This is a genomic window from Vreelandella malpeensis (assembly GCF_020622355.1).
GTDB classification, from domain to species: Bacteria; Pseudomonadota; Gammaproteobacteria; order Pseudomonadales; family Halomonadaceae; genus Vreelandella; species Vreelandella malpeensis.
Genome location: NZ_WHVL01000001.1, coordinates 56,974 through 112,964, shown reverse-complemented (window position 1 = coordinate 112,964; position 55,991 = coordinate 56,974). Strand labels below are relative to the sequence as shown.

Sequence of the window (55,991 nt, the reverse complement as noted above, 5' to 3'; positions counted from 1 at the left end):
GGCATCGTGGGGGTCAACATCGGAAAGAACCTGACCACCCCGGTGGAGAAGGCACTCGATGACTACCTCGTGTGCCTCGACGCGGTACACGGTGTGGCCGACTACGTGGCCGTCAACGTCTCCTCGCCCAATACGCCGGGGCTTCGAACGCTGCAGTTTGGCGAGCAGCTCGACGCGCTGCTCGGGCCGATTCGCGAACGTGCCAACCTGCTCGACGCCGAGTCCGGCCGCCGCGTACCGCTTTTGATCAAGATCGCTCCGGACATGACCCGGGAGGAGATCACGCTGGTGGCACAGAACATCACCAAGAACGGCTTCGATGGGGTGATCGCCACCAACACGACGGTGGCGCGGGACGCGGTGACGGGGCACGCGCACGCCGACGAGGTCGGCGGGCTTTCAGGACGCCCGGTGTTCGAACCCTCCAACGAGGTGATTCGGGCGCTGCGCGAAGCGCTTCCCACCCTGCCGATCATCGGCGTGGGCGGCATCGATAGCCCCGCTAAGGCAAAGGCCAAGCTCGAGGCCGGGGCGGATGTGATCCAGCTCTACTCGGGACTTATCTACGAAGGCCCGGCGCTGGTAGGGCGCTGCGCGAAAGCGCTGGCGCAAGGATAGGGGCATGCAATAAAAACATGAAACAATGGTGTGAAATAAGAGCGTGAAATAAGAGTGTGGAATAAGGACGTAGAACAGAGGTGAGGAGCAAGGGTGTGAAACAGAGCCACGAAAAAGCCCGCGCTGGTTCAGGCGGGCTCAGTCGGTTTCAAGCTTTGAAGGGCGAGGGTCAGGTCATGACCATCGGGTTCTTGTGGATACCAGAGACGCCCGTCATGCCGTCCCACTGGTCGCCGCGACCTTCACGCCAACCGCTCATCCAGTATTCGCGTAAATTGATGTCTTGACTGGGGCAATCGTCCCGGGAGCGACCCGTGACACCCGCTTTGTAGCCGTGAACGTAGGCACGCTGGAAGCGATCACGCTTTTGTCGTTTCATTGGCTGACCTCTCTTATGTAAAGCCTTTGGTATGAAACGGCTGGCCGGGAAAAGTATAGGGACCGGCTGCCATTTCGGAGCTTACTTCAAGAGCGGGTACTGCCTTGAACCACCGCCTGGCACTCACGTGCGAAACGGCCCAGGGCAAACCCGACAAGCCATGGGTCGATCGGTCGTTGCAGGTCGAGCCTGCCGGCCAAAAGACCAACCCTGACATGAGACGCATGCGCCAACAGTAGCTACTCTCTTATTGATAGCCCATCATGGGGTCGGTTGTCGACCCCCTAATTGTCATCGAACGTAAACACATTTGCCATCTATAGGAATCTCGCGCTGCCACGCGCGGCTACATCTATGACCGAGTCAAGCCAATCCGCTTCGCTGGCGTTTCAAGCGACCTGCCCGAAGGGCATCGAAAGTCTTCTGATGGAGGAGCTTGCGAGCCTGGGCGCCACCGATTGCAAGGCCACGGTGGCCGGCGTCTACTTCAAGGGCGACCTGGCCTGCGCTTACCGGGCGTGTCTGTGGTCGCGCCTGGCAAACCGCGTCATTTTGATCATCGCGCGCGAGACGCTGGTGTCGAGTGCCAAGGAGCTGTACGCCGCCGCGATGAAGGTCGACTGGCCCGCCCACGTTAGCGCGAATAAGACGCTGGCGGTGGATTTCCACGGACGCAGCGACGAGATTCGCCACACCCGCTTCGGCGCGCAGACGGTCAAGGACGCGGTGGTCGACGCGCTGGCCCTCGCCGGGGTCGAGCGCCCCAACGTCGATACCAAGGCGCCGGATCTGCGCCTCTACGCTCACCTGCACCGAGCGAATTTGACGCTGGGCGTCGATCTTTCCGGTGACAGCCTGCACCGGCGCGGCTATCGCCGCGAGGTGGGCCACGCCCCGCTCAAGGAGAACCTGGCCGCCGCACTCTTGATCCGCGCCGGCTGGCCAGAGCGGGCCAAGGCCGGCGAAACGCTGATCGACCCGCTGTGCGGCTCCGGCACGCTGCTGATCGAAGCCGCGCTGATCGCCGCCGACCAGGCGCCGAACCTGCACCGCGAGCGCTTCGGCTTCGAAGGCTGGGCGGGGCACGCGCGCACCACGTGGCTCGAGCTCGTGCGCGAGGCCCAGGCGCGCGCCTCCATCGGGCGCAAGCGCTGCAAAAACGTGCTTTACGGGTTCGATCAGAGCCCGGCGGCGCTCTCGGCGGCCAAGGCCAACGCCATGCGCGCCGGCGTGCCGGCGCTGATCACCTTCACCGGTCAGAGCCTCAGCCAGCTGAGCCGCCCGGAAGGGTTGGCCGAGCGCGGCCTCTTGATCACCAACCCGCCCTACGGCGAGCGCCTGGGTGAGCTGCCCGAGCTCGTCGGCCTCTACGCCACTCTGGGCGAGAAGGCCAAGACGCTGTTTCCAGGATGGACGCTGGCGCTGTTCACCGGCAACCCGGACCTCGGCCACCGTCTGGGGCTTCGTGCCCACAAGCAGTACGCGCTGAAAAACGGCGCCCTGGACGCCAAGCTGCTGCTGATGGAGATCGCTGCGCAAGGGCCGGCGGGCGAGGAGCGCGTGAAGCAAGAGGAGCGCGGCCAGGAGCAGGAGAGCGGCGCGCGAGTGGTCTCCGAGAACGCCCGGATGTTCGCCAACCGGCTGGTCAAGAACCAGAAACGGCTGAAAAAGTGGCTCAAGCAGAGCGGGGAGGGCTGCTATCGGCTGTATGATGCCGACATGCCGGAGTTTGCCCTTGCCATCGACCGCTACGGCGACAAGGTGCACGTGCAGGAGTACGCCGCGCCTAAATCGGTCAACGCCGCCCAGGCCCAGAAACGCCTGTTCGATGCGCTGGAAGTACTGCCAGAGACGCTCGGCGTGCGCGCTGGCGATATCTACGTCAAGCGCCGCGAGCGCCAGGCCGGCCATGCCCAGTACCAGAAGCGCGATGCCAGCAACGAACGCTTCGAGGTGCGTGAGAGCAGCGCACGGCTATGGGTGAACCTGCGCGACTACCTGGATACGGGGCTGTTTCTCGATCACCGCCCGGTGCGGCGCATGCTGGGTGAAATGGCCAGCGGCAAGCGCTTTCTGAATCTATTCTGCTACACCGCGACCGCCACGGTGCAGGCGGCCCTGGGCGGGGCGAGCGACAGCGTCAGCGTCGACATGTCCAACACTTACCTCGAGTGGGCCAAGGACAACTTCGCCCTGAACGCGCTGGACATGCGCCGCCACAGGCTCGTACGCGAGGACTGCTTTCGCTGGCTGGAAGGCGCCGACACCGAGTTCGACCTGATCTTCATGGATCCGCCCACCTTCTCCAACTCCAAGAAGATGCGCGACACCCTGGATGTGCAGCGCGACCACCCCAGGCTGATAGAACTCGCCATGGCGCGGCTCGCCCCCGGCGGCACCTTGGTGTTCTCCAACAACCAGCGTCGCTTCACGCTGGACGAATCGCTGCGCGCGCGCTTCGCGGTCGAGGAGATCACCGACAAGACCTTTGACCCGGACTTCCAGCGGCGCACCAACTTGCACCACGTGTTCGTGCTGCGTCACCGCGACTAGCCGGGCGCACGCCTCTAGCGGGGCGCCGGTCGAGCATCACCTCGATCCGGCGACCCGTTTGCTCGATTAGTTCATCACTTCGGCAAGCGGCACCCATACGTGCTCGAAACCGATCGACAGCGCGACCGCGGCCAGCAGCAGGGCCATGATCTGGTTGAATGCCTTGATCAGTCGCGGTCGATGAATGCGCTGGCCGATCAGGCTGCCCATCAGCACATAGCTGCCCGGGGCGCCGGCGGCGAGTAGCGCGAGCCCCGCAGACCAGACCACCAGGCTTGCGCCCTCGATACCCGCCGCTGGAAATTGCAGTGTGACAATGGGCAGCACTGCCACCGGTGTCTTGGGGTTCAGAAGCTGCATCGCCACGCCGTCACGAAAGCCGAGCACGCGCACGGGCGCGTTCGCGGTGTCGAGTCGTGCGCTGGCGCGGGCGATCTTCCAGGCGAGATAAAGAATATAGCCACAGCCCACCGCACTCAGTATGACCAGTGCTTGCCCGCCGATCCACGCCGCACCGGCAAAGCCCAGCACCAGCAGGTAGATCAGCATGGCGCAGCCCACACCCAGGCAGAACCCTATGGCGCGGCGGCCTTGGCCGTTGATGCCCACGTTCAGGCCGAGCAGGTTCACGGGGCCGGGCGTGTACATGATGCCCACCCCGAACAGGATGATTCCCAGCATGATGAAGTCTCGTGGCAGTCGGTGGGTTAGCGTACTGGGCGCGAAAGGTTCAGCGGGCAATGTCGCGCCGGTACTGGCTCGGCGTCACGGCGTAGATGCGCTTGAAGCGGCGGTTGAAATGGCTCGTGTCGGCGAAGCCGAAGCGTAGCGCCACCTCACTGGCGGTCGCCCCCTGGCTCAGTGCTCGGCGGGCGGCGTTGATGCGGCAGTTGATCACGTATTGATGGGGAGTGATGCCATAGTGGCGGCGAAACAGGCGCACGAAGTGGTACTTGGAGAGATGCGCGGCCTGGCTGATCTCGTCCAGGGAGATATCCTGCTCCAGGTGAGCGTGAATGTAGGCTTTCGCCCGCTGCAAGAGGGTATCCGGGCGCCGGATCCCCGGCTCGTCCTGGTAGCGGCCGCCGAGCTGGGCAGTACGTGCCACCACCCGATAGAGCGCGTTCTCCTGGTCGATGCAGCTGCCGGTCTCCAGGCTCACCAGCCGCGCAAGCTCCAGAATGGCGCCGCGAAGCTCGGTGTCTTGAATCAGGGTGCCCGGGGGACGAAAACCCGAGGTGTTTTCCCGACCTAGGGCCTCGGCCAGCAGCGGATCCACCTGAGCGGTGGGCACGTACAGCATCGAATAACCCAGGGTGTGCTCGCCACCGGGCTGACCGTCGTGTACCTCTTCTGGATTGAAGCGAATCACGTGCCCCGGCGGGCTCTTGTGATACTGCCCCCCGCTGAAGAAATCCTGCCGCCCGGCCAGCGTCACGCCAAAGGCGTACTCCTCATGAGCGTGACGGTCGTAGCAGAAGTCGTCGATCGCCGCGTTCAGCACGGTCAGCCCGGGAACGTGCTGACTTTGAATGAATTGAAATCGGGTGGCGTTACGCATACCGCACTCCTGGTTCGTCACATCGAAAGTCTACGCCAGCGCCCCGGGGCAGGCTTGTACATAATTGCTCGATGCGTGTCGCTTGTGCGCGAAGGCCAGGCTAGGCATTATCGACGCCGCGCAATGAACGCCAACACGAAGAGGCTTTGCATGGGTAAGCTTTTGTCACTGATTCTGGTACTGGCGCTGGGCTATGCCGGCGTCTACGTCTATTACGGCCATGCCGTGGAGCAGGAAGCACAGCGGGCGCTCGACGAGCGCGGGCTCTCCGCCGTGAACGTCGAAAGCGTCGATTACGGGCTCTGGGCGCCGGTGAGCTCCTCGACCGAGATCACGCTGAACGTGACCTACCGTGGCGCCCAGGCGGCGCTGGATCTGGGGGTAGAAGGGCATCCACTCTTCTCCGACGAGGTAGCGATCCGCCTCGACGGGCTGCAGGCGCTGCGCCTTGGGCTCGATTTCTGACAGGACGTTCTGATGCACTACCGCCCCATGACGATCAACGACTACGCCGCCGCTGTATCGCTCTGGCAACGAACGCCGGGCGTGCGCTTGCGCGATGCGGACTCGTTCGAGGGCATCATGCGCTACCTTGCGCGCAACCCGGGCTTGAGTATCGTTGCCGAAAAAGGCAGTGACATCATCGGGACGATCATGGCGGGTCACGACGGCCACCGGGGCTTCCTCCAGCACCTGGCGGTGGCCGAGCCCTATCGAAAACAGGGCATCGGCACCGCGCTGGTCAACCGTTGCCTGGACGCCCTGCGCGCGGAAAGCATCGACAAGGCGCACCTGATGCTGTTGGTGGACAACGACGCCGGCAAACGCTTCTGGACGAACCTGGGCTGGGAGTTTCGCACCGATATCGCGCTGCACTCGTTCGTATTGAGCGCGAACCCCTCCGCCTGAATTCTCATTTCAACGGCTTGCAAGGGACACGATGGCAACCAACGACCCGCCTTGGGCACAGCAACTGACGCTTCTGCTCGACCGGGCTTGGCAGTGCCTGGCCGACGGCGCTCACACGCGCGACGCCGCGGCGCGCTACCCGACCCTGGCCACGATAAGCGATGCCGGCCGCCCCCAGGCACGCACCGTGGTGCTGCGTGAGGCCAACCGAGCCCGCGGCCAGCTCGCCGTCTACTCCGACGTTCACGCTGGCAAGGTGAGGGAGCTGCGTGCCCACCCCCGGGCATCGCTGCACGTCTGGGACGCTGCGCAGCGCCTGCAGCTTCGCATCGCCGCCACCGCCACCGTGACGACCGGTGACGACGTCCAGGCACGCTGGCAGCCGTTGCCCGACCACGGCCGCGCCGCCTACGGGCACCAGCCGACCTCCGGCACATCCATCCCCGACGCCCTGGCTTATACGACGACCGCCTCTCGGGAGGCCTTCGCGGTGTTGGCGTTTCGTATCGAGAGCCTCGAGGCGCTGCACCTGGGCGAGCATCACCGTCGCGCGCTGTTCGAGCGCGGCGATGATTGGGCCGGGCAGTGGGTGGTGCCGTGACGACCTCCTTGCCACCGCGCGGTTCATCTCAGGCAGCGCTGCCCCCGGCTGGCTCTGACGCTCCGCGTTTCAGCGCCCCCGCCGGCGAGATCATCGGCTGGCATGATCGCGGCGCCCTTCGCGCCACTGGCCTGTGCTACGCCACCGCCCGGCGCTTCTGCCCGCCGGTGGATACACCGCCTTCACGGGTTCCCGTTCACGCCACCACCTGGTCGCCGGCGGCGCCGCAGAATATCGAGCCCGAGCTCAACGCCGCCCTGGGCGTGGCGGTGGAGGAGTTTCACGTCTGCGAAGAGGCGCTGCATCTGTCGATCACCCTGCCGGAGCATCCGGCGGATACGCCGCGCCCGGTGATGGTGTGGATTCACGGCGGCTCCTACGTGTTCGGCACGGCGGATCTGCCCGTGTTCGATACCCGCCCGCTGGCGCTCGAAGGCGATGTCATCGTGGTGGGCGTGAACTACCGGCTGGGGCTGCTGGGCTTTCTCGGTGGGGAGGGGCGCCCGGCGAATCTCGGGCTGCTCGACTTGATCTCGGCGCTGCGCTGGATTCATACCAACATCGCCGCCTTCGGCGGCGATCCCGGCAACGTGACGCTGTTCGGCCACTCCGCCGGGGGCGACGCGGCGGCGCACCTGATGATCGCCGAGGGCGCCGAAGGGCTTTTCCAGCGCGCCATCATCCAGAGCGCGCCGCTCGGCATTCGCCGGGGCCGGGCGAAGATGAATGCCCGAATGGCGGCCGTGGCCGCCGAGGTGACAGAAGACACCCCGCTCGACGAGGTGCTGCGAATACAGACCCGGGTGATCGAGGCCGCCCAAGGGTTCGGTCTGAAATCCGCCATGCCGTTTGCACCCCAGTACGGCCACTACCCGTTACCCCGGGAGCAACACGCTCCCGCCGCCTGGCGCCGTGCGGCGGCGGCTATCGACGTGCTGATCGGCACCACTTTCGAGGAAACCGCACTGTTTCTGGTGCTGTCGCCAGCGCTTTCGCGCCTGCGCCGAGCGCCTTGGCTGGGCCAGCCATTGACCGGTGCGCTGGTGGCCGCCACCACGCGCAAGATCTACCGGCGTGACGCCGCTGACTTCGCTCGCCGCCACGCCAAATCGGATGGTCGTGCCTTCGTCTATCGGTTCGATTGGAACCAGGGCCGCGGGCCTTATGGTGCCGCCCATACGCTGGAGCTTCCGCTGCTGCTCGGTGAGCCGCAAAGCTGGCGGGACGCGGATATCGTCAAGGGCGTAGAGGAAAGCGAGCTTCACGAATGCGGCCAGCGGCTGCGTAAACTCTGGGCGGATTTCGCGCGCAGCGGACACCTGGCGCAGAAGGGGCGAATTGAAAAGGTCATCCAGTGGTGGCGGGCGAATGAGTGATCGGCAGACAATTCCTCCCGATGAAAAAACGCCGCGTTTCCATCCTTAGGCGGTGAAGGAAAAGCGGCGACTCGAAACTGTCCGGCTCTAGAAGTACTAGGAGAAGTACTAGGAGAAGTACTAGGGCGGCGGACGGGCTCACACCTCGGGCTTGCCGGAATCCGCCCGAGAGGCATCGTAATCCTGGGTGTCATCGGCATCGGAGCCAGGCTCACCAGCGGTTTCTGCCTCGAAACGGCGCGCCGCCTGAATCGCCTCGGGCTCCTGGTCGTGGCGCGAGACTTCCTTTGGCGCGTCCATGTCCGTCACGTCCAGCACCCGCCAGCCCGATACGATGATGGCGTCACCCCGGTCTTCACTGATCGGCTCCACCTTTGCTACACGAGTCATGCTCTTGCCTGCTTGAACGGTGCGTGGGTCTTTCACTATGGCAGAGCATTGGGTGTTTCGCCTGCTCATCATTGCCTCTTCCAAGGCCAAGAAGTTTGGAAGAACGGGACAGGTAGCATTGCCAGCATCCCCTGAAAACGGCCAGCAACAATCACATCGCTGTCACAGCCTCATGCAACATATCAACGAAGCGTGCCAAGGCCGGCGTCCAGCCTGTGGGGGCGTGGGTAACGAAATAAGTGTCGATATGGGCGATGGAGGCGGGCAGGGCCAACGTGTGAATACCGAAGCGATGTTGATGCGCCTCGACCGTGGCGCGGGGCAGGACCGTGTAACCCATACCGGCGGCGACGCAGCCGAGCATCGCATCAAGAGAGCCGAATTCGAAGATCCTGGCCGCATTCACTCCATGAGAAGCCAGCAGTAGCTCGATGCGTTGGCGGTAGCTACAGCCTTGGCGAAACGCCATGAAGGCGGATGTCATCAGCGTTTGCGAAGTGGGCATTGTCGTCATGGGCGTCGCCCCCACCAGTACCAGCTGCTCGCTGAATGCGTTGAGCGCCTGATAACGGCCATGCTCGACCCCACCGGCAACGAAGACGCCGTCGACCTGCCCATCCATCATCAGCTCCATCAGCTCGGCGGTGGGCCCGGTCTTGAGCTGGATATCGACCTCGGGATGCGCTGCGTGATACGCCGCCAGCAGGGGTGGCAGGCGCAGGGCGGTGGTGGTTTCCATCGCGCCTATCCGCAGCCGCCCGGCGGCGTTGTCGCGGCCCTGAAACTGCGCGAGCGCTTCATCGTGAACGCTCAGCATGCGCTGTGCGTAATCGACCAGCGCCACTCCGGCGCTGGTGGGGCGAACCCTCCCAATACGATGAAAAAGCGCCACTCCGAGCTCGTCTTCCAGCTTCTTGATGTGGGTGGTTACGTTGGACTGTACCGTGTGGCACCGCTGTGCCGCTGCCACGAAGCTGCCGGTCTCGATCACGGCCATGAACAGGTTCAATGACTTCAACTGCATTGTCGATTCCCCCAAGGCGTTCCGCCGGTATCGGTCATATCTCTAAATGAGATATTAACTATCAGAAAGAATCGTTTCTATAGAACCAGCGTTGACGTTTAGTCTTTTGGTCAGTGGGCATCTTAAGGCCACGTACGTACAGGAAAAGGATACGACTTCATGGCACGCCAACACATGGAAGGAGAGCTTCCCATCTTGCTGACCGGCATCATGGCGACGCTGGCGGGCATCGGGATTGCGCGCTTTGCTTATACGCCACTGCTGCCTGCGATTATCGAGCATGAATGGTTCACCGTAAATCAAGGTGCTTATCTCGGCGCTGCCAATCTGCTTGGTTACTTCCTGGGCGCACTGGCGGCGCACTGGCTGAGCGAACGCTTTGCGCCACGCCGTGTGGTCGGCGCAAGCTTCCTGTGTATCGCCTTGAGCTTTTTGCTGTGTGCGTGGCCGGGCACCTTTGCGTGGTTTTTCGTCTGGCGGCTGGTGTCCGGTATCGCTGGTGCCGTCTTGATGGTGGTTGGGCCGTCGTTGGCACTGGCGGCCACGCCCACCGAGCGCCGCGCCCACGTGGGGGCCATGGTGTTCACCGGCATTGGTCTGGGCGCGCTGCTTTCGTCGTTCATCGTGCCCTGGTTGCTAGCGTTCAGCTTGACGGTCACTTGGGTAGCGCTGGGGCTGCTCTGCGCGGCGGCGGGCATGCTGTGTATTGCCGGAGTGAGGCGCCTATCCAGTGCGCCCGCTGCGAGGTCCGCAAGTCGCGAAGATCACTCGGCGCCCGGTATTGGCCTGGCGGTGTGGCTGATCATGGGCGCCTACGCGCTGGATGCCGTGGGGTTCGTGCCTCATACCCTGTTCTGGGTGGATTACCTGGCGCGTGAAAATGCTCTGGGTAGCGAGGCAGCCGCGCTGCAGTGGGGCATCTTCGGCTTCGGCGCGTTGTGTGGGCCGTTCATGATCAAGGAGCTGGCGCATCGCGTTGGCTGGCATTCCGGGTTGATCGTGGCCTTCGTCGCCAAGGCCGGCGCCGTTGCGCTGCCGGTCTTCTCGCTGGCACTCGTGAGCCAGTCGGCTTCCTCTTTTCTGGTGGGGGCAATGATTCCCGGCATCGTCGCGCTCACATCAGGCCGTCTGGCAACACTCGTCGGGCCCGCCGCCCACAAGAAGTACTGGGGGCAGGCTACGGCTGCATTCGCCGCTGCTCAGGCTCTGGCGGGCTACGCCATGTCGGCGCTTTACGCGCCGCTGGGCACTTATGGGCCGCTGTTCACCATCAGCAGTGCCATGCTCATCGCAGGCGTGGTGCTGGTGCTTCTCAGCCGCGGTGCCGAGCGGCGTTCATCCTTTCATGCGGCCCAGTCAAGGAGATCATGATGGAGCTTTACCTGAACACCACCTCACCCTATGCGCGCGTTGCATGCATCCTGCTCATGGAAAAGGGCTTGATAAGCAAGGTGACGCTCAAGTGGTGCGACCCCTGGGCAGACGATGCCGAGCTCTTGAAGGTCAACCCCGCTGGGCGTGTACCGGCGTTGGTGACGAACGAGGGCATCACGCTCAGCGAATCGACGTTGCTGGCCGTTTACCTTGATGGTGCCTTCCCGAAAACCCCGATGCTGCCTGACAACCAGCGGGCGCAGGTGCTGCACTTGGCGGGGCTGGGGCAGAATTTGATGGAGGCCGCGTTCAATATCGTGATCGCCAGAAAACACGACGGCCACAAAGCCAATGAGAGCATGCTGGGCCAGCGGCGCTGGCGAGCCCTTCATCGGTTATTGCCGCAGCTCGAAAGCGAACTTGGCGACACGTCGCCTGCCGTATCCCTCCATCTTGGCGAGATCACGACCGCCGTGGCGCTGGCGTATCTCGACTTCAGGCTTCCAGAAGCGGTTTGGCAACGTGCCTGTCCTAAGCTCGGGGCTTGGCATGCAGGCATCGAGGCACGCGCAAGCTTTCAGCAGACGGCCTTCGTCTAGCGATTAGGCGGCGCGCAACCTCCTCGGTCGCCAAGGCCGCCCGCACTGAGTATCATCATTCGCTCATTTACTACAGAAGCCCTGAATCATGTCTTGCCCGCCATGCCCCCGCTGTCAGTCGGAATTCGTCTATCAGGACCAGCGCCTGTTCATCTGTCCCGAGTGCGCCCACGAGTGGGACCCCGATGAGCTCGCCGCCGAAGAAGCCGTGAACGTGCTGGATGCCCACGGCACACCGCTGGCCGAAGGCGACAAGGTCACGCTGATCAAGGACCTCAAGGTCAAAGGCAGTTCTCTGGTGCTCAAGATCGGCACCCGGGCCGTCATCAAGCGGCTCAAGGAGGGGAAGGATCACCAGCTGGACTGCAAGGTAGACGGCGCCGGCGACATGATGGTGACGGCCCAGTTCGTGAAGAAAGCCTGACGCGGCCTGTCCGTGCCCGTTCTCGTACGATGCCGGGTCAGTCGCTATCGGGTTCCTTCTCTTCCGCCTCGATCTGCCCGCGCCCCTGAAGCCAGTGCATCACGCCCCAGCAGAGCGCCGCCCAGCTGGCGCCGGCGGTCCAACCGGCCAGCATGTCGGTGGGCCAGTGAACGCCGAGATAAACGCGGCTGATACCCACGAGCAGGGTCAGCAGTATCGCCAGGATCAGCAAATAGGCTTTCAGACGCAGTGCGGGCTGGATGCGGATGAGCAGTGCGGCGAGCGTGAGATAAGTGACGGCGGACATCATGGAGTGGCCGCTGGGAAAGCTCGCGGTGTAGACCATGGCTTCGTGGGGCACGAGATCCGGCCGGGGGCGATCGAAGCCCAGCTTCATCACGGTGCTGAGCAGGATGCCGCCGGGCACCGCCACCAGGGCAAACAGGGCCGCGCGAAAATGCCTGGCGAGCAACAGATACCCCAGCGCTCCCAGCGTGATGAGTACCAGCACGCCGACTCCGCCCAGCGCCGTGAAGTCCCGGCCCATCTCCTCGACCCAGCCCGGGCCGATGGGGTCGTTGAGATCGGCGGGGTTGCGAAGGGCGAGCAGCAGGCGCTCGTCGAAACTCTGGGTATCGCCTTCGATGACCTCTCCGGCGAGCGCGACGAAGCCCCAGATGCCGCCGGAAATGATCGCCAGGCACAGCAGCAGGGCGAGCTCGTGGCGGCCCAGGCGCGTCAGCTGGGCAAAGGCCTTGCTTCCCATGCGGCCCACTTTCTTGTAGTGCTTCATTGGCAAGTCCCTCGCGTTGATTGAAACGATTCTAGTAGGGCATGCCTCAGCCTCAAGGAAATCCACCCTTCGTATTTCAACGAGCCATGTGACTCAAGCCCTCATTACTTCCCTGATTACCGCCTCGTTCAGAATTCCGCGCTTGGCTTCCACCACGGTCAGCCACTCCCGCGCGCGGGTGATGCCGGTGTAGACCAGCTCCCGCGTCAGAATCGGGTTGATAGTGGCGGGTAGCAGCAGAGCGGTGTGCACGAACTCGGAGCCCTGGGATTTGTGCACGGTCATGGCGAATACGGTTTCCACTGCGTGCAGGCGTGAAGGCAGCACCCAGCGGATAGGCTTTTGCGGGTCGCTGGTGGGAAAGGCGACGCGCAGAAGCGTCTGGTTTGGGACTCGCGGGTCGGGTACGGCGAGCGTGATGCCGATATCGCCGTTCATCAGCTTCAGCGCGTAGTCGTTCTGGGTGACCAGCACCGGGCGGCCCTCATACCAGCCTTTTTCCAGCGTGACGTCGTTGGCCACAAGCCACCCTTCACGGCGAAGCGTATGGGCGATGCGCGGGTTGAGGCCCTCCACGCCCAAGGGGCCCTTGCGCAGTGCGCAGAGTAGCTGAAAGCGGCTGTAGGCGGCGAGCACCTCGCCCGCCCAGGCATCGAACGCCTGGGGGTGGGTCTCGAACGCTTCGCCCTGGGGGCGCCGGGTTTGCAGCACGCTCAAGTAGTGGCGGTAGCCGGCGGGTGGGGCGATGGGGGCGCCTTTGTGGTCGGTGCGGCCTTCGCCGCCGTCGACGAAGCCGTCAGGGCTGCCGTCGATCACCAGGGCATCCAGCGCGGCATCCTCCTGGCCGCCGAGTACGCGGTGCTGCACGTCCGGGTAGCCGTGACGCAGTACCTGGTTCACCGCCTGCTGTTTATCCCGTTCGCTCAAGGCGTGGCCGGGCTGGTTGATCGCCCGGGCGAGCTGGCCGATACCGCTTTGCTCGTCGAAGCGGTGGCTCACCCGCAGCATGGTGATCGCCTGATCCAGCGGCTCGCCGTGCTCGTCGATGAATTCGTCCGGTATCGGCTGGCCGGTGGCGGTTTCGAGCCAGGCGGCGGTGGTCTTGGTGTAGTGGGCGGCCTCGGCGCGGCGGCATAAATCGCCGAGCACCGCGCCGGCCTCGACCGAGGCGAGCTGGTCCTTATCGCCCAGTAGCACCAGCTGCGCGTGGGCGGGCAAGGCGCCGAGCACGGCGGTCATCATCTCGATATCCACCATCGAGGCTTCGTCGATCACCAGCACGTCGAGTGCGAGCAAGTGGTGCGGGCCGTGGCGGAAGTGGCGGGTATCCGGGCGGGCGCCGAGCAAGCGGTGCAGCGTGGTCACTTCTACGGGAATGGCGCCGTCGAGCGTACTGCCTCCGGGCAATAGCGCCTCGAGCGCGGCGCTGGGCAGGCCGTTGACCTGCCCGGCAATGGATTCGTTGAGCCGGGCGGCGGCCTTGCCGGTAGGGGCGGCCAGACGAATGCGCAGCGGCGCCTCGGGGGCGCCTGCCAGCCTTAGCGTTTGCAGAAGCGCCAGCAGGCGCACCACCGTGGTGGTCTTGCCGGTGCCGGGGCCGCCGGTGATCACGGCGAAGCGGCTGCGGGCGGCGAGGGCGCAGGCGGTCTTCTGCCAGTCGAGTGCGGCTGCGGCGGGAAAGAGCACGTCGAGCGCCGGGGCGAGAAGCGCCTGCGCCGTGGGCGCCTCGCCGTCTTCGAGCCGCGCGGCGATCTCTTGCTGCAGGGTGCGCTCGAACTGCCAGTAGCGGCGCAGGTAGAGGCGGGTGGCGTTGGCCACCAGCGGCGTGGTGCCTGGGCCGTTGCTTACCAGCAGCGGGTGATCGAGAGCGGCCTGCCACTCGGCAAGCGTGAGGGTTTCGAGCAGGGCGCTTGGCAGCAAAGGCGGCTCGATCAGGTCGTCGCCTTCCGGCGGCAGCGACAGCGCGAAATCCGGCGCGGCCAGGGTGGCCGCAAGCTCCAGGCACACGTGCCCTCGGCCGAGCTGGTGGCTGGCAAGGGCGGCTGCCAGCAGCAGAAGCGCCGGGGCATCTGGCGCCTCGGTCAGTAGAAAGCGCGCCAGCGCGCGGTCCAGGTCGCGCAGCCAGCCGCGCGCCACCCAGCGCTCAAGCAGATCGAGCAGGGCCTGGGACTCAAAAAGCGCCGGGTGGGGCGCAGCGGGCTCGTCAACCGGCATCGCCTCAAAAAGATCGAGGGTTTGACTATCCTCGCGCTTGCGGCTCATGCGGTGGCCTCCAGGCGTTGGCCGGTGAACAGCGCGTCCAGCGCCTCGATCAGCGCGACCGGGGCGGGCTCGACGTGAACGCCGCGGCCTTCGCTCCGACTGCCGCGCAGGAACACGGTGAGCGAGCCGCCCAGGTGGCGGTGCGGATCGTAGTCCGCCAGCCGCGCTTTCAGAAGGCGGTGCAGGGCGAGCAGGTAAAGTGCTGCCTGCAGGTCGTAGCGCTTTTCGAGCAGCGCCTGGCGCAATGCTTCTGGCTCGTAGGCCGCGTCCGTCGGGCCCAGATAGTTGGATTTCCAGTCGAGCACGTAAAAGCGCTGATCGAATTCGAAGGCCAGGTCGATGAACCCCTTGAGCATGCCGTTGAGCGTGTCGCGGTCCAGCGCCGGGCGGGCGTGACCGGATAGAAGATGACGGCTGACCAGCGCGTCGATCTGACGGGTGTCGACTGCTTTCGCGGCGAGCCAGAATTCGAGCTCTACCTGGTAGTCGGCCAGCGCATTCAGCGCCACGCTGCGCCCCGCGCCGAGCGGCAGGGGCGTGACCAGCAGCGCCTTCAGCCAGCCGGAGAGCGGCGATTGCCACACCTGCCAGCCGCGAAGCTGCACCCGGCGCCACAGCATGTCCTCGAAAGCCTCGTCATCGTCCAGCGCGGCCTGGAAGCCGGTGCGGCCCGCCCACTCGAGCAGCCCGTGCAGAAAGGTGCCCGGCCCCGGCCCGCGGGGGAACTTGTGCAGGTGAAATGCCAGGGGCTCGGCCAGGTCGCGGGGCTCGTCGAGCACCTCAAACGCGGTCGCTTCCTGGGCGGTGGCGGGCTCCAGCGGCGTGCTCGAAGGGGCGGTGAGCGTGCCGGAAAGCCGCAGCGCCGAGTAGCTGGCGATCCACCAGTGCTCCCGGGCCGGGCGTGCGGGGGCGCGGGCGTGGCCCAGCGTCTCGCACCCCTGGGTCGAGGCGAGGCGCTGAGCGGTGGGTTCTGGCGGCGGCGTCACGAGGATCTCGCTGCCTCGGGCGAGCTTCTCCAGCGCGGATTCAAGTGCTGCCGGGGCGATGGCCTTGCCCGCGTTCAGCAGATAGCCCACGGCGCTCTGCTCGCCCTCCTTGAGCGGGGCCAGGCCCAGCCAGGTGGCGTGGCGGGCGCGGGTGAGCGCCACGTAGAGCTTGCGCAGGTCTTCGCCCAGGCGCTCGCGCTCGGCGATGGCCAGCGTCTGCTCGTCCGCATCCAGGCTCAGCTGCAGGCGCCCCTCGTCGTCGTGCCAGCGCAGCGGAACGTCGGTGGCCTTCATCGGGCGGTGATTGTGGATGAAGGGCAGAAACACCAGCGGGTACTCGAGTCCCTTGGACTTGTGGATGGTGACTACCTTGACCAGATCCGCATCGCTCTCCAGGCGCAGCTTGTGGCTGTCGTTCTGACTCTCCGGGTCCGCCATCGCCTCGAGCAGAAAGCGAATCAGGGCGTGCTCGCCGTCGAGCTCCTGGCTTGCCTGCTGGAGAAGCTCGCCCAAGTGGAGAAGATCGGTCAGCAAGCGCTCACCCTCTTCGAACTCGGCCAGCAGCCGCGCGGGAATCGCGAAGTCGACCATCAGCCGGCGCACTAGCGGCAGCACCCCCTGGCGCTGCCACAGCCGGTGGTAGTGGCCGAACTGCACCACCCGCGCCTCCCAGGCCAGCTCGTCTTGCTGCAAGTGGTCGAGCTCGGCAAGGGTCAGGCCCAGCGCCGGGGTGGCAAGCGCCGCGCGCAGGTGCGCCTCCGCCTGGCGGGAGCTTGCCAGGGGCTCGGCGCAGGCCTGCAGCCAACGGGCGATCTGGGCGGCCATGGGCGAGGCGAACACCTTGTCGTTGTCCGAGAGATAGACGCTCTTCACCCCGCGCATCGCCAGCGCCTGGCGGATCGCTCGCGCCTCGGTCATGCCGTTGACCAGCACCGCCATGTCGGAAGGCTTCAGCGGGGCGAGTCCTTGCTCGCTTTCGAAGCCGGTCTTGCCCTGGCGGCCCGCTGCCAGCAGCTCGGTCATGTAGGAGGCGCAGCGCTCGGCCATCTCGGTTTGATAGGCGGTCTTGGAAAGCGGCTCGTCGCTGGCGAGCGGCCAGAGCGTCATCGCGGCAAGCGGCGCGCCTTCATGCACCAGGCGCTCCTTGCGCCCGCGCGCCTCTACCGGCAGAAACGGCAGCGGGTTGTCGCCGTGCTCGTCGCGAAACAGAAAGGCGCCGCGCGGGTGCGCATCGGCGTGGCAAAAACAGTGGTTGACCGCCTCGACCATGGCGCGACTCGAGCGAAAGTTGGTCGAGAGCGTGACGTGGCGCCCGGCGGTATCGGTGCGGGCCTGCAGGTAGGTGAAGATGTCCGCGCCGCGAAAGGCGTAGATCGCCTGCTTGGGGTCGCCGATCAGGAACACGGCGCTGTCACGGCTGGGCGCGGCCACCTGATAGACCGCATCGAAAATGCGGTACTGCACCGGGTCGGTGTCCTGGAACTCGTCGATCAGCGCCACCGGGAACTGGCGACGGATCTGGGCGGCCAGCGTCTCGCGGTTGGGGCCACGAAGCGCACGGTCCAGGTACGTGAGAAGCTCCGTGGGACCCATTTCGGCGCGGCGCTGCTGCTCGCGCTCCAGGCGCACCTTGCTCCACTGCACGGCGTGAACGAGCAGGTCGTTGCGCGGATCAGGCAGCGCCTCGAGGGCGGGCCTGAGCGCTTCGAGTGCCTGCCACGCCTCGGGGCAAGGCGGCGCGCCCTCCTTCCAGATCTCGGCCATGCCGTCTGGCGTCATGCGCTTCCAGGCGGCCTCGGTGAGGAGCGGGCGCTCCTGGTCGGTCGTGGCCCACTCGCCCAGAGCACCCAGCCAGTTGGCGCGGCTCTTGGCGTTGAAGCTCTGGGCCTTGAACGCCTTGGCCTTTGCCGCCGTCTCGAGCGCCTCTTCGAGCGTGGCCAACCACGCGGGCCAGGGAGCTTTCAGCGCCATCAGCGCCTGACCTTTTCGGGCCTCGGCAGCGGTCAGGATCTCCTCCGGCGCCGGGCGCGGCTCGCCCAGCGCCTCGGCGTCCGCCAGCAGCCGGACCAGTTCGTCGTGCAGCGCCTGGGGCGAGGTCCAGCAGCGGGTGATGTGGCCCAGCACGTCCACGCCCAGCGGGTAGTAGAAGGTGCGCCAGTAGTCGCGCACCACTTCCTGGGTCAGCTCGCGCTGGTCGTTCTCCAGGTTCAGCGAGAAGAGACTGCCGCTGTCGAAGGCGTGCTCGCGCAGCATGCGGTAGCACCAGCTGTGAATGGTCGACACCGCCGCTTCGTCCATCCACTCGGCGGCCAGCGCCAGGCGCCGGGCGCAGGCGGGCCAGGCGGCGGCGTCGTACTGGGCGCGAAGCGCGCACAGCAGGTCGTCATCGAGAGCGCCGCGAAACACTGCCGCCGCTTCCACCAGCCGCGCGCGAATGCGCTCGCGAAGCTCCTGGGTCGCGGCATTGGTGAAGGTGACCACCAGGATCTCCGGCGGGGTCAGCGGGCGCGGGTGAGCAGTGTCGTCGTCCGGGCTTCGCGCGCCCAGCACCAGGCGCACGTACAAAAGCGCGATGGTGAAGGTCTTGCCGGTGCCCGCGCTCGCTTCGATCAACCGACTGCCGTGAAGCGGCAGATGCAGGGGGTCGAGCGGGGCGGGTAAGCTCATGAGTGCTCCGAAAACGGTGAAAAAGGGTAGAAAGGGCGGGCACTTGGCACTATATCGCGATGGTCTGGCAGGCGCAAAACGGGCGCGGCCAGGCGGCGGGCTGTGAGCGGCGCCCTTCACCTGCTAATCTTGTCGGCCAGCCCACGCCAGGATGGCCTGGAAACGCTGCTGCGGCACCCAGTATTTGCTGACGATGAGACACCATGCTGACATCGCTTCTCGATAACGATTTTTACAAGATCACCATGCAGAACGCCGTGATCAAGCGCTTTCCCTACGCCCACGCCCACTACGCGTTCATTAATCGCGGCGAGCACCGTTTTCCCGAAGGATTCGGCGTGGCGCTGCGCCAGGAAGTCGACAAGATGGCCTCGCTGACGCTCAGCGAGGAAGAGAAGCGCTATCTGGAAACCACCTGCCCGTATCTGGATCCTACCTACCTCGATTTCCTGGCCGGGTTTCGCTACGACCCCTCGGAAGTGATCATCGAGCAGCAGGGCAGCGAGGTCTCCGTGATCATCGAGGGCCCTTGGTATCGCACCATCTTGTGGGAAGTGCCGCTGATGTCGCTGATCAGCGAGCTGTGGTATCGCCTGCGCGGCGAACGCGTGGCCAGCGAGACCGATGCTCTGATCGAGCAGCGCACCAAGGAGAAGATCGAGCACTACCGCCAGTTGGGGCTCAAGATCGCCGAGTTCGGCACCCGGCGCCGCTTCTCCTTCGCGGTACACGACCGTGTGGTAGGGGCGCTGCGCCACTACGGCGGCGAAGCCTTCACCGGCACCAGCAACGTCTATCTCGCCATGCGCCACGGCGTGAAACCGATCGGCACCCACGCCCACGAGTGGTTCATGTTCCACGGCGCCCGCTTCGGCTTCAAGATGGCCAACAGCCTGGCACTCGAACATTGGGTGGACGTCTATCGCGGCGATCTTGGCATCGCGCTGACCGATACCTTCACCTCGCGAGCGTTCTTCGAGAGCTTCGACAAGAAGTTCGCCAAGCTCTTCGACGGCGTGCGCCACGACAGCGGTGACCCGGTGGAGTTCGCCAAGGCGACCATCGAGCACTACAAGCGCCTGGGGGTGAACCCGCAGACCAAGTCGATCATCTTTTCCGATGCGCTCACCCCGGAGAAGGTCGAGCGCATCCAGGCGTTCTGCGAGGGGCGCATCGGCACTGCCTTCGGCATCGGCACCAACTTCACCAACGACGTTGGCCTCGAGCCGATGAACATGGTGATCAAGATGGTCAAGGCGCGCCCGGAAGGCCAGGGGTGGCTGCCGGTCATCAAGCTCTCGGACGTACCGGACAAGCACACCGGCGACCCGGAGATGATCGCGCTCGCCCAGCGGATTCTGGCGCTGACTCATTGGCCGGCGGAGTAGACGCCGCCGTGCTGCATCAAGTGGCTCGTACTATACCCGATCAGAGCTTCTTCACGGCCTTGAACAGCGGCGCATAGAGACTCTCCACCAGTTCCGCGAAACCTTCGCCCTGGGGCGTGCGGGCGTGGAAGAGGTTCGCAAAGCGTGGCCACTGGTGGGCGAGGTAGGCGCTCTTGGTGACGTCGCCGGCGATGAAACGGCCGCCTTCGTAGGCGGCTTCGGCGGCGGCGTAGGCGCTGCCGGTCTCATCGCTTTGGGGCGTGCCTTGCTTGTTGAGCCACTCGAATCCGGCACCGGGGGAGAGCGGCAGCGGCGCTTGCTGGCCGCGCTGCCAGGCTTCCAGCTGGTTGATCAGGTGCGCCTGGGCCACGTCTGCCGCCAGCGGGGCGAGGCTTACGTGGCCCGCCTTGGAGATCAGCTGGGTGGTCAAAGGGGCGTGCAGGTTGCCCGCCAGGTGTGCCACCCAGTGGCGCAGCAGGTGGTACCACTGGTACTTGCTCTGGCGGATCAGGCTGGTGCTGAGCAGCAGCACCCGGCAGCGCTCGCCCGCCTCGTTCTCGCGAAGCTCGCCCAGCCAATCCTCGAGCATCGGCCCGTGGGGGGCGGCGAGGGTCACGGGCTGGGGGGCGTCAACGTTCACCGGCCACTGTGCGAGCGCGTCTGCATACTTTTCGAACAGGGCGTCCATCGGCTCGGCGAGGGCGTTTTTCATGCGCTCGCCGAAAGCGCCGATGGCGAGCACGCCCTGGCCTTGGAAGCGCGATAGCGCGGCATCGAGGGCGTCGATGCGGGGCTCGCCGCTATCGACCGCACGCCGCTGGGCGGCAATCAACTGATCCTGAAGCTGCCAGTTCTGAAGGCCATCCAGGGCGAAGGGTTCGGCGTCGAGCTCGGCGATGGCCTCCTGCTCGAAATACACTCCCAGCCGGGTATTGAAGAAGCTCTTGACCGGCTCGCGCAGGAAGTTGCCAAGCTGCGCGAGGCCCAGCGTGGCCGGTTCGTCCTCGGCAAGCGGGGGGAGCGAGGCCGTATCACGCGCGTTTGGTGCGGCATGTACCTCGCGCCATTCGTGGGCGTAGGTGAAGAGCTTGCCGGTCTGGCCGAAATAGCGCTGGCTGAAGGGTTGCAGCGGGTGCTCCGTGGTCAGCCGTGCGAGAAGGTCGCCGCCTTCGCGCTGCCAGCCGGCTTCCAGGTGTTCGCGCAGCTGGCCGACCAGCACTGAAGGTGGCAGCGGGGCGTTGTCGATCTGGCTTCTGCCCACCCAGCTGACGTACAGCTGGTCGCGGGCGGAGAGCAGCGCCTCCAGGTACAGGTAGCGGTCGTCCTCGCGGCGCGAGCGGTCGCCGGGCCGGTAGTCGCCGCCCATCAGGTCGAAGTCAAGCGGTGGCTGGGAGCGCGGGTAGTCGCCATCGTTCATGCCCAGCAGGCAGACGCGCTTGAAGGGAATCGCACGCATCGGCATGAGGGTGGCGAAGTTGACCGCACCGGCCAGAAAGCGCTGGGAGAGCGAGTGCTCGTCGATCTGGGACAGCCAGTGCTCGCGCACCAGCGACAGCGGCAGCGCGTCGGCAAGAGCGGCTTCCTGGGCGCTCTCGAGCATCTGCTGCAGGGCGCTTTCGAGCTTGGTGAGCATGACGCTCTCGGCGGCGTCATCGGTGAGAAAGAAGGTTTCCAAAAGCTCGCGCAGCCGCGCCACCCAGGTGGCGGCATCCGTTGGCTGGCAGAAGCACTCCCAAGTGGCTTCGAGCTTCTCCAACAGCGTGGCCAGGGGGCCAGCCAGGCGCGCCTCCAGCCCGCCGATGTCATCGAAAGGCTCGATCTCCTGCCAGGCACCGGCCTCGCCCACGCTATAGCCCAGCAGCAGCCGGCGCAGGCCGAAGGCCCAAGTGTTCTGGGCCAGGCCCCCGGGCAGTTCCAGGTTCTGCCGGGCGCGGGCGTTGAGACCCCAGCGAATGCCGGCGCCTTCCATCCAGCGGGCGAGAGTGGGCAGGTCGCGCTCTTCGAGATTGAAGCGTTGGCGCAGCGCCGGCACGTCGAGCAGATCCAGCACGTCGCTGGTGTAAAGCCGCAGCTCCGGCAGGCGCAACAGCTTTTCCAGCGCGATCATCAAGGGCAGCCGATGGCGGCTCGCCTGATCTGACAGCGTGTACGGAATGAAGCGCGGGTCATCCTGATTGAGCTGGCCGAACACCGCCTCGATGTGCGGCGCGTAGCGGTCGATGTCCGGCACCATGACGATGATGTCGCGCGGGCGAAGGCTCGGATCACTGCTGAAGGCGGCCAGAAGCTGATCGTGAAGGATCTCGACTTCGCGCTGGGGGCCATGGGCGATGTGGAAGACGATCGAATCGTCGTCATCGCTCGGCGTTGGCCAGTGCTCGCGGGTTTCATTTACCGGGCGCAGTTCGCGGATGTCGTCCTGGAGCTGGCTCAAGAGCGTGCCGCTACCTTGGGAGAAGGGCTCGAACATGTCGATGCGCAAGGCGCGCTGCTCGAACAGGGATTGGTAGTCGCCGGTGTCGTCGTGCTCGTCGATCAGGCGCAAGTAGTCGCGGCCCTGTTTGCCCCAGGCGGCGAGCAGCGGCTGGGCGTGCAGGTGCAGCGCACCGTCCGCGTCACCGGTACCCAGCACGTCAAGCGCCTCCGGCATGCCTGCCTTGCGGCGCTGACGGTAGCGGCTGGCGCGCAATAGGTCCTTGTGCTCGATGATGTCCGCCCAGAAGTACTGGCAGGGGTTGTGCACGCACAGCACGATCTGGCAGCAGCGCGAAAGTGCGGCCAGTGCTTCGAGCGTCTGCTGCGGCAGCGACGAGATACCGAAGATGATCAGGCGCCGGGGCACCTTGGGGGGGCAGGCTTGGCCTTCGAGATGCTCGGTGGCCTCCAGAAAACGCTGGTGGACGCTCGCCCGGCTACTCATCAGCCCGCCGGGGCCTTGGGTGCTGGCCACGTCGTCGCGCAGGCGGCGCCACAGGGCGGGCTGCCAGCGCTGGTGCTCTTCAAGCGCGCGCTGCTCGCCCCGCGCGCCGATCAAAACGTCGTTGCCGCTTGCCCAGGCCTCGAGCCAGTCCGCCCGGTAGACCTGGTACTGATCGAACAGATCCGCCAGCCGCTCGGCGAGCTGGTAGTGCTTGCGCTGGTCGCGATCGAGCGCCAGAAAGCGTGCCAGCGGCGCGAAGACCGGGTCCTTCACCAGCGTGGGCAGAAGGCGCAGCAGGCGCCACACCAGGCGCGACTTGTCGAAGGGCGAGGTTTCCGGCACCGGGTCCTGGCCTTGGCTCACATGGGAAAGCACGGTGCGGTAGGCCTGCCAGAGAAAGCGCGCGGGCAGCGTGACGTCGAGCGCTGCCGCGATGCCCGCGCCGCCGTTGTCCGGGTTCTCGGCCAGGGCAAGCTTCAGCCACTGGCCGATGCCGTTGCTCTGCACCAGGATCGTCTCGTTCTCGAGCGGGCCCAGCGGATGCAGGCGCATCCACTCCACCGCCACGGCGCGCAGATCCTCCAGCCGGTTGGCGTGGATCACCATGAAACCCGGGGTGAGCGGCGGTGCTGAAAGGCTCATGAGAACGATTCCGTGAGTGGCAAGTGCAGCAAAGGCCTCGCCGTAGAGGCCTTCGAGATAGAGGCGCCGGGCGCTGCGCCCTTAGTAGGAGAGTGTGACGTTGCCAATGCCCAGCAGGCCGAGAAAGGCCATGCCCACAAACAGCGCAAGATAGAGAAGCAGCAGCACGCCGACGATGGTGAAGTGGGTCTTGACCTTGGTGAGGGCAAAGCGCAGCTCGCGCTCGTCGCCGCTCTGGTAGGCGCGGTTGAAGCCGCCGGCGGCCTGCATCAACACCACCCCTGCCCAGATGGGCACCCAGGCCACCAGCAGGCCGATGATGGTAAGCGCCGTCAGCACGCCGGTGAGAATCAGCATCACGCCGATCAACTGCATCCAGAGCTTGGCGCGGTACAGGGGCTCGGCCACGCTGCGTAGAAGTTCGTGTTTCTCCTGGGGGTCCATTGCTCCTCCTTGACATCGACCGCTGGGTTCAAGGGCTCGATCTTAATCACTTTTAGCGCTTTTGTCTCGTCGCGCCCTTGCAGCCGGGCCGGCGCACCGCCAAGCTGGTGTTCATCGATCAAAACCCAGGAGAACGCCATGAAGGAACCGACCGATCACACCCGCCGCCACTCCGCCCCGGTGGTCGACGGCCCGGGCAAGGCCGCCAGCCGCGCGATGCTGCGCGCGGTAGGATTCAACGACGAGGATTTTAAGAAGCCCCAGGTGGGCGTGGCCTCGACCTGGAGCATGGTGACGCCCTGCAACAGCCATATCGGCGAGCTGGCCGAGCTTGCTCGCGAAGGAGCCGACGCCGCGGGTGGCAAGGGCGTGGTGTTCAACACGATCACCATTTCTGACGGCATCGCCAACGGCACCGAAGGCATGAAGTACTCGCTGGTCTCCCGCGAGGTGATTGCGGACTCTATAGAAACGGTTGCCGGCTGCGAAGGCTTCGACGGGCTAATCGCGATTGGCGGCTGCGACAAGAACATGCCCGGCTGCGTGATGGGGCTGGCGCGCCTCGACCGACCCAGCGTGTTCGTCTACGGCGGTACCATCATGCCGGGCAAGGGCCACACCGATATCGTTTCGGTGTTCGAAGCGATGGGCGCACATTCGCGCGGCGACATGGACCTGATCGAGCTCAAGCAGATCGAGGAGACCGCAATCCCCGGCCCCGGCTCCTGTGGCGGCATGTACACCGCCAACACCATGGCCTCGGCCATCGAAGCGCTCGGCATGAGCCTGCCGGGAAGTTCGGCGCAGAACGCGATCTCCCAGGAGAAGCGCGACGACTGCAAGGCCGCAGGCGAAGCGGTGCTCGAGCTCTTGAAAGCCGACATCAAACCCTCGGATATCATGACGCGCAAGGCCTTCGAGAACGCCATCACCATCGTGATCGCCCTTGGCGGTTCAACCAACGCGGTGCTGCACCTGATCGGCATGGCGCGCACCATTGGTGTTGAGCTTACGCTTTCGGATTTCACCGAAATCGGCAAGCGCGTGCCGGTGGTGGCGGACCTGCGCCCGAGCGGCCACTACATGATGAGCGAGCTGGTGGCGATCGGCGGAATCCAGCCCTTGATGAAGATCCTGCTCGATGCAGGCCTTCTACACGGCGAGTGTCTTACGGTGACCGGAAAGACTTTGGCCGAGAACCTGGCGGGGGTCGCACCCTACCCGATGGATCAGTCGATCATCGCGCCGCTCGATCAGCCAGTCAAAGCTGAAAGCCACCTGCGCATTCTCTACGGCAACCTGGCCCCTGAAGGGGCAGTGGCCAAGATCACAGGCAAGGAAGGCACGCGCTTTTCAGGCCCGGCGCGGGTGTTTGGCTCGGAAGAGGAGGCCCAGGCGCGCATCAACGACGGCACCGTGGTCGCGGGTGATGTAGTGGTGATTCGCTACGAAGGCCCGAAGGGCGGGCCGGGCATGCGCGAGATGCTCACCCCGACCTCCGCGATCATGGGGCGAGGCCTGGGCAGTGACGTAGCGCTGATCACCGACGGGCGTTTCTCCGGCGGCAGCCACGGCTTCGTGGTGGGCCACGTTTCCCCGGAAGCCTTCGAGGGCGGACCGCTCGGATTGGTGGAAAACGGCGATGTGATCACAATCGACGCCAATGCTGACACCATCGATATCGCCGTCAGTATTGAGGAGATGGCCCGGCGACAGAGCGAGTGGCAAAAGCCCGCGCCGCGCTACACTCGAGGAGTGCTCGCCAAGTACGCCCGCCAGGTGAGTTCCGCCAGCACCGGCGCCGTCACCGACTACGACGACTGACCCGGAAAACGCCCGGGCTCGATGGCCTGCCTGTCATCAGCGCGTCAACCCGGCGCGCTAGGCTGAGGGTTTTCTTTCGCAAGAGGCAGGGAACATGGCGGTCGAGACGCGTGGGCGGGCAGGCGAGGTCTTTCGGGTATTTCTGTGGCTGGGTTTGACCTCTTTCGGCGGGCCGGTCGCGCATCTGGGCTACTTTCGCCACGCGTTCGTCGTCCGACGGCAGTGGCTGAGCGAGTCCGCCTACGCGGAGCTGGTGGCGCTTTGCCAGTTTCTGCCGGGCCCGGCGAGCAGCCAGGTCGGGTTCGCGCTGGGGCTTCTGCGCGCAGGCCCCTTGGGGGCGGCGGCGGCGTGGTTCGCCTTCACGCTGCCCTCGGCCATCGTGCTCTTGCTGTTCGCCTTCGGCGCCGCCGTGCTGGAGGGACCGCTTGCCGAGCGGCTGATCGACAGCCTTAAGCTCGTCGCCGTGGCGATCGTGGCCCACGCGGTGTGGGGCATGGCGAAAAGCCTCTGCCCGGACCGCACTCGCGCGGGCATCGCCCTGGCGGCGGTGTTCGTCGCTGCGCTGATGAGCGGGCCATCGGGGCAAGTGGCCGCCATTGCCCTGGGCGGGGTAGTGGGACTCAGATGGTGCCGCGAAAGCGGCGCTTCTGCGCCGGGAGAGCATCTGGCCTTCGGGGTTTCTCGGCGAGCGGGTGGCCTGGCGCTCGTGAGCTTCGCCGCTTTGCTGGTGGCACTGCCGTTGCTGGCCTCCGAAGGCGCCGGGTTCACCCTGATTGACGCTTTCTATCGCGCTGGCGCCTTGGTATTCGGCGGTGGCCACGTGGTGCTACCGCTGTTAAGTGCCGAGACGGTGCAGGCGGGCGTGATCAATGACGACGCCTTCATGGCGGGCTACGGCGCCGCCCAGGCCGTCCCCGGGCCGCTGTTCACCTTTGCGGCTTACCTGGGCGCGCTGTGGCCTGGCCTTCACGCGGGTGTGGGCGCGGCGCTGGCGCTGGTGGCGCTCTTCGCGCCAGGGTTGTTGTTGCTGGTCGGCGTGCTGCCATTCTGGAGTCGCTTTCGGCGCTGGACGCATGCCCGGGCGTTTCTGCGTGGAGTCAATGCGGCGGTGGTGGGGATTCTGGCGCTGGCGCTGTTCGATCCGGTCTGGCAAAGCGCCGTGTTCACGCCGCTCGACTTTACGCTGGCGCTGGCGGGATTTTTGCTGCTGTATGTATGGCAGCTTCCGGCCTGGGCGGTAGTGATCCTGATAGTGCTGGGGAATCTCTTGCTGGGCGGTGCTTTCTGAATATAAGCGCCACGAAAAACGCCTCGCGATGGCGAGGCGTTGGTATCTGATGGCTATAGACGCTTTGACTATGGCGCCTCCAGCTCTAGTGTTCGGCGCAGGACGTTGAGCTCGTCCATGTCCAGATGCTCGAGCCTTCCGGCGAGCAGGTCGCTGATCTTCTGGACAGGAAGGCCAGCCCGGCGGGCGATTTCGCGGCTTCCCAGATCCGATACGGCGATCAACCGTGTGATGATGCGCATCAGGCGCGTACGTTTTTCAAGTTCCCTGACATCGAGGTCAGGGCTGCTTCGCGGAGGGTCCAGCGTTTCTGCGCGAGCAGTCGAGTATGCCGTACTCATGTGACTCCATGGGTCTGAAATGACAGCTACACAATGCCGCTAACGAGGGCGCTTTTCAATGCCTGGGCGAAGGAAAATTTCGTCCCGGCGAGCCGGCCCCTAACCGGGCGCGCTCTGGTAGACTATGCGCCTTCAAATTCAGCTAAGCCTTGCGGCTTTTTTCGTCAGGAAACGGTTTGAGGCCTCTGGCCGAGGAGCGAATAGATGTCCGGTAGCGCACCCAAGGTGGGCGTGATCATGGGGTCGAAATCCGATTGGCCCGTCATGGAACACGCCGTCAATATGCTCGAGCGATTAGGCGTCGCCTACGAAACCCGCGTGGTCTCCGCCCACCGCACACCGGATCTGCTGTTCGAGTACGCCAAGGGCGCGGCGGAGCGCGGGCTTCAGGTGATCGTGGCCGGCGCGGGCGGGGCAGCGCATCTGCCGGGTATGGTAGCGTCTCAGACGCCGCTTCCGGTGCTGGGCGTGCCGGTGGAGTCCAAGGCGCTCAAGGGGCTCGACTCGCTGCTGTCGATCGCCCAGATGCCCGGCGGCATCGCTGTGGGGACGCTGGCCATCGGCAAGGCCGGCGCCACCAACGCAGGCCTTCTGGCCGCTCAGATCGTCGGGCTTCAGGACAGCGCGGTGCGCGAGGCGGTCGAGGCGTTTCGCCTCGAGCAGACCCAACTGGTGCTGGACAACCCGGACCCGCGGCCTGACAGCGACAAGGCCTGAGGAGGCGACGATGAACATTGGCGTACTGGGGGCCGGCCAGCTCGGCCGGATGCTGGCCCTGGCGGGCTATCCGCTAGGCAATCGCTTCACCTTTCTGGATACCACGGGCAGCCCGAGCGTGGGGCTGGGCGAGGTCATCGTTGACCCGGACAACCAGCACCTGGCAGCGTTTCTCGACAAGGTCGATGTGGTCACCTACGAGTTCGAGCACCTGCCCGTCGCGCTGGTGGAGGAGATCGAGCGAGTGAAGCCGGTTTACCCTTCTAGCCGGGCGATCGCGGTGTGCCAGAACCGGGTGGAGGAAAAGGCGCTGTTCGATCGCCTCGGTATTCCCACCCCGGCCTACCGCGTTGTCGAAAGCGCCGAGGCGCTGGCCGATGCGGCCCGCGAGCTCGGCTGTCCGGTGGTCGCCAAGTCGGTCACCGAGGGGTACGACGGCAAGGGCCAGGTGGTGCTTTCCTCTCCGGAGCAGGCCTCTGAGGCCTGGGCGTCGATCGGCCATTCCCGCCTGATCGTCGAGGCCTTCGTCGACTTCGTGCGCGAGGTATCGATCATCGCGGTGCGCGGGCGCGATGGCGAGGTGGTGTTCTACCCGATGGCGGAGAACCAGCACGAGGGCGGCATCCTGCGCTACTCCGTGGCGCCGCTGCCGGACCTGGACGAGAGCGTCCAGCAAACAGCGGATGGCTACATTCGCGCGCTGCTCAACGAGCTCGACTACGTGGGCGTATTGGCGCTGGAGCTTTTCCAGACGCGCGACGGGGGGCTTCTGGCCAACGAGATGGCACCGCGGGTCCACAACTCCGGCCACTGGACGATGGACGGCGCCGTCACCAGCCAGTTCGAGAACCACCTGCGCGCGGTGCAGGGGCTGCCGCTCGGCGCCACCGATGCCATCGCGCCGACCTGCATGGTGAACGTGATCGGCCGCGAAGGCGACAGCGCGGCGCTGCTGTCGATTCCGCATACCCACTTGCACCGCTACGACAAGCAGGGGCGGGCCGGACGCAAGCTTGCCCACCTCAACGTGCTGGCCGACTCTCACGAAGAGCTTCTGGACAAGGTGCGCCGCTGCCAGGCTTTGCTTCCCGAGGCGCCGCCGGTCTCCTGGAGTTTTGTCTCGAGGCGTTAATTTCCCGCCCCATGACCGCCTGCTTGCAGGCGGTTTTTTTAGGCTAATGATAAATCGCTTTGTGTCGACAAATACTATAAAACTGATACATCGAAACGAGCCCTACCCAACTCGCACCTCGAACTTCACTCAATTGCATGTGTGTTCATAAAACCAACTCATAAACGCACAGGGGCAGACTATGCCTTGGAAGTGGAAACCTGAAGCCATTGCGGCCTATCACCTGGCGAGCGTATCCGGCAAAGCCTTGACGCTTGGCGATCTCGAAATGGCGAAGGTAGGCCTGCTTTACAACAAGCTCTGGATTCCGGTCGTCAGTGGCCTGGTGGTGGCGAGCTTGATGCTGGTGGCGATCTGGGAGGCCAATGATCCGGGACTGATGCTGAGGTGGCTGGCGATACTGGGCATCATTTCTCTGCTGCGGTTATGGCTGGCCTACCGATTCCATTACGCCAATCCCGCCCCTCGTCACAAAGCATGGCTCTACACCTTCGCCCTATGTGCCTTGGTGGCAGGCGCCGTCTGGGGCGCGGCGGGGGTGCTGTTCTTCACACCCAACCATCCGGAGCAACTCGCCGCCGTCGCGTTTGCCATGGCCGGGGTCACCGGGGGCGGTACCAGTACGCTATCCTCCAATCGCTGGATCGCCATGGGCTTCGTGATTCAGGCGCTTGTGCCGCTGTCCGTGCTTTTCTGGATCGAAGGCACTTTGGTCTCCCGAACCTTTGGCGCCATGGTGGTGATCTACCTGGGGCTGATGATGACCACCAGCGCCCAATTGAACCGTATCATTCACGACAACTTCACCTTGAGGATCGGTATCCTCACCCGAGAGGCGCAGCTTCTGGAAAGCGAACGCCGCTATCGCTCCATTTTCGATCACTCCCCGTTCGGGGTGCTTCATTTCGACAAGACCGGCACGATCACCGAGTGCAACGACGAGCTCGTGAAGATCCTGGGCATCGAGGCGGACCTGTTGATCGATTACCCCATGCTGGCGGCGTCAGCGGATCCACGGGTCGCCGAGGCGGTTCGCGATGCCCTGCGCGATGGCACAGGCTATTTCGAAGGCGTACTGGACCTCAAGGAGAACCTGCCGGGGACACCGCTTCGGGCGATCTTCAATAGCGTCAAGGACATCGATAACCAGGCGATCGGCGGCGTCGCTATCATCGAGGATTCCACCGAGCGCATGCGTCACGAGGCGATCATTCATCGCCAGGCGAACTACGACGCGCTGACGGATCTCCCCAATCGGCGCCTGTTCATGACGCGGTTGATGGCACTATGCGACGACGCCGCCAGCCACGAGCGCACCGGGGTACTGCTGTTTCTCGACATGGACCGATTCAAGCTGATCAACGATACCTTCGGCCACGCCGCCGGCGATGCCCTGCTGGTACAAGTGGCCGAGCGCCTGAGCAGTCATCTGAAGGATGACGACATGGCCGCTCGGCTCAGCGGAGACGAGTTCGTGATGCTGGTGTTGATCAACCAGCCCCTGACCGAGGCGGCCGAAGCGCGGGCCCACCAACGGATGACCGAGCTGAAGGCCGCGCTGACCGGGCAGTATTCCCTGAACGACCAATGGGTAGAGGTGACGCCGAGCATGGGGTATACCTGCTTCAACGCTGTCGAATGCGATCATGCCGAGGTGCTCAGGCAGGCGGACCTGGCGATGTACCAGGCCAAGGCAGCGGGCCGCGCCCGGCTTCGCCGCTATCAGTCAGAGATGGAGAGGGTGGCGGGAGAGGGTGGCCACCCGACTTCCTGACCTACATCGCCCACCGACCGCTGATCACGACCCAGAGCGCAATGACGGCGAAGTGCGCTGGGTACCAGGCAAGCCACATCTTGCGTGGCATGGCCTTGAATACCGGTGGAATCCTCTGAGAGGCGCCGGCTGCCAGAAGCAGTACCACCAGACAAGTGGCGACAGTAAAGGACTTGGCCATGTCCGAGGCGTTCATCTGACCCGCGATCCAAAGAAGCGGAAACGCGGCCAGGCCTGCCCAGAGCCTTGAGATCAGTGCGTCACGGGTTTCGCTGAGCGCGTGCATGGCAAACATGAACAGCGGAATCAATAACAGCCCATTATGGCCATACTCCACCCAGAACCCGAGCAGATACCAGACAGTCACCAGTCCTGCGGTGCCGAGCAGCAGCCAGCCAAAGTTCAGGGTCTGGCGCAGGTAGTGTTGCCAGCCCAGGCGTACCAGCGCTCCCAGGGCCAGGCCACTTGCCAGGGTAAAGCAGACATTGAGCACGAACGCATCGCTCGCCCGCGGCATCATCATGTAAGGCACCTGGGCGGCGATACCGATGACCATCACCCGACGGGCGTAGCGCAGGGGATTTCGCGTATTGAAGAGCCCGTGCCAGGCCACCATGGCGGCGAACAGGGGAAAGGCGATACGCCCGATCGAAGAGCCTGCCCAACTCAGGTCCCAGCCGTTTGGCAGCACGTAGCGCACCAGATGATCGATGGTCATCGTGACCAGTGCAAGCCACTGCCCCCAGGCGGTCCAGTGGGACGAGGGGCGCTCGTCGGTGCGCGGCGCCGATACCGGCGCGGCGGTCGATCGTGCGGGGGCGTCCGATGGATGCGTCATAAAACCTCCTTGTCTTTCATGACCTGAGCGTTGGATCAGACTGGCACCGGGCACGTGAGTTCATCCCGGCGCCCCCACTATACCGCAACCCAAACGAAAACCCCCGGCGAAGGCCGGGGGTTCGTGACATTGTTACTAAAAGCATTGTCGTTACTAAAAGCATTGTCGCTCGAGGCTTACTCGTCGCCGAAGTAGCGCGCATGGATCTCGTCGTAGGTACCGTTCTCCTTGAGCGTGGCCAGGGCCTCGTTGAAGCGCTCGGCGAGCGCCTCGTCACGCTGGCGGAAGGCGATGCCGAAACCGTCGCCGAAGTACTCCTTGGGCTCACTGATCCGCTCGCCCACTTCCTTGTACTCGCCATCGTTGTCTTCGATCAGCGTGTAGTGGCCGATCGGGAAGTCGAGGAAGACGATGTCCAGGCGCTGGGCGTCCATGTCGAGCACCATGTCGTCGGCGGTGGCGTAGCGGCTGATGTCGGCGACGCTGCCGAAGTTGTCGGTCACGTAGTTGTCCTGTAGCGTGCCGCGCTGGACACCGATGGTCATGCCGTCGAGGGTCTCTTCGTTGGCTTCGTCGATATCAAGGCTTTGCGGCGCGAACCAGGCCGACGGCATGGTGATGTAGGGCTCGGAGAACAGTACCTGGCGGCGACGCTCATCGTTGATGGTCATCGAGGACATGATGGCGTCGTAGTTGCGCGACATCAGCCCCGGGATGATGCCGTCCCACTCCTGCTCGACCCACTCGCAGCTCACGCCGATCTCCTCGCACAGCGCATTGCCCAGGTCGATGTCGAAACCAGTCAGCTCGCCGTCGGCGGTGCGGTACTCCATGGGTTCATAAGGAACGTCCACACCAATGCGAACGTTGTCGTAGTCCCGCGCCTGAGCGGAGGTGGCGGCGGCCACGGCCAGGCCCAGAACGGAAAGCGTCAGAATTCTTTTCATTGGAAGTTCTCCTTGAGTATGCGGGGACACGTACGTGATCCTCTTTAAACTAACCTACCCAAGCGTTGACGAAAAGAGCAGGGCGCGTCAAAACCAACGTTCGTTTGATCGCCCTGCTGCTTGTTCCTGTCTAGGCTAGTGGGAAAGCGGCTTCAAGTGCGCCAGCAAGCGCTTTTCGAGCTGGCGGAACACGAACAGGATGGCAAAGGTAAGGCAAAGGTAGATCGCCGCCACGAACAGGAACGCATCGAACGGGGCGTAGAAGCGCGCATAGACGAAGCGCGCGGCACCGGTCAGGTCGGTGAGCGTCACGACACTCGCGATGGCGCTGGCATGCAGCATGAAGATCACCTCGTTGCCGTAGGAGGGCAGCGCGCGGCGAAAGGCACTGGGCAGGATGATGCGACGCATCATCAAGGAGGACGACATGCCGTAGGCCTTGGCCGCCTCGATCTCGCCTTGCGACGTTGCCTTGATCGCCCCCCGGAAGATCTCCGTGGTATAGGCGGCGGTGTTGAGAGTGAAGGCGATCAGCGCAGGATAGAATGCCTCGCGCAGGATCGGCCACAGAAACGTCTCCTGAATACCATCAAAGAACACCACGCCGTAGTAGATGATGTAGAGCTGGATCAGAAGCGGCGTGCCGCGAAACACGTAGGTGTAGACGTAGACCGGCAGGCTGATCCACTTATGGCGAGAGCTTCGTAGAATGGCCAGCGGCACTGCCAGCAAGAGCCCCGCCAGCAGGGATAGAAACACCAGCTGCGTGGTGGTGACGAACCCGTCCCAGTAGTAGCCGAGCGTATTGGGCGTGAAGATGGCATTGCCTTCGAGCCACTCGAACATCCAGGTGGTGATATCCATGGTCACTGTCCCCCGAAGCCGACGTTATAGCGTTTTTGCAGCTGCGCGAAGATCCACTCCGAGACGCTCGCGATCAACAGGTACACCGCCGCTACCGGCAGCAGGAAAACGAAGGGTTCGTGGGTGGCGCGCGACGCCTCGGCGGCCACGCGTACCATGTCGGTCAGCCCGATCACCGAGACCAGCGCCGTGGTCTTCAAGAGCACCATCCAATTGTTGGAGAGCCCGGGCAGGGCGTGGCGCATCATCTGCGGAAAGCGTACGCGGCGAAACAGCAGGGCGTTGCCCATGCCGTAGGCCTTGCCCGCCTCGATCTGGCCTTCGTCGACGGCCATGAAGGCGCCGCGAAAGGTCTCGCCCATGTAGGCCCCGAAGATGAATCCGATGGTCAACACCCCGGCGGCGAAGGCGTTGAAGTTGATGTAGAGGTCGATGTCGAAGTGGTCGTAGAGCATGTCACTGATCATATTGACGCCGATCTGGCCGCCGAAGAACAGCAGCATCATCAGCACCAGATCCGGCACGCCGCGAATGACCGTGGTATAGAGCGTGGCGACTTTATGAAGAAGCCAGCTACGCGACATCTTGGCGGTGGCGGTGAGCAAGCCCAGCACTATCGCCAGCAGCAGCGACAGAATCGCCAGCTGCACCGTGACGCCGGCGCCCTCGATCAGCCGTGGGCCGTAGCCCTGCAAATCCAGCATGGTGTGCCTCGTGAAATCAGTATTTGGGAGCCAGGAACTGCTTGAGCCGGGGCGAGGTGGGGTTTCTCAGCACCTCGTCGGGCGTGCCGGACTCCTCGATCAGGCCCTGGTGCAGGTAGATCACCTTGCTCGATACGTCCCGCGCAAAGCCCATCTCGTGGGTCACCACCACCATGGTGCGTCCTTCATTGGCGAGATCGCGCATCACCTTGAGCACATCGCCGACCAGCTCCGGGTCGAGCGCCGAGGTAGGCTCGTCGAACAGCATCACCTCCGGGTCCATGGCCAAGGCGCGCGCGATGGCGCCGCGCTGCTGCTGTCCGCCGGACATCTGCGCCGGATAGGCGTTGGCCCGGGCGGTCAGACCCACCCGCTCGAGCAGCGCGTAGGCGTGCTCGGTGGCCTCCTTCTTCGACTGACCCAGCACGTGCACCGGCGCTTCGATGATATTCTCCAGAAGCGTCATGTGAGCCCACAGGTTGAAGCCCTGGAACACCATCGAGAGCTTGGCGCGCATCTTGACCACCTGGCGACGGTCCGCCGGCTCGCGGCCGTGGCGGGTCACCTTGAAGCGCACCGGCTCGCCGTGGACGATCAGGTCACCGTCGTCGGGCTGCTCGAGCAGGTTCATGCAGCGCAGGAAGGTACTCTTGCCCGAGCCGGACGCACCGATCAGGGTAATCACGTCCCCCTTGTGCGCTTTTAGTGAAAGACCCTTGAGAACTTCTGTATCCCCGAAGCGCTTTTTGATGTTGCGCACTTCAAGAGGCGTAGGCGTTGCGGCCATAACTAGGCTCCAGAGCGAGGTTGCCGCACTGGCAACCGATGAAAACACGGACGTCACAGGCGGCTGGCGCGAAAAAAAGGGGCGATTCTATCAGGCCTTATGCCCGACGTGCTCGTTCTTATGCAAATGCGCTGGCTTATCGACGCTCAAACCGATACGCCATGCGCTGCCCCTAGCTTGTTTTTGTTGGTGAAACGCCATTGTAGACCGCTCGACGCTCATTTCTCTACCGGGCTCACCAGCAGCGCGGCCCGTGCGCCTATTTCCACCCGCGCGTTGGGAAATACCACGCGCAGCGGCGTCTCGCCCACCACGAAGTCGCCCGCTTGGGCGTCTCTGGCAAGCCGAGTGCCTGGCGCGAAGGGGGTGAAGTTCGCCACGTCCTCGGCAAAGCACAGCGTGAAATCCTCGCAGGAGCGCAAGAGCTCGTGCTCGACGCGAAAGAAGGCAAGGGGGGCCGTCGAGCTCGACGCGGGAAGCTCCCCGGCACCGAGGGTCGTGATCAGCGAAAGCATGGGTGCCAGCGCGGCCAGATCGTTGTGACCGAAGGGGGCGACGCGCCCCAGCTCGAAGGTGAAGGCCTGGGCGCCATGGTAGTGGCGGCTGTAGTGAGAGAAGGTATGGCTGTGCTGATGCTGGTGCAGCACCGCCTGCATGTCGGCACCGGCCAGCCACGCCCACTGGCGCGCCTCGGTGGGCGTATCGCTGAAGGGCTCCACCACGAAACGCGGGTAGAGGCTTTGGCGAATCGCCGTGTGCAAGTCGTAGTGCAGTCGTGGGAGCGGTGCATGGCGCTCGAAGAAAGCGTCCACCTCGGCCATCAGCGCGCGTGCCCGGTCCGGCTCGTCGCCGGCACGGTCCAGCTCACGAAAAAACAACCGGTTGAGGTTGGTCGTGACGAAACGGGTCTGCGCCTTCAAGGCGGGGATATTGCCCAGAATCACCAGTACCGGCGCACCCAGGCGCTGTGTGCCCGCTTCCAGCGCACACAGCCACTGCCCGAGAAGTTCCACCGGCGCGGTTTCGTTGCCGTGAAGGGCGGCGGAAAAGATGCAAGCGTGGGCATTTTCACCGATCTGGTCGGGAACGAGCTCCAGCACGCCCGGCGCCCGCAGGTGATAGCGCCCACCCTCGAGGCGGCCTTCGCGCAGGCTGGGCGTTTGATCGTCGAGGGTCCAGTCGAGCCACTGACCGAGCATGAAAAAAGTCCCTGTTGTCGTTAATTTTTGGATCATACAGGTGTATCACGCGGCTCGATTTAGCTCAAAAGCGGCGTCGTCTGGCTATAAATAAAACGGGCGGCGGTATAAATGCACACATGAAAACGCCCCTTCCCGAAGAAAGAGGCGTCATCACGAGACTCGAGAGCATCATTCGCCGCGCTGGCGCTGCATCTCGTCCTGGTACTCGTGGGCCAGCGACTGCTTCTGTTTCTCGGCTAGGCCTCGGCCGGCGAGCTGGAAGACTTCCTGCTCTTCCTCGTCGAGATGGTGGGTCACCAGGTGTTGAAGCTTCTTGGCATGTACCAGCCAGTTGCTGGCGCTGTAGTCGGTGTCGTCGAGAAGCTCGATGAGCTCGTCGATCTCGTGGTGCTCGGCCACGCTGTGGCGCGCCTTCTCCTGCGTCAGGTCGATGTCCATCATCGGAATATACAGCGCGCGCTCTTCGGCGTTGGCGTGATACTTGAGCTCCGCGCGCACCTGCTGATAGAGCGCATCGCGCTCGCTGCTGTCGCCGTGGGTCTCCAGCAGCCTGGCGAGAAGATCCCGCTGAATGTCATGGTCCTTGCGCAGCGCTTCGAAAATCGTCATTACCCGCTCCTTGGTTATATGCACGATCGGTCGTCTAGAAAATTAGTGCGCAACACGGGAAAGTGCAAGGCGCCGCATCGCGCATCGCGTTAAACGAAAACGGTGCCAACGCGCGTCGATAGGCTAGGCTGGGAATGTACCTGTTTTTAACTCAGATCAACCGAGGAGAGAGCAATGACGAAGGTACTGGTGCTGTACTACTCCATGTACGGTCACGTGGATACGCTGGCCGCCGCCGTGGCGGAAGGGGTCGGTGAGGTCGAGGGCGTTGAGGTGAGCGTCAAGCGTGTGCCGGAAACCATGCCGGAAGACGCCTACAAGAACGCCGGCGGCAAGCAGGACTTCACGACCCCGGAAGCGAGTCCCGGGGAGCTTGCCGATTTCGATGCCATCATCGTCGGCACGCCCACCCGCTTTGGCAACATGGCAGGCCAAATGCGTACCTTCTTCGACCAGACCGGCGGGCTGTGGGCGAAAGGCGCGCTGCGCGGCAAGGTGGCCAGCGTGTTCACCTCCACCGGTACCGGCGGCGGCGAGGAGATGACGATCACCTCCACTTGGACGACGCTTGCCCACCACGGCATGGTCATCGTGCCCGTCGGCTATGGCATCGAAGAGCAGTTCGACATTTCCGAGGTGAGCGGCGGCAACCCCTACGGCGCCGCGACCATCGCCGGTGGCGACGGCTCCCGCCAGCCAAGCGAGCGCGAGCTTAAGCTGGCGCGCTTCCAGGGCAAGCTGGTGGCACAGACCACGGTGAAACTGAAAAGTTGATGCTGTCGAATATTCTGTGAGTGCTTCAAGGAGCGCCCATCGTGGCGCTCTTTTAGCGCCGATTAAAACGCGCCAAACTGAGGTAGCGCTCCTTCGAGGGCTGCAGGTGCTGCCGGCAAAGAGTACAAAGCTGCTCTCGGTTTTGTTTTTGCAAGGCATCGATCATCGCGAAATGCTCGTCGCAGGCGCGCTGAAGGCTGGCCGGGTCGGACATGGCAACGAAACGAATCGAATGCGCCTTCTGAGCGAACTCGTTGATGCACTCGGAGAGATAGTTGTTACCAGTAGCGGAAAAGAGCGTGCGATGAAAAGCGATATTCATCAGAAATACGCGATGCAGGTCTTGTTGTTCAACTGCCTTGGCATACTGCTCTTGAATCTCAATGAGGTCCTGCAGAATCGTTTCCTGGAGCGGTAGCGCAATCGACTGCGCGCCGGCGGTTTCGAGTAACTCGCGCATGGCGTAGAGCTGCTCTACCTCCTCGGGAGTGTAGGTCTTGACGAACGCACCACGATTTTTAATGCGCTCCACCAAACCAATGGTTTCCAAGTGAAACAGAGCCTGGCGGACGATATGGCGCTTACAGTTGAAGCGTTCGATAAGGTCTTCCTCGACCAAACGCTCTTTAGGGCTCAATCTACCCAGCACGATGTCCTCTTCGATAGCTTCGACAATATGGTCGGTACCTACCGTTATAGACGGTGCAGTGGCGTTTTTGTCTTTCATAGATAGTCGTTTATATCCCTGCCATGAAATCTTGGTCGGTATGGTCGATACCTTCCATAAAGAAAGTATCGACCATGGTAGCAAGAACTCTTGAGCAGGCGTAGTTACTGACCGCGAGGGACGCTGGCCGTGGTCTCGGGGCGACAGAATGCGAAATCGCAGCCCTGTTCGGCTTGAAGTATCTGCTCGAGAAACAGACGCCGATAACCCCGCTCTTTACTCGGTTCGATTCCTGGGGTAAGCGCTTCGCGCCGAGTCGCGAGTTCTTTCTCGTCGACTTGCAGGTTCAAGCGGCGCTCGGTCACGTTCAGTTCTATGAGATCTCCATCTCTTATCAGGGCCAAGGGACCCATTTCGGCGGCTTCGGGTGAGATATGCAGCACAATGGTGCCAGCGGCGGTTCCGCTCATGCGCCCATCGGAAATACGCACCATATCTTTCACTCCTTGGGCAGCCAACTTTTTTGGGATGGGAATATATCCGGCTTCCGGCATACCTGGTGCGCCCTTGGGACCGATGTTCTGCAGTACCAGCACATCGTCTGCATTGACGTCCAGGTCCGGATCGTCGATGCGTTTGGCCAGGTCTTCCAACCCTGTAAAGACGACCGCGCGCCCGGTGTGAGTCATCAACTCGGATGAGGCGGCCGATTGCTTGATAATCGCGCCGTTTGGCGCGAGGTTGCCCTTTACAACGGCCATTCCTCCCTGAGCGTAAATGGGATTCTCGGCGCTACGAACTACCTGTTGATTGAGAATATGGGGGCTCGTCTCGAGATTCTCACCTAGCGTCTTGCCATTGATCGTCATCGCATCGAGGTGAAGTAGCGACTTGATCTCTCGAAGCAGTGCAGCCAGCCCGCCGGCTTGGTGCAAGTGCTCCATATAATGTTCCCCCGAGGGCTTGAGGTTCACTAGCACGGGCGTTTCTCGGCTCATGCGATCAAACTCATCCAGGTTGACGTCCAGTCCCAAGCGCCCGGCGATGGCCGTCAGATGAATGAGCCCATTGGTCGAGCCGCCCAATGCCAGTAGAACGCGCAGCGCATTTTCAAAGGAGGCCTCGGTCATGATGCTTTGTGGAGTGATCTGCTCGATAGCCAGTCGCACGGCCTCGGTGCCGGTTTGTTCTGCAATGCGATGGCGATCAGCGAATACCGCCGGTGCGGTCGCGCTTCCCGGCAACATCATGCCCATGGCTTCGGCCACACAGGCCATGGTGCTCGCCGTCCCCATCACTGAACAGGTGCCCACGGTAGGTACCAGCTTGTCATTGACCTCACTGATCTCCTGCTCGTCGATTTCCTGGCCCCGATAAGCAGCCCAATAGCGGCGACAGTCCGTACAGGCGCCGACGCGCGTTCCTCGATGTGAACCGCTGAGCATGGGGCCTGTTACCAATTGAATGGCCGGTACGTTGGCACTAGCGGCGGCCATTATCTGCGCAGGTACGGTCTTGTCGCAGCCACCAATCAGCACGACCGCATCCATTGGCTGGGCGCGGATCATCTCTTCGGTGTCCAGCGCCATCAGATTACGTAAGTACATACTGGTGGGGTGGGAAAACGATTCATGCAAGGAGATGGTCGGAAAATCCACTGGCAGTCCACCAGCCAGCATGACACCGCGCTTGACGCTGTCGACCAGGCCCTCGACGTTGCCGTGACAGGCATTGTAACCGCTGTAAGTATTGGCGATTCCAATGACCGGGCGGGAGAGGGCATCGTCGGTATATCCCATCCCTTTGATAAACGCCTTACGCAAGAATAGCGAAAAACCTTCATCGCCGTAATTCGTCAATCCCTTGCGCATTCCCTGGGAGTTGTCGTGGTTATTTTTGGTCATGGCAAAACCCTCTTCATGCCGTATTAGTCAATGAATGGTTATTTAATTAATAATATTATTGACAATATTGTCAATGAAGAACTAGATTTTTCTAGGCATGCCAAGCAGAACGTACAACGCATACCGCATGAGCGACCTCACAAATACGACAAACAAGGTGGTTACCATGAAGTACAAACTACTCCCCGCATCCCTGCTTGCCGCAGTGACGGTTATCCCATTAAGTGCCAACGCTGAGTATTCGGTGTCTGATGAAATTCGAGTGTTACAGGGCTTTCAGGCGGGCGGCGGGAGCGACGCACTGGCACAGCTGGTGCACCCCCATCTCAGAGAGAGTCTCGGGGTCAATTTCATCAACGAATATATCCCTGGTGCGACCGGCGCTATTGCATGGACTCGCCTAACGCATCAGTCACCCAAGGATGGCACCGTCGTAAGTATCACCAATACGCCAATGTTGATGACCAACTACATCATCAACGATGCGATCTCCTACAGCATTGAAGAGCTTACGCCCATCGCCAACGTCGTGACCGACCCGGGGATCATCGTGGTTCACCCGGACAGCCCTTATGAAACCGTGGAAGATCTATTCGCCGCGGCAGAGGAGAACCCGGGACGCATCACTATCGGTAACTCTGGAGTCGGCGGCGACGACTACTTTTCTACCATCATGGTGGAGCGAGCTACGGGTCTTGATTTCGAACTCGTCCCTTTTGCCGGTGACGGTCCTTCAGCCACCGCAGCCATGGGCGGTCAGATCGATGCGTCCTTTAATAATGTCGGCATCGTATATGGTCACCTACAAGCCAATAGCTTGCGTCCTCTCGCGGTATTTACCGAAGAGCGCCTGCCGATGCTGCCGGATGTTCCCACATTGAAAGAGGTCGGCTACGACGTAATCAACGGCTCATCACGCGGTTATAGCGCGCCAGCAGGCATCCCTGATGAAGCACGCGACCAGCTCATTGCTGCTTTCGAGGAGTTGGCCAACAACGAGCAGTTTCTACAGCAGGCCGAAGATCGAGCGTTCTACATCGATATCGTGACCGGTGACGACTACATGGAAATGATGCAGAACATGGAAAGAACCTTCGGTGATATTTGGGCCGAGGTCGAAGACGACGTTTGATCCGTACGGACACCATGACAACAACAGGAGTGTTGAAATGAACTGGAGTCGTCTGTCGCTGGGCGTGTTCGGTGTGGGGCTTGCGCTGTTCTTTTTTATCAACAACCTGGCGTACCCTGCGCGGGCGGCTCAGATGCCGCTGATCTTCTCGACGGCGGTAGGCCTATTGGCGGTCGCCTTGATCGTTCAAGAAATATGGGTCGCTCGAAAAAGAGCTCAATTGGTCAATGCAAAAGGTAGAGGCGTCGACTCAGGTACTTTTACTCCAGCGCAGGGCTACATGAAGGCGTTCGGTATCTTTCTTCTGGCACTGGTATACGCCTACAGCATCGGCATCGTGGGTTATTTCATTGCATCAGTCGCGTTCATGGCAGCCGCGCTAATGGTCGTGCGGGAAGTCAGCATCAAGTACGCCTTGATAGGTACGCTAACGCTGCTGGGAACGATCGGCGCGGTATTTTTTTATTTTCTTGGCCTGAACATGCCTGCGCTTCCCTCCTTTTTATAACAACCGTTCTATAACAACGTTGAAACCACGGGGTGAGTCATGGACCCAAGTTTGCTGTTAGTCGGCATCACGAACGTTCTATCCTGGTCGAATCTGCTTTTGATCCTGGGTGGTACGCTCATGGGAATGTTCGTGGGTGCCATGCCGGGGCTGTCCGCCACCATGGCGCTGGCGCTGCTATTGCCCATCACGTTTAGCCTCGACCCCGCTTCGGGATTGAGCATGTTGGCATCCCTCTACGTAGGCGCCTCTTATGGGGGCTCCATCGCGGCTATCTTACTTAATACACCAGGCACGCCCTCGGCGGCGGCCACCGTGCTGGACGGGTATCCTCTTTCGCAGCAGGGAAAAGCGGGCAAGGCGTTAGGCATATCGCTTTTTTCATCTTTCTGTGGCGGCTTGATGAGCGGGATCGCTCTGCTGGTGGCGGCACCGTTACTTGGCATCATTGTGCTCAAGTTCGGACCGGTGGAGCTTTTTGCGATCGCCGTGCTGGGTATCACGATCATCGGCTCGCTTTCCCAAGGTTCCGTCATATCCGGGCTTTTATCAGGAGGGCTGGGGCTTCTGGTGAGTACGGTGGGTATGGATTTGATCACCGGCACCCCCAGGATGACGTTTGGTGAGATCAATCTGTTTTCTGGCATCAGCTTTACGGTAGCCCTGATCGGACTTTTCTCGATTCCTCAGGCGCTGCTGCTTATCGAGAAAGCCGGGTTGGGTGAGAAAAAAGTCGCCAGTAAGGTGACCGATCGCATCATACCGCATTGGGTGGATATTAAAGCCTTGATGCCCAATATCGGCCGTTCCGGCGCCATCGGGATTCTCACCGGCCTCATTCCCGGTACCGGAGGCGATACCGCCAGCTGGTTTGCCTACAACGAAGCCAAGCGCTTTGCCAAGGATAAAAGTCGCTTCGGTAAAGGGGATCTCGCGGGATTGTCGGCACCGGAAACGGCCAATAATGCCGTTGTCGGTGGGGCCTTGATACCCACCATTGCCTTGGGGATTCCAGGGAGTTCATCTACCGCGATTCTGCTCGGGGCGCTCATGGTTCACGGAATCCTGCCCGGACCGAACCTTCTTACCGAACACGGTGATGTGACCTACACGCTGATCTGGGCGGTGATTCTGGCGAACTTTGCGCTGCTGGCCGTAGGGCTTCTGTTTACCCGCATGTGTGTCGGGGTGACCAAGGTACCTGATGGCTTCGTCGCCACGGCCATCATCATTTTATGCGTGGTGGGCTCGTTTGCCATCAACAACAGTTTTTTCGATGTGGCACTGATGTTCGGCTTTGGTCTTTTTGGTTACTGGATGATCAAGGCTGGCATGGCCCCTGCACCCATGGTGGTCGGACTTATCCTGGGCCCGGTCATGGAAACCAGTTATCAGCAATCCATGCTGATCGGTGGCAATAATCCCATGGTGTTCGTCAATAGTCCCATTGCTCTTACGTTGTTGTTGTTAGCGCTGTTCTCGGTACTTCAAGCCACGCCCTTGTTCGGCACGTTGCGCAAGCGCCTCAAAAAACAATCCCATCAGCAGGCACGATAATGCTGCAAAAGACCGCGAAAATCGGTCGTCACTCTTCGGTTAATAACAAGAGAGGACTCAATGAGTATCATTAAAGACATAAAGGCCATTACCGTTAGTGTACCGCTGGACAATCCAACGAGTTTCTCCAGTCGTCAGGTGTTAAAACGCGAGTACGCTCTGGTGGAAATCACCTCGGACTCTGGCCATAAAGGCATCGGGTTTTGCTATGGTGGCAGCAATGCTGGTGCTCTTGTCACCCAGGCGGTGCGAGAGCTTCTGCGTCCAGTACTGCTGGGCGAGGATACTTATCGGGTAGAAGGCTTGTGGCAGGCGATGTATCAGGAAGCATTGTTGCACGGCCGTACTGGCTCAGTGATGCGCGCGATCAGCATCATCGATACGGCACTTTGGGACCATAACGCTCGCGCCGTGAATCTGCCGCTTTACAAGCTCCTGGGCGCGCATGAAACCGAAAGTGTTCCCGCTTATGCCAGCGGCGGTTATTACCTGGAGGGCAAGACGCCAAAGGACCTGGGCAACGAAATGCGCTCTCACGTCGACAATGGTTTCAGAGCAGTCAAGCTCAAGGTGGGCCGAGAGTCCTTGGCCAAGGAAGAGGCACGTTTGGCTGCGGTGCGCGAGGCGGTAGGTCCCGATGTGCGGGTGATGATGGATGCCAACAATGCTTGGCGAGACTTGCCGTCTGCCTGCGAATTCATGCGCATGGCAGAATCTTACGACCCTTACTGGATCGAAGAGCCTTTCAGTCCGGACGATATCGACAATCACCAGCGACTGGCTGAGCGCACCTTCGTACCCGTTGCCACCGGCGAAATAGAAGCAGGGCGTTGGCGCTTTAAGGAGCTTCTCGACAAGCAGGCAGCGATGATTTTGCAAACCGACGCCGCAGTGTGCGGGGGGGTTACGGAATTTCGCCGTATCACCGCTACGGCAGCGAGCTATGGTGTTGATGTATGCCCGCACTGGTTCCACGACCTGCACGTTCATCTGGTGGCCTCCTCGCCCAATGCCCCCTACGTCGAGCACTTCGGGGATGATCAGGTACTCAACTTTCGCCGCTTGATCGACACGCAGCTCAAGACTGAAAACGGCCGGCTACTGCTGCCCAAGACGCCAGGGCTAGGGTTCGATTTCGATGCAAAGAACATCGCGAACTATGCCGTTGACGAGTGGCACTGATAATAAGGAGGCATTATGGATGCTGGTACACGAACCGGCCAAGTCTGGTCACCGGTGATCACACCTTTCAACGAGCGCCTCGAACCGGATGCTCGGCGCTTCGCCGCCCACTGCCAGTGGTTGATCGATCAGGATGTTGGGCTTGCGATATTCGGTACGAACTCCGAGGCAAACTCTCTGACGGTGCAGGAGAAGTGTCGGCTGTTGGACGCACTGGTCGAGAAGGGCGTGAGTGGCGAACGCCTTATGCCCGGCGTGGGAAGTTGCAGTATCGGCGATACGGTTGCACTGACCCAGCACGTTGTGAAAAGCGGGGGAACGAACGTGTTGATGCTTCCGCCTTTCTACTATAAAGGAGTTTCCGAAGAGGGGCTCTTTCGCTACTTCAGCGAAGTGATAGAGCGTGCGGGGGCTTCTAACCTACGTGTATACCTCTACCACATTCCGCCGGTCTCTCAAGTACCCATCACGTTGGCGCTGGTCGAGCGGCTGAAAAAGCGCTATTCGACTACGATTGCCGGTCTCAAGGATAGCTCTGGAGAGTGGGAAAACACCGCCTCGCTGATTGATGCGTTCGGCGATGATATGGACATCTACGCGGGTAGCGAGAACTTTCTTCTCCAAACCCTGCGCGCCGGTGGGGCCGGCTGCATCAGCGCCACGGCGAACGTCAATCCAGCGCCGATCGCGGCACTCGCCCGACACTTCCAGAAGGAAGATGCCGGCTCGCGCCAGCAGGTACTTTCGCAAGTGCGACGCGTATTCGAAGGCTTTCCCATGATCCCGGCCTTGAAGGCTGCGACGGCTCACTATGGTAGTGACGACACCTGGAGTCGCCTGCGCCCACCGTTGGTGGAGCTTTCCGAGCAGCAACGTAACGAGCTTTATCAGGCATTGGACGAGCTGAACTTCTCAATGCCCGACTACGCTACCTCAGTCTAGGTGACTGGCCCGACAAGCCCCGCTTGTTGGGCCAGTGCTTTGGAGAGTAACGATGAAAAAGCGTGTCGTGGCGGTTCGCCGTCTACATGCCGAGCAGTTGGCTCGATTGGAGCGAGAGCATCATGTTGACTACTTCGGCGAGCTCGATCAGCACACCATGCCGGCGTTTCTGGAAAAGATGCAAAAGGCTCATGCCTTGATCGGGGGTAAGCTTGACGTCGATGAGGAACTGCTTGCCAGGGCCGAGTATTTGGAGATGATCGCGACTATCTCGGTCGGGTACGACAACTTCCCGGTCGAGGCGCTAACACGCCGGGGAATCGCGATGTGCAATACGCCGGATGTGCTCACCGAAACTACTGCAGATACGGGATTCGCGCTGATCATGACGGCTTGTCGACGAATGGCCGAATTGGACCGATGGGTACGTGAGGGAAAGTGGCAAAGCCACGTAGTAGAGGCGCAATTTGGCTTCGATGTACATGGCAAGACCTTGGGGATTATCGGCTTGGGGCGTATCGGGGCGGCCGTGGCGCGGCGAGGAGCACTGGGTTTTAATATGCCGGTGCTTTACAGCGGTTCATCACCCAAACCGCATGTGGAGGAAGAACTCGGAGCCACGCACTGCTCGCTCGAAGCGTTGTTGACCCAGTCGGATATCGTTTGTGTGACGGTGCCGTTATCGTCAGAGACCCACCATCTACTCGGTGCTCAGGCTTTCAAGATGATGAAGTCTTCAGCCGTCTTCATCAACATTTCCCGGGGCGCGGTGGTGGACGAGCCTGCGCTGATTCACGCCCTCGAAACCGGTGAGATTCGGTCGGCGGGGCTCGACGTTTTCGAACAAGAGCCCTTGTCTTTGGACTCGCCCTTGCTGAACATGCCTCAGATAGTGCTGGCGCCGCATATCGGCTCGGCCACTCATGAAACGCGAAGATCGATGGTAAATTTGGCGATCGATAACCTGCTGGCAGGGCTCGCTGGACAACGTCCCCCCAATATCGTGAACCCATCCGCATGGGCGTCTACACAATAGGAAGTGGTGTGAATCAACTGGCAAAAATACACAACTTGCAGGACTTCGAGCACGCAGCAAGAAAGCATCTCCCTCGCCCCCTGTTTGGCTACATCGTCAACAGCGCGGAAGAAGGTCACACTCATGCCGCCAACCGTAGCGCCTTCGACGCCTACGGGCTGATGCCCCGGGCGATGGTGGACGTGTCCAGTATTGCGCTCGAGACCGAACTTCTGGGCACGCACTACCAGGCGCCGTTCGGCATCGCGCCGATGGGCATCAGTGCGCTGTCCGCGTACCGGGGCGATATCGTTCAGGCGCGGGCGGCGGCGGCGGAAGGGCTTCCCATGATCCTGAGCGGAAGCTCGCTGATATCGCTCGAGGAAGTGCACCGGGTGGGGGAGACCGACTGGTTTCAGGCGTATCTGCCGGGCACGCTCGAGGAGATCGAGGCGCTGCTGGCGCGGGTCGAGAAGGCCGGTTATCGCCATCTCGTCATTACCGTGGACTACGCGGTGCCGCCCAACAGCGACAACAACCGCAAGAGCGGCTTCTCCTCGCCGCTGCGCCCGAGTCTGCGTCTGGCCTTTGATGGCATCATGCGCCCGCGCTGGCTGTTTGGCACCTTCCTGCGCACGCTATATCGCCACGGCATGCCGCACTTCGAGAACAACTACGCCACCCGCGGCATCGCCGTACTGTCGAAGAACGTCTCACGCGATTTTTCCGGGCGGCGCCACCTGCAGTGGGAGTATCTGGAGCGGGTGCGCGCGCTGTGGCCGGGCAAGCTGATCGTCAAGGGGATTCTTAACCCGGCGGATGCGAAGCGGGTCGAGGCGCTCGGCGGTGACGCGGTGATCGTCTCCAACCATGGCGGGCGCCAGCTCGACTACAGCCCGGCTGCGCTTGAAGCGCTGCCGGCGGTAGTCGAGGCGGTCGAACACATTCCGGTGATGATCGATAGTGGTTTTCGCCGCGGTACCGACGTGATCAAGGCGCTCGCCCTGGGAGCCCGCTTCGTGTTCATCGGGCGGCCCATGAACTACGCCGCCGCCGTCGCCGGTGAGGCGGGGGTACGCCACGCGCTGAGATTGTTGCGCGAAGAGGTCGAGCGCGATATGGCGCTGCTCGGCGTGACCGACATTCATCACCTGGGGCGCGAGCACTTGATCGAGCGTCGCGCCCCGGCGCCGCGCTAGCTTTTGATCTTCGCGGCGATCGCCCGGCCCAGGCTTTCGGTCGTGCCCTGGCCGCCGACGTCGCGGGTCAGCACTTTCATGTCGCCTTCGGCCAGTACCGCCTCGATGGCGTCGACGATCGCCTGAGCGGCGTCAGCGTGACCCAAGTGTTCGAGCATCATCGCACCGGACCAGATCTGGCCGATCGGGTTGGCGATACCTTTACCCGCGATGTCCGGGGCGCTGCCGTGAACCGGCTCGAACAGGCTCGGGAAGTTGCCTTCCGGGTTGATGTTGGCCGAAGGCGCCACGCCGATGGTGCCGGTACACGCCGGGCCCAGATCCGAGAGGATGTCGCCGAACAGGTTGCTGCCTACCACCACGTCGAACCAGTCCGGGTGGAGCACGAAGTTGGCGGTCAGGATATCAATGTGGAACTTGTCCACCGCGACGTCCGGGTAGGCCTTGGCCATTTCCGCCACGCGTTCGTCCCAGTAGGGCATGGTGATCGAGATGCCGTTGGACTTGGTGGCCGAGGTGAGCTTCTGGCGCGGGCGGCTCTGGGCCAGATCGAAGGCGTACTTGAGCACCCGGTCGACGCCGGTGCGGCTCATCACCGTCTCCTGGATCACCACCTCGCGCTCGGTGCCTTCGAACATCTTGCCACCGATACTCGAGTACTCGCCCTCGGTGTTCTCGCGGACCACGTAGAAGTCGATGTCGCCGGGCTTGCGGCCGGCCAGCGGGCTCTCGATGCCGGGCATCAGCTTGCAGGGTCGCAGGTTCACGTACTGATCGAAGCGGCGGCGAAACTGGATCAGCGAGCCCCATAGCGAAATGTGGTCCGGCACCTTTTCCGGCCAGCCCACGGCGCCGTAGAAGAGCGCGTCGAAATCCTTCAACTGCTCGAACCAGTCGTCCGGCATCATCTGGCCGTGCTCAAGGTAGTAGTCGCAGCTGCCGAATTCGAAGATGGTGAACTCCAGATCGAGCGCGAAGCGCTTGGCGGCGGCTTCAAGGGCGCGGATGCCTTCCGGCATGACTTCGGTGCCGATGCCGTCGCCGGCAATCACTGCAATGGTATGGGCCATGTAAGGCTCCTGAGTGGCGGGATTGATGGATCGAGTGTAGCGCCTTTGGTGAAGGAAATAATCGGGCTATACTGCAACCTATTGTTGCCTGAAAGTGGAGAATGGGTGGCGTCTCTCGACGATCTCGTTTTTTTCCAGCAGCTCGCCCGTGCCCGTAGCCTCACCGAAACAGCGCGTGCGCTCGGGCTTTCGCTGTCTGCCGTCAGCAAGCGCTTGAAGCAGCTCGAGGCGCGCCTGGGCGTGACGCTGGTCGCGCGCACCACGCGCAAGATGACGCTGACCCCGGAGGGTGAGCGCTATCTGGCCCGAGGCACGCTGATCCTCGAGGAACTGGGTGAGCTCGAGAGTACGCTGGCCGATACCCAAGGCGAAGCCCTTGGTGGCCCGCTGCGGGTCAACGCCACCTTCGGCTTCGGCCGTGCTCATGTCGCACCGCTGCTGTCGCGCTTCTGTCATGCCAACCCGGGGCTTCAGGGGTGGCTCGAGCTGACCAACTTTCCCGTGAACCTGGCCGACCAGGGCTTCGATATCGGCATTCGCGTCGGTGAGCCGCCGGATTCGCGGCTGATCGCCCGGCCGCTGCTGGAAAGCCGGCGCATTCTGTGCGCTGCCCCCGAGTACGTGGCGCGCATGCCGAGGCTCGAAAGCCCCCAGGCGCTGGCACGACACGATTGCCTCGTGGTGCAGGAGAACGGCACCGACTTTCCACTCTGGCGCTTCGAACCCCGAGAGGGCGGGCCGGTGCAGGCGGTGAAGGTGAGCGGGAGGCTGGCCAGCAACGATGCCGAAGTGATCACCCGGCTGGCGCTCGATGGTCACGGCGTGATGCTGCGCTCCTGGTGGGATGTCAACGCGCACCTCGAAAGCGGGGCGCTCGTCACGCTGCTGCCCGAATGGCAGGGTGTGCGGGCGGATTTCTACGCAGTATTCGAGGCCCGGCGCCACGTGCCCGCCCGGGTGCGCGCCTTCATCGACTATCTGGCGCGGGAGGTGGCCGGGCGCGTGCCGCCGCTGCCGTGATGGGCGAGGCTGGCGTCAGGCCGGGTCAAGGCGCACCAGCGGCGCCTGGTCGAAGTAGCCGACCAGCAGCGCGTACAGTGCCGGGTAGGCCTCATCGAGCTGGTCCGGTGCGGTGAAGAAGTATTCGCAGCACACCGCAAAGCACTCGCCCGGGTGGCTGGCGGCATAGTCGTCGATGGGCGGCGCGATGCCTTGCTCGAGGCAGCGCTGAAGATCCTCCCATACCTCGCTGAACACCGCGTGCCAGCGCTTGGCCGAAAGCGTTCGGGGCAGTGGCGGGAAGCCGTCGATGTCCATGGAGTTGCCCATGTCGATCTTGTGGGCGAGCTCGTGGATCAGCACGTTGAAGCCGATGAAGTCGCCGCTCTCCATGAAGTCGGTATAGGCGATCACCACCGGCCCCTGGTAGGAGGTTTCGCCCGCGCGCTCGTCGGTGACCTCGTGCACTACGCCGAATTCGTCCACCTCCTCGAACTCGCGGGTGAAGCTGTCCGGCAGAATCACGATTTCATGAACGTTGGCGAAGGCCTCGCGATGCTCTGCCTCGCGCCAGCCAAGCGTCAGAAGACACGCCTGGCCGGCAAGCGCCAGCCGGTCCACCTCGTTGAAGGGCACATCGGCAAGCTCGGCGTGAAGCGTCAGGCGTTTGCTGGTCAGGAAGTGCCAGGCGCGCTCGCCAAGTCGCTCGGATTCGACCGGCGTCAGCGCGGCCAGAATCGGCGTGCGTCGGCACGCCTGTTGCCAGGCTCTAAAAGGGGGCGAGGAAGGCGTGCGGGTCAACCAGCGTTTGAACATGAGCGTCTTTCATGGCATTGAACCTGCGTATAGTGGCGCAATTGCCCAGCCTTCATCAACTCGATGCTCATGCACCCAAGCGCAGGCCCACCTGGTGGCGACACGGCGTGGACGTCGGTGTTTGATAATGAGCCGGCAAGGGAAGGTCAGGGCTTGCGGGCGCTGCGGGTGCTGGCGTAGCGCTTGAGCCCCCACAGCAGTACCAGGGCGACGGCCACGCCGGCCAGCGCCAGCACCATTTCCTGATGATCGCCGGCGTTGAACAGCGCGCCGAGCTGACTGCCCAGGAAGATGACCGAGACGAGCCACGGAATGATCCCCAGCGTCGAGCCCAGCATGTAGTCGCGAAAGCGTAGATGAAAGGCGCCGGCGAGCATGTTGGTCATGATGAACGGTGCGATCGGTAGCAGGTTGAAGAGGATCATGGTGCGCACGCCCCGTTTGGAGAGATAGCCCGACAGCCCCCGCAAATGACGGCCGCCGTAGCGTATCAGCGCCTCGCGTCCGAGCCAGTGGCCCACCCAGTAGGAGAGTACCGAAAAGCTCAGCGTACCCAGCAGGGCATAACCAAAGCCCCAGGTGGTGCCGAACAGCATGGCCGTCGCCACCACCAGGACCGTCAGGGGAAACATCAGTAAAAGCAGCGCGTTGTAGAGCAGGATCACCGCGGCGAACATCCAGGGCTCACGCTGCCACTGACCAAGATAGGCAATGGCCGCGTTGAGACGCTGCGTCGACATCCAGTCCGATTGCTCCAGCCAGTGCCAGCCGACCCCGAGCGCAACGAGAAGCAGTAGCAGGGCAAAGCCCTTTACGAGCGTGCGTGACATTCCCTTTCACCACCGACCGTCGAAAAAGAGCGCCAGCATACGCCAGCCGGCGAGCGGGTTGAAGGGGCAGGCGCGCCACGCGTCAAAAGCGTCCGCTGATCCAGCGCAACGTGACGAGAGGGCGATAAAGTTGATCAATTCTCTTGCCATTCTGGTGCAACCGTGAAAAATGACTCGGTTTATTCGATATAAAAAGGTGCATATTCATGGATTTTTCCCTTCCATCGCTGCTTACCGCGGTCGTCGATCGCGGTAACGGCCTTCTATGGGGCAGCGTGCTGATCTATCTGCTGATCGGCGCCGGGCTCTACTTCACCGTACGTACCGGTGCCATCCAGCTGCGCTATTTCGGTCACATGTTCAAGCTGCTCAAGGGCTCGCGCAGCACCAACGGCGGCATCTCATCGTTTCAGGCGCTGTCGACGAGCCTTGCCGCCCGGGTAGGCACCGGCAACCTCGCCGGGGTGGCATTGGCCATCTACTACGGCGGTCCCGGTGCGATCTTCTGGATGTGGATGACGGCCATGGTAGGCATGGCGACGAGCTTCATCGAATCGACCCTGGCTCAGGCCTACAAGACCGATCACGGCGACAACACCTTTCGCGGCGGCCCGGCGCGCTACATCGAGCGTGGCCTCGGCCTTCGCTGGATGGCGGTGCTGTTCTCAATCTGCCTGATCATCGCGTTCGGCCTGGCCTTCAACAGCGTCCAGGCCAACTCAATCGCCCAGGCCATGGAGCAGGCATTCAGCGTGCCGACCTGGATGATGGGTGTAGTATTGATGGTGATCGTCGCACCGATCATCTTCGGGGGGCTCAAGTCCATTGCCAAGGTGGCGGAACTGGTCGTGCCACTGATGGCGCTTTTGTACCTGATCCTGGCGCTGGTGGTGGTGGCCCTGAACGCGGCGGAACTGCCTGCTGCGTTCATGACCATCATCAAGAGCGCCTTCGGGGTGGAGCAGGCCGCCGGTGGCGTTGCCGGCTACGCCATTTCCCAGGCGATCATGAACGGTATCCAGCGCGGCCTGTTCTCCAACGAGGCGGGCATGGGCTCGGCCCCGAACGCCGCCGCCACCGCCAGCACCCGCCCGGACCATCCGGCGGCTCAGGGCTTCATCCAGATGCTCGGGGTGTTCCTGGATACGCTGGTGATCTGCACCGCGACGGCGGCGATCATCATCATGTCCGGCCCGGAGATTCTCGCCGGCGAAGAGACTAACGGCATCCAGCTGACCCAGCTGGCGCTGTCGACCCAGGTCGGTGACTGGGGCGGCATGTTCGTCGCGGTGGGCATCTTCCTGTTCGCCTTCACCTCGGTGATCGCCAACTACTCCTACGGCGAGTCGAATATCGAATACCTGGCCGGGCGCCGCGCGCCGATGGCGATTCTGCTCTACCGCCTGGCGGTGCTGGGCATGATCATGGTCGGGTCGGTGGCGAGCCTGGGCGCGATCTGGAATTTCGCCGATCTCTCCATGGGCGCCATGGCGATCATCAACCTGGTCGCGATCCTGATGCTCTCGCCGATCGCCCTGGCGCTGTTCCGCGACTACGAGAAGCAGCTCAAGGCGGGTGTCGAGCCGGTCTTCCGCCCGAGCCTGTTCCCGAAACTGGCCAACAAGGTGGACCCCAAGGCCTGGCCGGACCGTGACTGAATCGACTTCAACCGACGTTGACGCAGTGCTTGCCGTAGAATTTGACATGGGCGAGTCCTGACGATGAGACACCGATAGGGAGGCTGTCGCATGCGCTCGGCGCTTCTGGAACAGATCTACACCATCGTTGCCCAGATTCCCGAAGGACGAGTGAGTACCTACGGACGCATCGCGGCGATGACCGAAGGCGCCACGGCGCGCTCGGTAGGTTCCGCCATGCGCCACCTCCCCGAGGGCCACGAACTGCCCTGGCACCGGGTGATCTCAGCGAGTCTCGCGCTTGCTGACCACGAGGGTGCTGCCCGCCAGCACGAAAAGCTGCGCGCCGAAGGCGTGGCCTTCGATGCCAAGGGCCGCGTGCCGGCCCACCTGGTGTGGCCATGAGCAGTGAATGATGAGTCATCACCTGCCAATAAAAACGCCGCCCGGTTGGGCGGCGTTTTCCATTCACCATTCACCCGCACTCAATCGTCCAGCTTGGCACCGGACTTCCACGACCAGTCGCGCCAGCGCAGGTCGAACAGGTCCTTGCGCCGGTCCTTGAGGTTGGTCACCGAGCCTTCGGCACGCACCACGGTCAGCCGGGTCAGGTCCAGGTCCGAGAAGAAGATCATCTCGGTGTTGGGGGTGGTCTCCGCCAGCACCGCGTCGTGGGGGAAGGCAAAGTCCGAGGGCGTGAACACCGCCGACTGGGCGTACTGGATGTCCAGGTTCTCGATCGAGGGCAGGTTGCCGACACTGCCGCACAGCACCACGTAGCACTCGTTCTCGATGGCCCGCGCCTGGCCGCAGTGGCGCACCCGCAGGTAGCCGTTCTTGGTGTCGGTCCAGAAAGGCACGAAAAGGATGTCCATGTCCTGGTCGGCGAGCAGCCGGCCAAGCTCCGGGAATTCGACGTCGTAGCAGATCAGGATGCCCACCCGCCCGGCGTCGGTGTCGAACACCTGCAGGTCATCGCCGCCTTCGATCACCCAGTCGCGGCGCTCTTGCGGGGTGATGTGAAGCTTCGCCTGGCGATCGATCTCGCCGTCGCGGTGGAACAGGTAGGCGATGTTGTAGAGCTTGCCATCCTCGCCTTCCTCGATCATCGAACCGCCGACGATGTTGATGTTGTAGGACACCGCCATGCGCGAGAGCTCGCTCTTGAAGCGCTCGGTGAAGCTGGCCAGAAAACGGATGGCGGCCATCTGGTCCTGCTGGGCGGCGCGGTCCTGCAGGCCCATCAGGGGCGTGGTGAAGAGCTCAGGGAAGACGGCGAAGTCGCTCTGGTAGTCCGAGAGCGCATCGACGAAGTACTCGATCTGCTTGAGTGCGGCCTCGACCGAGGCGAACTCGCGCATCTGCCACTGCACCGCACCTACACGCACCTGAGTGGGGCGGGTGTCGAGCACGCTTTCCGCGGGCTCGAAGAGGATGTTGTTCCACTCGAGAAGCGTGGCGTAGCCGCGAGACTGCTCGTCCTCCGGCAGGTACTTGCGCAGAAGCCGCTTGACCTGGAAGTCGTTGGCGAGCTGGAACGACAGGATCGGGTCGTAGATCTCCTTGCGCGACACCTTGTCGATATACTGAGCCGGGCTCAGCTCATCGGCGTGCTGGTGATACTCGGGGATACGCCCACCGGCGAGAATGGCGCGCAGATTGTGCGAACGGCACAGCTCCTTGCGCGCTTCGTACAGGCGCCGGCCGAGCCGGTAGCCTCGGTAGTCCGGGTGGATGAGGACGTCGAGCCCGTACATGGCATCGCCGTTCTCGTCGTTCAGGATGACTTCCCGGTGGCCGATCAGGTCGTCGTAGCGGTGGGGGTTGGAGAACTCGTCGTAATCCACTTGCACGGTGAGCGCCACGCCCACCAGCACGCCATCGTCCTCGATGGCGATCTGCCCGTCGGGGAAGGCCTGGATCAGCTTGTCGATCGTGTGCTTGGGCCAGGCGCCACCGATATCGTGATAGACCGCGTCCATCAGCGTCTTCAACTGGTCGTAGTCGTCGCTCGTCAGGTTGCGAAGATTGAGGTGCAGCTCTTCCAGGGACATAGTTTTGGGTACCCACCATATAAGATCGTGAAACTAGTGTATCACTGCTGCGTGCTGCGGGTTTCTCGGCTCGACACGGTCACGAGCGGGCGCGTGAGCGTCTGGGCCATGACCACCCCGGCCAGGATCAAGGCACCGCCGAACAGATGGAAGGCGGCGATGCGCTCGCCCAGAAACGCCATGGCGATCAGCGCGCTGAAAAGCGGCATCAGGTTGATGAAGATGCTCGCCTGGTTGGCACCGATCTGGCGCACCGCGCGCATCCACAGAAACGTGGTGATGACCGAGGCGGGAATGCCGGCATACAAGATCAGCCAGACATTCTGGCCATCGAGGGGCGTCATCGGCCCGAGAAGATAGGGCGGCAGCAGAAACAGCACCGCAAAGCATACCTGGGCATAGAGCATCACCCAGGGGGGCAGGTTCAACTGCCAGCGCTTGAGCATCACCCCGTAGAGCGCGTAGCAGATCGCGGCGATCACCATCAGAGCGTCGCCGAAAGCGACCTGGAGCTTCAGCAGCGACAGCGGATTGCCCTGGCCGAGCAGCAAGCTCACACCGACGAACGCCAAAAGCCCGCCGACCACGCCGCCCACGGTGGGCGGTTCGCGCAGGATCAGCGCGCTCAACAGCACCGTGAGAAGAGGCACCATGGCGGCGAGAATGCCCATGTTGGTGGCAGTGGTGGTTTCGGCGGCGATATAGCCAAGCCCCTGCCAGAGCCCCATGCCGAGAAGCCCGAGCACGGCGAACTTCGGCCAGTGGCGC

51 protein-coding genes (2 of these 51 only partly in view) are annotated in these 55,991 nt (G+C 62.9%); 26 read left to right on the top strand and 25 right to left on the bottom strand.

Annotated features, from left to right (window positions below; all coding sequences use genetic code 11):
* Positions 1–618: the 3' portion of a quinone-dependent dihydroorotate dehydrogenase gene (locus tag GEV37_RS00535; protein ID WP_227388220.1), read on the top strand. Its footprint begins 396 nt before the window's first position; the window shows 618 of its 1,014 coding nt (coding positions 397–1,014); the start codon falls outside the window, past its left edge; it ends in the stop codon at positions 616–618.
* 169 nt (positions 619–787) lie between these two features.
* On the opposite strand, the gene rmf is transcribed toward GEV37_RS00535, so the two are convergent.
* The gene (rmf, locus tag GEV37_RS00530) at positions 788–997 is read right to left on the bottom strand and encodes a ribosome modulation factor (protein ID WP_227388219.1); all 210 of its coding nucleotides are present in this window, start codon (positions 995–997) and stop codon (positions 788–790) included.
* 354 nt (positions 998–1,351) lie between these two features.
* Between rmf and rlmKL the strand changes: the two genes are divergently transcribed.
* Positions 1,352–3,550, top strand: a complete 2,199-nt coding sequence (rlmKL, locus tag GEV37_RS00525; protein ID WP_227388218.1) for a bifunctional 23S rRNA (guanine(2069)-N(7))-methyltransferase RlmK/23S rRNA (guanine(2445)-N(2))-methyltransferase RlmL — start codon at positions 1,352–1,354, stop codon at positions 3,548–3,550.
* Positions 3,551–3,616: 66 nt separating this feature from the next.
* Here the strand turns inward: rlmKL and GEV37_RS00520 are convergent, their stop codons facing one another.
* Both GEV37_RS00520 and GEV37_RS00515 read right to left on the bottom strand, forming a co-directional pair.
* Positions 3,617–4,231, bottom strand: a complete 615-nt coding sequence (locus tag GEV37_RS00520; RefSeq protein ID WP_227388217.1) for a LysE family translocator — start codon at positions 4,229–4,231, stop codon at positions 3,617–3,619.
* Between the two features lie 49 nt (positions 4,232–4,280).
* Complete coding sequence (locus GEV37_RS00515; RefSeq protein WP_227388216.1) at positions 4,281–5,111, bottom strand: AraC family transcriptional regulator; 831 nt, start codon at positions 5,109–5,111, stop codon at positions 4,281–4,283.
* A 150-nt stretch (positions 5,112–5,261) separates the two neighbouring features.
* Here GEV37_RS00515 and GEV37_RS00510 point away from each other — a divergent pair, with 150 nt between their 5' ends.
* Genes GEV37_RS00510 through GEV37_RS00495 form a run of 4 tightly spaced genes read left to right on the top strand, consistent with a single transcriptional unit; the run spans position 5,262 to position 7,997 of the window.
* Positions 5,262–5,576, top strand: a complete 315-nt coding sequence (locus tag GEV37_RS00510) for a hypothetical protein (protein ID WP_227388215.1) — start codon at positions 5,262–5,264, stop codon at positions 5,574–5,576.
* Positions 5,577–5,588: 12 nt separating this feature from the next.
* On the top strand, positions 5,589–6,020 hold the full coding sequence (locus GEV37_RS00505; RefSeq protein ID WP_227388214.1) for a GNAT family N-acetyltransferase: 432 nt from the start codon (positions 5,589–5,591) through the stop codon (positions 6,018–6,020).
* 31 nt (positions 6,021–6,051) lie between these two features.
* Positions 6,052–6,621: a pyridoxamine 5'-phosphate oxidase family protein gene (locus tag GEV37_RS00500; RefSeq protein ID WP_227388213.1), complete on the top strand. Its 570-nt coding sequence runs from the start codon at positions 6,052–6,054 to the stop codon at positions 6,619–6,621.
* A complete protein-coding gene (locus GEV37_RS00495; protein WP_227388212.1) occupies positions 6,618–7,997 on the top strand; it encodes a carboxylesterase family protein in 1,380 nt (459 codons plus the stop codon). Before GEV37_RS00500 ends, GEV37_RS00495 begins: the two co-directional genes overlap by 4 nt.
* Positions 7,998–8,135: 138 nt before the next feature.
* Here GEV37_RS00495 and GEV37_RS00490 read toward each other — a convergent pair whose 3' ends face one another.
* Positions 8,136–8,387: a hypothetical protein gene (locus GEV37_RS00490; protein WP_227388211.1), complete on the bottom strand. Its 252-nt coding sequence runs from the start codon at positions 8,385–8,387 to the stop codon at positions 8,136–8,138.
* 151 nt (positions 8,388–8,538) lie between these two features.
* On the bottom strand, positions 8,539–9,411 hold the full coding sequence (locus GEV37_RS00485) for a LysR substrate-binding domain-containing protein (protein WP_227388210.1): 873 nt from the start codon (positions 9,409–9,411) through the stop codon (positions 8,539–8,541).
* Between the two features lie 159 nt (positions 9,412–9,570).
* On the opposite strand from GEV37_RS00485, the gene GEV37_RS00480 reads away from it, so the two are divergent.
* The 3 genes from GEV37_RS00480 to GEV37_RS00470 all read left to right on the top strand — a co-directional run bounded on the left by GEV37_RS00480 (position 9,571) and on the right by GEV37_RS00470 (position 11,808).
* The gene (locus GEV37_RS00480) at positions 9,571–10,782 is read left to right on the top strand and encodes a YbfB/YjiJ family MFS transporter (protein WP_227388209.1); all 1,212 of its coding nucleotides are present in this window, start codon (positions 9,571–9,573) and stop codon (positions 10,780–10,782) included.
* Positions 10,779–11,384: a glutathione S-transferase family protein gene (locus GEV37_RS00475; protein WP_227388208.1), complete on the top strand. Its 606-nt coding sequence runs from the start codon at positions 10,779–10,781 to the stop codon at positions 11,382–11,384. The genes GEV37_RS00480 and GEV37_RS00475 overlap by 4 nt, the downstream gene beginning before the upstream one ends.
* Positions 11,385–11,472: 88 nt before the next feature.
* Positions 11,473–11,808 (top strand): zinc ribbon domain-containing protein YjdM, encoded by a 336-nt coding sequence (locus tag GEV37_RS00470; protein WP_227388207.1) that lies wholly within the window; start codon positions 11,473–11,475, stop codon positions 11,806–11,808.
* A 37-nt stretch (positions 11,809–11,845) separates the two neighbouring features.
* Here the strand turns inward: GEV37_RS00470 and GEV37_RS00465 are convergent, their stop codons facing one another.
* The 3 genes from GEV37_RS00465 to recB all read right to left on the bottom strand — a co-directional run bounded on the left by GEV37_RS00465 (position 11,846) and on the right by recB (position 18,516).
* Positions 11,846–12,601, bottom strand: a complete 756-nt coding sequence (locus tag GEV37_RS00465) for a phosphatase PAP2 family protein (RefSeq protein WP_227388206.1) — start codon at positions 12,599–12,601, stop codon at positions 11,846–11,848.
* Positions 12,602–12,694: 93 nt separating this feature from the next.
* Entirely contained in the window at positions 12,695–14,863 is a 2,169-nt protein-coding gene (gene recD, locus GEV37_RS00460; protein ID WP_227388205.1) for an exodeoxyribonuclease V subunit alpha, read from the bottom strand.
* Positions 14,860–18,516 carry an exodeoxyribonuclease V subunit beta gene (recB, locus tag GEV37_RS00455; protein ID WP_227388204.1) on the bottom strand — a complete coding sequence of 1,219 codons (3,657 nt, stop codon included), beginning with the start codon at positions 18,514–18,516 and terminating at the stop codon, positions 14,860–14,862. The genes recD and recB overlap by 4 nt, the downstream gene beginning before the upstream one ends.
* A gap of 203 nt (positions 18,517–18,719) precedes the next feature.
* Between recB and pncB the strand changes: the two genes are divergently transcribed.
* A complete protein-coding gene (gene pncB / locus GEV37_RS00450) occupies positions 18,720–19,904 on the top strand; it encodes a nicotinate phosphoribosyltransferase (RefSeq protein ID WP_227388203.1) in 1,185 nt (394 codons plus the stop codon).
* A gap of 40 nt (positions 19,905–19,944) precedes the next feature.
* Here pncB and recC read toward each other — a convergent pair whose 3' ends face one another.
* Together recC and GEV37_RS00440 are read right to left on the bottom strand one after the other, a co-directional pair.
* Positions 19,945–23,466, bottom strand: coding sequence for an exodeoxyribonuclease V subunit gamma (gene recC / locus GEV37_RS00445; protein ID WP_227388202.1), 3,522 nt, complete (start codon positions 23,464–23,466; stop codon positions 19,945–19,947).
* A gap of 81 nt (positions 23,467–23,547) precedes the next feature.
* Entirely contained in the window at positions 23,548–23,910 is a 363-nt protein-coding gene (locus GEV37_RS00440) for a DUF5362 family protein (RefSeq protein ID WP_227388201.1), read from the bottom strand.
* 138 nt (positions 23,911–24,048) lie between these two features.
* Between GEV37_RS00440 and ilvD the strand changes: the two genes are divergently transcribed.
* Positions 24,049–25,734 (top strand): dihydroxy-acid dehydratase, encoded by a 1,686-nt coding sequence (gene ilvD, locus GEV37_RS00435; RefSeq protein ID WP_227388200.1) that lies wholly within the window; start codon positions 24,049–24,051, stop codon positions 25,732–25,734.
* 94 nt (positions 25,735–25,828) lie between these two features.
* Complete coding sequence (gene chrA / locus GEV37_RS00430) at positions 25,829–27,022, top strand: chromate efflux transporter (protein ID WP_227388199.1); 1,194 nt, start codon at positions 25,829–25,831, stop codon at positions 27,020–27,022.
* 68 nt (positions 27,023–27,090) lie between these two features.
* On the opposite strand, the gene GEV37_RS00425 is transcribed toward chrA, so the two are convergent.
* On the bottom strand, positions 27,091–27,363 hold the full coding sequence (locus GEV37_RS00425) for an XRE family transcriptional regulator (RefSeq protein WP_227388198.1): 273 nt from the start codon (positions 27,361–27,363) through the stop codon (positions 27,091–27,093).
* A 204-nt stretch (positions 27,364–27,567) separates the two neighbouring features.
* Between GEV37_RS00425 and purE the strand changes: the two genes are divergently transcribed.
* The 3 genes from purE (at position 27,568) to GEV37_RS16985 (ending at position 30,986) form a co-directional block, all read left to right on the top strand.
* Entirely contained in the window at positions 27,568–28,080 is a 513-nt protein-coding gene (gene purE / locus GEV37_RS00420) for a 5-(carboxyamino)imidazole ribonucleotide mutase (RefSeq protein WP_227388197.1), read from the top strand.
* A gap of 10 nt (positions 28,081–28,090) precedes the next feature.
* Entirely contained in the window at positions 28,091–29,212 is a 1,122-nt protein-coding gene (locus GEV37_RS00415) for a 5-(carboxyamino)imidazole ribonucleotide synthase (RefSeq protein ID WP_227388196.1), read from the top strand.
* Between the two features lie 181 nt (positions 29,213–29,393).
* Positions 29,394–30,986, top strand: a complete 1,593-nt coding sequence (locus GEV37_RS16985) for a sensor domain-containing diguanylate cyclase (RefSeq protein WP_275951391.1) — start codon at positions 29,394–29,396, stop codon at positions 30,984–30,986.
* 1 nt (position 30,987) lies between these two features.
* Here the strand turns inward: GEV37_RS16985 and GEV37_RS00405 are convergent, their stop codons facing one another.
* From GEV37_RS00405 to GEV37_RS00375, 7 genes are all read right to left on the bottom strand, one after another.
* Entirely contained in the window at positions 30,988–31,824 is an 837-nt protein-coding gene (locus GEV37_RS00405) for a TraX family protein (protein WP_227388195.1), read from the bottom strand.
* Positions 31,825–32,000: 176 nt separating this feature from the next.
* On the bottom strand, positions 32,001–32,771 hold the full coding sequence (locus GEV37_RS00400) for a transporter substrate-binding domain-containing protein (protein WP_227388194.1): 771 nt from the start codon (positions 32,769–32,771) through the stop codon (positions 32,001–32,003).
* 135 nt (positions 32,772–32,906) lie between these two features.
* A complete protein-coding gene (locus GEV37_RS00395; protein ID WP_227388193.1) occupies positions 32,907–33,635 on the bottom strand; it encodes an ABC transporter permease in 729 nt (242 codons plus the stop codon).
* 2 nt (positions 33,636–33,637) lie between these two features.
* Positions 33,638–34,339, bottom strand: coding sequence for an ABC transporter permease (locus tag GEV37_RS00390; protein ID WP_227388192.1), 702 nt, complete (start codon positions 34,337–34,339; stop codon positions 33,638–33,640).
* Positions 34,340–34,355: 16 nt separating this feature from the next.
* Entirely contained in the window at positions 34,356–35,126 is a 771-nt protein-coding gene (locus GEV37_RS00385; RefSeq protein WP_227388191.1) for an ABC transporter ATP-binding protein, read from the bottom strand.
* A 218-nt stretch (positions 35,127–35,344) separates the two neighbouring features.
* A complete protein-coding gene (locus GEV37_RS00380) occupies positions 35,345–36,325 on the bottom strand; it encodes a succinylglutamate desuccinylase (RefSeq protein ID WP_227388190.1) in 981 nt (326 codons plus the stop codon).
* A gap of 171 nt (positions 36,326–36,496) precedes the next feature.
* A complete protein-coding gene (locus tag GEV37_RS00375) occupies positions 36,497–36,937 on the bottom strand; it encodes a hemerythrin domain-containing protein (protein WP_227388189.1) in 441 nt (146 codons plus the stop codon).
* A 174-nt stretch (positions 36,938–37,111) separates the two neighbouring features.
* Between GEV37_RS00375 and wrbA the strand changes: the two genes are divergently transcribed.
* A complete protein-coding gene (gene wrbA, locus GEV37_RS00370; protein WP_227388188.1) occupies positions 37,112–37,711 on the top strand; it encodes an NAD(P)H:quinone oxidoreductase in 600 nt (199 codons plus the stop codon).
* A 52-nt stretch (positions 37,712–37,763) separates the two neighbouring features.
* Here wrbA and GEV37_RS00365 read toward each other — a convergent pair whose 3' ends face one another.
* Complete coding sequence (locus GEV37_RS00365; protein ID WP_227388187.1) at positions 37,764–38,438, bottom strand: GntR family transcriptional regulator; 675 nt, start codon at positions 38,436–38,438, stop codon at positions 37,764–37,766.
* Positions 38,439–38,542: 104 nt separating this feature from the next.
* Complete coding sequence (locus tag GEV37_RS00360) at positions 38,543–40,282, bottom strand: IlvD/Edd family dehydratase (RefSeq protein ID WP_227388186.1); 1,740 nt, start codon at positions 40,280–40,282, stop codon at positions 38,543–38,545.
* 166 nt (positions 40,283–40,448) lie between these two features.
* Between GEV37_RS00360 and GEV37_RS00355 the strand changes: the two genes are divergently transcribed.
* From GEV37_RS00355 to GEV37_RS00325, 7 genes are read left to right on the top strand one after another with little or no spacing between them, the layout of a single operon-like run.
* Entirely contained in the window at positions 40,449–41,414 is a 966-nt protein-coding gene (locus GEV37_RS00355; protein ID WP_227388185.1) for a tripartite tricarboxylate transporter substrate binding protein, read from the top strand.
* A gap of 37 nt (positions 41,415–41,451) precedes the next feature.
* Positions 41,452–41,922, top strand: coding sequence for a tripartite tricarboxylate transporter TctB family protein (locus GEV37_RS00350; RefSeq protein WP_227388184.1), 471 nt, complete (start codon positions 41,452–41,454; stop codon positions 41,920–41,922).
* Positions 41,923–41,961: 39 nt separating this feature from the next.
* A complete protein-coding gene (locus tag GEV37_RS00345) occupies positions 41,962–43,479 on the top strand; it encodes a tripartite tricarboxylate transporter permease (RefSeq protein WP_227388183.1) in 1,518 nt (505 codons plus the stop codon).
* Positions 43,480–43,539: 60 nt separating this feature from the next.
* Positions 43,540–44,661: a mandelate racemase/muconate lactonizing enzyme family protein gene (locus GEV37_RS00340; protein WP_227388182.1), complete on the top strand. Its 1,122-nt coding sequence runs from the start codon at positions 43,540–43,542 to the stop codon at positions 44,659–44,661.
* Between the two features lie 15 nt (positions 44,662–44,676).
* On the top strand, positions 44,677–45,603 hold the full coding sequence (locus GEV37_RS00335; RefSeq protein WP_227388181.1) for a dihydrodipicolinate synthase family protein: 927 nt from the start codon (positions 44,677–44,679) through the stop codon (positions 45,601–45,603).
* A 52-nt stretch (positions 45,604–45,655) separates the two neighbouring features.
* Positions 45,656–46,639, top strand: a complete 984-nt coding sequence (locus tag GEV37_RS00330; RefSeq protein WP_227388180.1) for a 2-hydroxyacid dehydrogenase — start codon at positions 45,656–45,658, stop codon at positions 46,637–46,639.
* A gap of 8 nt (positions 46,640–46,647) precedes the next feature.
* Entirely contained in the window at positions 46,648–47,817 is a 1,170-nt protein-coding gene (locus GEV37_RS00325; protein WP_227388179.1) for an alpha-hydroxy acid oxidase, read from the top strand.
* On the opposite strand, the gene GEV37_RS00320 is transcribed toward GEV37_RS00325, so the two are convergent.
* Entirely contained in the window at positions 47,814–48,887 is a 1,074-nt protein-coding gene (locus GEV37_RS00320) for a tartrate dehydrogenase (RefSeq protein WP_227388178.1), read from the bottom strand. The genes GEV37_RS00325 and GEV37_RS00320 overlap by 4 nt on opposite strands.
* Positions 48,888–48,992: 105 nt before the next feature.
* On the opposite strand from GEV37_RS00320, the gene GEV37_RS00315 reads away from it, so the two are divergent.
* Positions 48,993–49,907, top strand: a complete 915-nt coding sequence (locus tag GEV37_RS00315) for a LysR family transcriptional regulator (RefSeq protein WP_227388177.1) — start codon at positions 48,993–48,995, stop codon at positions 49,905–49,907.
* Between the two features lie 15 nt (positions 49,908–49,922).
* Here the strand turns inward: GEV37_RS00315 and GEV37_RS00310 are convergent, their stop codons facing one another.
* Positions 49,923–50,702, bottom strand: a complete 780-nt coding sequence (locus GEV37_RS00310) for a M90 family metallopeptidase (protein WP_227388176.1) — start codon at positions 50,700–50,702, stop codon at positions 49,923–49,925.
* A 146-nt stretch (positions 50,703–50,848) separates the two neighbouring features.
* On the bottom strand, positions 50,849–51,532 hold the full coding sequence (locus GEV37_RS00305; protein ID WP_227388175.1) for a TVP38/TMEM64 family protein: 684 nt from the start codon (positions 51,530–51,532) through the stop codon (positions 50,849–50,851).
* Positions 51,533–51,738: 206 nt separating this feature from the next.
* Here GEV37_RS00305 and GEV37_RS00300 point away from each other — a divergent pair, with 206 nt between their 5' ends.
* On the top strand, positions 51,739–53,190 hold the full coding sequence (locus tag GEV37_RS00300; RefSeq protein ID WP_227388174.1) for an alanine/glycine:cation symporter family protein: 1,452 nt from the start codon (positions 51,739–51,741) through the stop codon (positions 53,188–53,190).
* A gap of 90 nt (positions 53,191–53,280) precedes the next feature.
* Positions 53,281–53,574 carry an MGMT family protein gene (locus tag GEV37_RS00295; protein ID WP_227388173.1) on the top strand — a complete coding sequence of 98 codons (294 nt, stop codon included), beginning with the start codon at positions 53,281–53,283 and terminating at the stop codon, positions 53,572–53,574.
* Between the two features lie 80 nt (positions 53,575–53,654).
* Here the strand turns inward: GEV37_RS00295 and GEV37_RS00290 are convergent, their stop codons facing one another.
* Together GEV37_RS00290 and GEV37_RS00285 are read right to left on the bottom strand one after the other, a co-directional pair.
* Complete coding sequence (locus GEV37_RS00290; protein ID WP_227388172.1) at positions 53,655–55,223, bottom strand: bifunctional GNAT family N-acetyltransferase/carbon-nitrogen hydrolase family protein; 1,569 nt, start codon at positions 55,221–55,223, stop codon at positions 53,655–53,657.
* 41 nt (positions 55,224–55,264) lie between these two features.
* On the bottom strand, positions 55,265–55,991 hold the 3' portion of the coding sequence (locus GEV37_RS00285; RefSeq protein WP_227388171.1) for a DMT family transporter. 188 nt of this gene lie beyond the right edge of the window; the window shows 727 of its 915 coding nt (coding positions 189–915); its start codon lies off the right edge, out of view; it ends in the stop codon at positions 55,265–55,267.

Bases quoted from the DNA above. Each gene is read 5' to 3' on its own strand.
- GEV37_RS00305 (WP_227388175.1), bottom strand. From the start codon at position 51,532: ATGTCACGCACGCTCGTAAAGGGCTTTGCCCTGCTACTGCTTCTCGTT.
- GEV37_RS00470 (WP_227388207.1), top strand. From the start codon at position 11,473: ATGTCTTGCCCGCCATGCCCCCGCTGTCAGTCGGAATTCGTCTATCAG.
- GEV37_RS00330 (WP_227388180.1), top strand. From the start codon at position 45,656: ATGAAAAAGCGTGTCGTGGCGGTTCGCCGTCTACATGCCGAGCAGTTG.
- GEV37_RS00500 (WP_227388213.1), top strand. From the start codon at position 6,052: ATGGCAACCAACGACCCGCCTTGGGCACAGCAACTGACGCTTCTGCTC.
- GEV37_RS00340 (WP_227388182.1), top strand. From the start codon at position 43,540: ATGAGTATCATTAAAGACATAAAGGCCATTACCGTTAGTGTACCGCTG.
- GEV37_RS00440 (WP_227388201.1), bottom strand. From the start codon at position 23,910: ATGGACCCCCAGGAGAAACACGAACTTCTACGCAGCGTGGCCGAGCCC.
- GEV37_RS00290 (WP_227388172.1), bottom strand. From the start codon at position 55,223: ATGTCCCTGGAAGAGCTGCACCTCAATCTTCGCAACCTGACGAGCGAC.
- GEV37_RS00425 (WP_227388198.1), bottom strand. From the start codon at position 27,363: ATGAGTACGGCATACTCGACTGCTCGCGCAGAAACGCTGGACCCTCCG.
- rlmKL (WP_227388218.1), top strand. From the start codon at position 1,352: ATGACCGAGTCAAGCCAATCCGCTTCGCTGGCGTTTCAAGCGACCTGC.
- GEV37_RS00520 (WP_227388217.1), bottom strand. From the start codon at position 4,231: ATGCTGGGAATCATCCTGTTCGGGGTGGGCATCATGTACACGCCCGGC.
- pncB (WP_227388203.1), top strand. From the start codon at position 18,720: ATGCTGACATCGCTTCTCGATAACGATTTTTACAAGATCACCATGCAG.
- purE (WP_227388197.1), top strand. From the start codon at position 27,568: ATGTCCGGTAGCGCACCCAAGGTGGGCGTGATCATGGGGTCGAAATCC.
- GEV37_RS00365 (WP_227388187.1), bottom strand. From the start codon at position 38,438: ATGAAAGACAAAAACGCCACTGCACCGTCTATAACGGTAGGTACCGAC.
- GEV37_RS00300 (WP_227388174.1), top strand. From the start codon at position 51,739: ATGGATTTTTCCCTTCCATCGCTGCTTACCGCGGTCGTCGATCGCGGT.
- GEV37_RS00310 (WP_227388176.1), bottom strand. From the start codon at position 50,702: ATGTTCAAACGCTGGTTGACCCGCACGCCTTCCTCGCCCCCTTTTAGA.
- GEV37_RS00360 (WP_227388186.1), bottom strand. From the start codon at position 40,282: ATGACCAAAAATAACCACGACAACTCCCAGGGAATGCGCAAGGGATTG.
- GEV37_RS00515 (WP_227388216.1), bottom strand. From the start codon at position 5,111: ATGCGTAACGCCACCCGATTTCAATTCATTCAAAGTCAGCACGTTCCC.
- GEV37_RS00390 (WP_227388192.1), bottom strand. From the start codon at position 34,339: ATGCTGGATTTGCAGGGCTACGGCCCACGGCTGATCGAGGGCGCCGGC.
- GEV37_RS00345 (WP_227388183.1), top strand. From the start codon at position 41,962: ATGGACCCAAGTTTGCTGTTAGTCGGCATCACGAACGTTCTATCCTGG.
- GEV37_RS00380 (WP_227388190.1), bottom strand. From the start codon at position 36,325: ATGCTCGGTCAGTGGCTCGACTGGACCCTCGACGATCAAACGCCCAGC.
- GEV37_RS00335 (WP_227388181.1), top strand. From the start codon at position 44,677: ATGGATGCTGGTACACGAACCGGCCAAGTCTGGTCACCGGTGATCACA.
- GEV37_RS16985 (WP_275951391.1), top strand. From the start codon at position 29,394: ATGCCTTGGAAGTGGAAACCTGAAGCCATTGCGGCCTATCACCTGGCG.
- GEV37_RS00355 (WP_227388185.1), top strand. From the start codon at position 40,449: ATGAAGTACAAACTACTCCCCGCATCCCTGCTTGCCGCAGTGACGGTT.
- rmf (WP_227388219.1), bottom strand. From the start codon at position 997: ATGAAACGACAAAAGCGTGATCGCTTCCAGCGTGCCTACGTTCACGGC.
- GEV37_RS00320 (WP_227388178.1), bottom strand. From the start codon at position 48,887: ATGGCCCATACCATTGCAGTGATTGCCGGCGACGGCATCGGCACCGAA.
- GEV37_RS00395 (WP_227388193.1), bottom strand. From the start codon at position 33,635: ATGGATATCACCACCTGGATGTTCGAGTGGCTCGAAGGCAATGCCATC.
- GEV37_RS00385 (WP_227388191.1), bottom strand. From the start codon at position 35,126: ATGGCCGCAACGCCTACGCCTCTTGAAGTGCGCAACATCAAAAAGCGC.
- chrA (WP_227388199.1), top strand. From the start codon at position 25,829: ATGGCGGTCGAGACGCGTGGGCGGGCAGGCGAGGTCTTTCGGGTATTT.
- GEV37_RS00465 (WP_227388206.1), bottom strand. From the start codon at position 12,601: ATGAAGCACTACAAGAAAGTGGGCCGCATGGGAAGCAAGGCCTTTGCC.
- GEV37_RS00405 (WP_227388195.1), bottom strand. From the start codon at position 31,824: ATGACGCATCCATCGGACGCCCCCGCACGATCGACCGCCGCGCCGGTA.
- GEV37_RS00400 (WP_227388194.1), bottom strand. From the start codon at position 32,771: ATGAAAAGAATTCTGACGCTTTCCGTTCTGGGCCTGGCCGTGGCCGCC.
- GEV37_RS00475 (WP_227388208.1), top strand. From the start codon at position 10,779: ATGATGGAGCTTTACCTGAACACCACCTCACCCTATGCGCGCGTTGCA.
- wrbA (WP_227388188.1), top strand. From the start codon at position 37,112: ATGACGAAGGTACTGGTGCTGTACTACTCCATGTACGGTCACGTGGAT.
- GEV37_RS00485 (WP_227388210.1), bottom strand. From the start codon at position 9,411: ATGCAGTTGAAGTCATTGAACCTGTTCATGGCCGTGATCGAGACCGGC.
- GEV37_RS00510 (WP_227388215.1), top strand. From the start codon at position 5,262: ATGGGTAAGCTTTTGTCACTGATTCTGGTACTGGCGCTGGGCTATGCC.
- recD (WP_227388205.1), bottom strand. From the start codon at position 14,863: ATGAGCCGCAAGCGCGAGGATAGTCAAACCCTCGATCTTTTTGAGGCG.
- GEV37_RS00375 (WP_227388189.1), bottom strand. From the start codon at position 36,937: ATGACGATTTTCGAAGCGCTGCGCAAGGACCATGACATTCAGCGGGAT.
- GEV37_RS00505 (WP_227388214.1), top strand. From the start codon at position 5,589: ATGCACTACCGCCCCATGACGATCAACGACTACGCCGCCGCTGTATCG.
- GEV37_RS00295 (WP_227388173.1), top strand. From the start codon at position 53,281: ATGCGCTCGGCGCTTCTGGAACAGATCTACACCATCGTTGCCCAGATT.
- GEV37_RS00490 (WP_227388211.1), bottom strand. From the start codon at position 8,387: ATGACTCGTGTAGCAAAGGTGGAGCCGATCAGTGAAGACCGGGGTGAC.
- recB (WP_227388204.1), bottom strand. From the start codon at position 18,516: ATGAGCTTACCCGCCCCGCTCGACCCCCTGCATCTGCCGCTTCACGGC.
- GEV37_RS00415 (WP_227388196.1), top strand. From the start codon at position 28,091: ATGAACATTGGCGTACTGGGGGCCGGCCAGCTCGGCCGGATGCTGGCC.
- GEV37_RS00350 (WP_227388184.1), top strand. From the start codon at position 41,452: ATGAACTGGAGTCGTCTGTCGCTGGGCGTGTTCGGTGTGGGGCTTGCG.
- recC (WP_227388202.1), bottom strand. From the start codon at position 23,466: ATGAGCCTTTCAGCACCGCCGCTCACCCCGGGTTTCATGGTGATCCAC.
- GEV37_RS00480 (WP_227388209.1), top strand. From the start codon at position 9,571: ATGGCACGCCAACACATGGAAGGAGAGCTTCCCATCTTGCTGACCGGC.
- ilvD (WP_227388200.1), top strand. From the start codon at position 24,049: ATGAAGGAACCGACCGATCACACCCGCCGCCACTCCGCCCCGGTGGTC.